The 56,057-nt window shown below is 34.1% G+C and carries 65 protein-coding genes (2 of these 65 running past the window's edge); 51 read left to right on the top strand and 14 right to left on the bottom strand.

What is annotated here, in order from left to right; translation table 11 throughout:
- Positions 1-1,792, top strand: partial view of a TonB-dependent receptor gene (locus HQN85_RS10375; RefSeq protein ID WP_173271874.1) — the 3' portion only. The gene continues 383 nt to the left of window position 1, outside the view; the window shows 1,792 of its 2,175 coding nt (coding positions 384-2,175); the start codon falls outside the window, past its left edge; it ends in the stop codon at positions 1,790-1,792.
- A 21-nt stretch (positions 1,793-1,813) separates the two neighbouring features.
- Here the strand turns inward: HQN85_RS10375 and HQN85_RS10380 are convergent, their stop codons facing one another.
- From HQN85_RS10380 to HQN85_RS10395, 4 genes are all read right to left on the bottom strand, one after another.
- Positions 1,814-2,179 carry a response regulator gene (locus HQN85_RS10380; protein WP_173271876.1) on the bottom strand — a complete coding sequence of 122 codons (366 nt, stop codon included), beginning with the start codon at positions 2,177-2,179 and terminating at the stop codon, positions 1,814-1,816.
- Between the two features lie 39 nt (positions 2,180-2,218).
- Positions 2,219-4,921: a PAS domain-containing sensor histidine kinase gene (locus HQN85_RS10385; protein ID WP_173271878.1), complete on the bottom strand. Its 2,703-nt coding sequence runs from the start codon at positions 4,919-4,921 to the stop codon at positions 2,219-2,221.
- Between the two features lie 103 nt (positions 4,922-5,024).
- Positions 5,025-6,170 carry a fatty acid desaturase family protein gene (locus tag HQN85_RS10390; RefSeq protein WP_173271880.1) on the bottom strand — a complete coding sequence of 382 codons (1,146 nt, stop codon included), beginning with the start codon at positions 6,168-6,170 and terminating at the stop codon, positions 5,025-5,027.
- A gap of 151 nt (positions 6,171-6,321) precedes the next feature.
- Positions 6,322-6,774 carry a sensor histidine kinase gene (locus HQN85_RS10395; protein WP_173271882.1) on the bottom strand — a complete coding sequence of 151 codons (453 nt, stop codon included), beginning with the start codon at positions 6,772-6,774 and terminating at the stop codon, positions 6,322-6,324.
- Positions 6,775-6,879: 105 nt separating this feature from the next.
- Here HQN85_RS10395 and HQN85_RS10400 point away from each other — a divergent pair, with 105 nt between their 5' ends.
- From HQN85_RS10400 to HQN85_RS10415, 4 genes are all read left to right on the top strand, one after another.
- A complete protein-coding gene (locus tag HQN85_RS10400; RefSeq protein WP_173271884.1) occupies positions 6,880-8,790 on the top strand; it encodes an alpha-amylase family glycosyl hydrolase in 1,911 nt (636 codons plus the stop codon).
- A 6-nt stretch (positions 8,791-8,796) separates the two neighbouring features.
- Positions 8,797-10,056: an alkaline phosphatase family protein gene (locus tag HQN85_RS10405; RefSeq protein ID WP_216847261.1), complete on the top strand. Its 1,260-nt coding sequence runs from the start codon at positions 8,797-8,799 to the stop codon at positions 10,054-10,056.
- Positions 10,057-10,227: 171 nt separating this feature from the next.
- Positions 10,228-11,805: a S10 family peptidase gene (locus tag HQN85_RS10410; RefSeq protein WP_173271886.1), complete on the top strand. Its 1,578-nt coding sequence runs from the start codon at positions 10,228-10,230 to the stop codon at positions 11,803-11,805.
- 366 nt (positions 11,806-12,171) lie between these two features.
- Positions 12,172-13,137, top strand: coding sequence for an acetyl-CoA carboxylase carboxyltransferase subunit alpha (locus HQN85_RS10415; RefSeq protein ID WP_173271888.1), 966 nt, complete (start codon positions 12,172-12,174; stop codon positions 13,135-13,137).
- 98 nt (positions 13,138-13,235) lie between these two features.
- On the opposite strand, the gene HQN85_RS10420 is transcribed toward HQN85_RS10415, so the two are convergent.
- On the bottom strand, positions 13,236-16,340 hold the full coding sequence (locus HQN85_RS10420) for a glycosyltransferase family 117 protein (RefSeq protein WP_173271890.1): 3,105 nt from the start codon (positions 16,338-16,340) through the stop codon (positions 13,236-13,238).
- A 373-nt stretch (positions 16,341-16,713) separates the two neighbouring features.
- Between HQN85_RS10420 and HQN85_RS10425 the strand changes: the two genes are divergently transcribed.
- From HQN85_RS10425 to pth, 3 genes are all read left to right on the top strand, one after another.
- Positions 16,714-17,655 carry a ribose-phosphate pyrophosphokinase gene (locus HQN85_RS10425; RefSeq protein WP_173271892.1) on the top strand — a complete coding sequence of 314 codons (942 nt, stop codon included), beginning with the start codon at positions 16,714-16,716 and terminating at the stop codon, positions 17,653-17,655.
- 39 nt (positions 17,656-17,694) lie between these two features.
- Positions 17,695-18,276, top strand: coding sequence for a 50S ribosomal protein L25/general stress protein Ctc (locus tag HQN85_RS10430; RefSeq protein WP_173271894.1), 582 nt, complete (start codon positions 17,695-17,697; stop codon positions 18,274-18,276).
- Between the two features lie 144 nt (positions 18,277-18,420).
- On the top strand, positions 18,421-18,981 hold the full coding sequence (pth, locus tag HQN85_RS10435; RefSeq protein WP_173271896.1) for an aminoacyl-tRNA hydrolase: 561 nt from the start codon (positions 18,421-18,423) through the stop codon (positions 18,979-18,981).
- A gap of 4 nt (positions 18,982-18,985) precedes the next feature.
- On the opposite strand, the gene HQN85_RS10440 is transcribed toward pth, so the two are convergent.
- From HQN85_RS10440 to HQN85_RS10460, 5 genes are all read right to left on the bottom strand, one after another.
- A complete protein-coding gene (locus tag HQN85_RS10440; protein WP_173271903.1) occupies positions 18,986-20,581 on the bottom strand; it encodes a response regulator in 1,596 nt (531 codons plus the stop codon).
- A 10-nt stretch (positions 20,582-20,591) separates the two neighbouring features.
- The gene (locus HQN85_RS10445; protein WP_173271905.1) at positions 20,592-21,431 is read right to left on the bottom strand and encodes a CheR family methyltransferase; all 840 of its coding nucleotides are present in this window, start codon (positions 21,429-21,431) and stop codon (positions 20,592-20,594) included.
- 5 nt (positions 21,432-21,436) lie between these two features.
- Positions 21,437-24,910 (bottom strand): response regulator, encoded by a 3,474-nt coding sequence (locus HQN85_RS10450; RefSeq protein WP_173271911.1) that lies wholly within the window; start codon positions 24,908-24,910, stop codon positions 21,437-21,439.
- Between the two features lie 111 nt (positions 24,911-25,021).
- Positions 25,022-25,702, bottom strand: a complete 681-nt coding sequence (locus tag HQN85_RS10455) for a LytR/AlgR family response regulator transcription factor (RefSeq protein ID WP_173271913.1) — start codon at positions 25,700-25,702, stop codon at positions 25,022-25,024.
- A gap of 81 nt (positions 25,703-25,783) precedes the next feature.
- A complete protein-coding gene (locus HQN85_RS10460) occupies positions 25,784-27,289 on the bottom strand; it encodes a sensor histidine kinase (protein ID WP_173271915.1) in 1,506 nt (501 codons plus the stop codon).
- Between the two features lie 169 nt (positions 27,290-27,458).
- Here HQN85_RS10460 and HQN85_RS10465 point away from each other — a divergent pair, with 169 nt between their 5' ends.
- The 7 genes from HQN85_RS10465 to HQN85_RS10495 all read left to right on the top strand — a co-directional run bounded on the left by HQN85_RS10465 (position 27,459) and on the right by HQN85_RS10495 (position 32,703).
- A complete protein-coding gene (locus HQN85_RS10465) occupies positions 27,459-27,806 on the top strand; it encodes a Spx/MgsR family RNA polymerase-binding regulatory protein (protein ID WP_173271917.1) in 348 nt (115 codons plus the stop codon).
- 83 nt (positions 27,807-27,889) lie between these two features.
- Positions 27,890-28,615, top strand: a complete 726-nt coding sequence (locus tag HQN85_RS10470; RefSeq protein WP_173271919.1) for a hypothetical protein — start codon at positions 27,890-27,892, stop codon at positions 28,613-28,615.
- Between the two features lie 82 nt (positions 28,616-28,697).
- Positions 28,698-30,953: a M1 family metallopeptidase gene (locus HQN85_RS10475; RefSeq protein ID WP_173271921.1), complete on the top strand. Its 2,256-nt coding sequence runs from the start codon at positions 28,698-28,700 to the stop codon at positions 30,951-30,953.
- A gap of 111 nt (positions 30,954-31,064) precedes the next feature.
- A complete protein-coding gene (locus HQN85_RS10480; protein WP_173271923.1) occupies positions 31,065-31,286 on the top strand; it encodes a VF530 family protein in 222 nt (73 codons plus the stop codon).
- A gap of 14 nt (positions 31,287-31,300) precedes the next feature.
- Positions 31,301-32,035, top strand: coding sequence for a ThuA domain-containing protein (locus HQN85_RS10485; RefSeq protein WP_173271925.1), 735 nt, complete (start codon positions 31,301-31,303; stop codon positions 32,033-32,035).
- A gap of 107 nt (positions 32,036-32,142) precedes the next feature.
- On the top strand, positions 32,143-32,328 hold the full coding sequence (locus HQN85_RS10490) for a hypothetical protein (protein ID WP_173271927.1): 186 nt from the start codon (positions 32,143-32,145) through the stop codon (positions 32,326-32,328).
- 165 nt (positions 32,329-32,493) lie between these two features.
- A complete protein-coding gene (locus HQN85_RS10495) occupies positions 32,494-32,703 on the top strand; it encodes a hypothetical protein (protein ID WP_173271929.1) in 210 nt (69 codons plus the stop codon).
- A gap of 57 nt (positions 32,704-32,760) precedes the next feature.
- Here HQN85_RS10495 and HQN85_RS10500 read toward each other — a convergent pair whose 3' ends face one another.
- Entirely contained in the window at positions 32,761-33,099 is a 339-nt protein-coding gene (locus HQN85_RS10500) for an MmcQ/YjbR family DNA-binding protein (protein WP_173271931.1), read from the bottom strand.
- A 54-nt stretch (positions 33,100-33,153) separates the two neighbouring features.
- Here HQN85_RS10500 and HQN85_RS10505 point away from each other — a divergent pair, with 54 nt between their 5' ends.
- The 5 genes from HQN85_RS10505 to rpsJ all read left to right on the top strand — a co-directional run bounded on the left by HQN85_RS10505 (position 33,154) and on the right by rpsJ (position 36,937).
- Positions 33,154-33,336 (top strand): hypothetical protein, encoded by a 183-nt coding sequence (locus HQN85_RS10505; RefSeq protein WP_173271933.1) that lies wholly within the window; start codon positions 33,154-33,156, stop codon positions 33,334-33,336.
- 211 nt (positions 33,337-33,547) lie between these two features.
- Positions 33,548-33,961 (top strand): 30S ribosomal protein S12, encoded by a 414-nt coding sequence (rpsL, locus tag HQN85_RS10510; protein ID WP_109926363.1) that lies wholly within the window; start codon positions 33,548-33,550, stop codon positions 33,959-33,961.
- A 16-nt stretch (positions 33,962-33,977) separates the two neighbouring features.
- Positions 33,978-34,445 (top strand): 30S ribosomal protein S7, encoded by a 468-nt coding sequence (rpsG, locus tag HQN85_RS10515; protein WP_173271935.1) that lies wholly within the window; start codon positions 33,978-33,980, stop codon positions 34,443-34,445.
- A gap of 10 nt (positions 34,446-34,455) precedes the next feature.
- Positions 34,456-36,570, top strand: a complete 2,115-nt coding sequence (gene fusA / locus HQN85_RS10520) for an elongation factor G (RefSeq protein WP_173271937.1) — start codon at positions 34,456-34,458, stop codon at positions 36,568-36,570.
- A gap of 61 nt (positions 36,571-36,631) precedes the next feature.
- Positions 36,632-36,937 (top strand): 30S ribosomal protein S10, encoded by a 306-nt coding sequence (gene rpsJ, locus HQN85_RS10525; RefSeq protein WP_008244591.1) that lies wholly within the window; start codon positions 36,632-36,634, stop codon positions 36,935-36,937.
- Between the two features lie 74 nt (positions 36,938-37,011).
- On the opposite strand, the gene HQN85_RS10530 is transcribed toward rpsJ, so the two are convergent.
- Complete coding sequence (locus HQN85_RS10530; RefSeq protein ID WP_173271939.1) at positions 37,012-37,674, bottom strand: hypothetical protein; 663 nt, start codon at positions 37,672-37,674, stop codon at positions 37,012-37,014.
- Between the two features lie 193 nt (positions 37,675-37,867).
- Here HQN85_RS10530 and HQN85_RS10535 point away from each other — a divergent pair, with 193 nt between their 5' ends.
- From HQN85_RS10535 to rplQ, 31 genes are all read left to right on the top strand, one after another.
- Entirely contained in the window at positions 37,868-38,704 is an 837-nt protein-coding gene (locus tag HQN85_RS10535; protein WP_173271941.1) for a sulfite exporter TauE/SafE family protein, read from the top strand.
- Entirely contained in the window at positions 38,701-39,096 is a 396-nt protein-coding gene (locus HQN85_RS10540; RefSeq protein WP_173271943.1) for a DUF1634 domain-containing protein, read from the top strand. Before HQN85_RS10535 ends, HQN85_RS10540 begins: the two co-directional genes overlap by 4 nt.
- 182 nt (positions 39,097-39,278) lie before the next feature.
- Complete coding sequence (gene rplC / locus HQN85_RS10545; protein WP_173271945.1) at positions 39,279-39,896, top strand: 50S ribosomal protein L3; 618 nt, start codon at positions 39,279-39,281, stop codon at positions 39,894-39,896.
- A 4-nt stretch (positions 39,897-39,900) separates the two neighbouring features.
- Positions 39,901-40,530, top strand: coding sequence for a 50S ribosomal protein L4 (gene rplD, locus HQN85_RS10550; protein ID WP_173271947.1), 630 nt, complete (start codon positions 39,901-39,903; stop codon positions 40,528-40,530).
- A 1-nt stretch (position 40,531) separates the two neighbouring features.
- Positions 40,532-40,822: a 50S ribosomal protein L23 gene (gene rplW / locus HQN85_RS10555; protein ID WP_173271949.1), complete on the top strand. Its 291-nt coding sequence runs from the start codon at positions 40,532-40,534 to the stop codon at positions 40,820-40,822.
- 23 nt (positions 40,823-40,845) lie between these two features.
- The gene (gene rplB / locus HQN85_RS10560; RefSeq protein ID WP_173271951.1) at positions 40,846-41,670 is read left to right on the top strand and encodes a 50S ribosomal protein L2; all 825 of its coding nucleotides are present in this window, start codon (positions 40,846-40,848) and stop codon (positions 41,668-41,670) included.
- The gene (gene rpsS / locus HQN85_RS10565; protein ID WP_055130480.1) at positions 41,670-41,936 is read left to right on the top strand and encodes a 30S ribosomal protein S19; all 267 of its coding nucleotides are present in this window, start codon (positions 41,670-41,672) and stop codon (positions 41,934-41,936) included. Before rplB ends, rpsS begins: the two co-directional genes overlap by 1 nt.
- 7 nt (positions 41,937-41,943) lie before the next feature.
- The gene (gene rplV / locus HQN85_RS10570) at positions 41,944-42,309 is read left to right on the top strand and encodes a 50S ribosomal protein L22 (protein ID WP_173271953.1); all 366 of its coding nucleotides are present in this window, start codon (positions 41,944-41,946) and stop codon (positions 42,307-42,309) included.
- 2 nt (positions 42,310-42,311) lie between these two features.
- Entirely contained in the window at positions 42,312-43,154 is an 843-nt protein-coding gene (gene rpsC, locus HQN85_RS10575) for a 30S ribosomal protein S3 (RefSeq protein WP_173271955.1), read from the top strand.
- A gap of 35 nt (positions 43,155-43,189) precedes the next feature.
- On the top strand, positions 43,190-43,612 hold the full coding sequence (gene rplP, locus HQN85_RS10580; protein WP_173271958.1) for a 50S ribosomal protein L16: 423 nt from the start codon (positions 43,190-43,192) through the stop codon (positions 43,610-43,612).
- Between the two features lie 72 nt (positions 43,613-43,684).
- Positions 43,685-43,894 (top strand): 50S ribosomal protein L29, encoded by a 210-nt coding sequence (gene rpmC, locus HQN85_RS10585; protein WP_173271960.1) that lies wholly within the window; start codon positions 43,685-43,687, stop codon positions 43,892-43,894.
- Positions 43,895-43,907: 13 nt separating this feature from the next.
- Complete coding sequence (gene rpsQ / locus HQN85_RS10590) at positions 43,908-44,162, top strand: 30S ribosomal protein S17 (RefSeq protein ID WP_055130475.1); 255 nt, start codon at positions 43,908-43,910, stop codon at positions 44,160-44,162.
- 1 nt (position 44,163) lies between these two features.
- On the top strand, positions 44,164-44,532 hold the full coding sequence (gene rplN, locus HQN85_RS10595) for a 50S ribosomal protein L14 (protein WP_041878524.1): 369 nt from the start codon (positions 44,164-44,166) through the stop codon (positions 44,530-44,532).
- 1 nt (position 44,533) lies between these two features.
- Entirely contained in the window at positions 44,534-44,872 is a 339-nt protein-coding gene (gene rplX, locus HQN85_RS10600; protein ID WP_173271962.1) for a 50S ribosomal protein L24, read from the top strand.
- Positions 44,872-45,438: a 50S ribosomal protein L5 gene (gene rplE / locus HQN85_RS10605; RefSeq protein ID WP_131555077.1), complete on the top strand. Its 567-nt coding sequence runs from the start codon at positions 44,872-44,874 to the stop codon at positions 45,436-45,438. Before rplX ends, rplE begins: the two co-directional genes overlap by 1 nt.
- Positions 45,438-45,707, top strand: a complete 270-nt coding sequence (gene rpsN / locus HQN85_RS10610; RefSeq protein WP_173271964.1) for a 30S ribosomal protein S14 — start codon at positions 45,438-45,440, stop codon at positions 45,705-45,707. Before rplE ends, rpsN begins: the two co-directional genes overlap by 1 nt.
- A gap of 160 nt (positions 45,708-45,867) precedes the next feature.
- Complete coding sequence (rpsH, locus tag HQN85_RS10615) at positions 45,868-46,266, top strand: 30S ribosomal protein S8 (protein WP_055130471.1); 399 nt, start codon at positions 45,868-45,870, stop codon at positions 46,264-46,266.
- Positions 46,267-46,284: 18 nt separating this feature from the next.
- Positions 46,285-46,842 carry a 50S ribosomal protein L6 gene (gene rplF / locus HQN85_RS10620; protein ID WP_173271967.1) on the top strand — a complete coding sequence of 186 codons (558 nt, stop codon included), beginning with the start codon at positions 46,285-46,287 and terminating at the stop codon, positions 46,840-46,842.
- A 5-nt stretch (positions 46,843-46,847) separates the two neighbouring features.
- Positions 46,848-47,201, top strand: coding sequence for a 50S ribosomal protein L18 (gene rplR, locus HQN85_RS10625; protein WP_173271969.1), 354 nt, complete (start codon positions 46,848-46,850; stop codon positions 47,199-47,201).
- A gap of 18 nt (positions 47,202-47,219) precedes the next feature.
- Positions 47,220-47,738, top strand: a complete 519-nt coding sequence (gene rpsE / locus HQN85_RS10630; RefSeq protein ID WP_055130468.1) for a 30S ribosomal protein S5 — start codon at positions 47,220-47,222, stop codon at positions 47,736-47,738.
- Positions 47,739-47,742: 4 nt separating this feature from the next.
- The gene (gene rpmD / locus HQN85_RS10635; protein ID WP_055130467.1) at positions 47,743-47,922 is read left to right on the top strand and encodes a 50S ribosomal protein L30; all 180 of its coding nucleotides are present in this window, start codon (positions 47,743-47,745) and stop codon (positions 47,920-47,922) included.
- A 128-nt stretch (positions 47,923-48,050) separates the two neighbouring features.
- Entirely contained in the window at positions 48,051-48,497 is a 447-nt protein-coding gene (gene rplO, locus HQN85_RS10640) for a 50S ribosomal protein L15 (protein WP_173271971.1), read from the top strand.
- 3 nt (positions 48,498-48,500) lie between these two features.
- Positions 48,501-49,838, top strand: a complete 1,338-nt coding sequence (secY, locus tag HQN85_RS10645; RefSeq protein WP_173271973.1) for a preprotein translocase subunit SecY — start codon at positions 48,501-48,503, stop codon at positions 49,836-49,838.
- Positions 49,839-49,846: 8 nt separating this feature from the next.
- Positions 49,847-50,632, top strand: coding sequence for a type I methionyl aminopeptidase (map, locus tag HQN85_RS10650; RefSeq protein WP_173271975.1), 786 nt, complete (start codon positions 49,847-49,849; stop codon positions 50,630-50,632).
- Positions 50,633-50,703: 71 nt separating this feature from the next.
- Positions 50,704-50,922, top strand: coding sequence for a translation initiation factor IF-1 (gene infA / locus HQN85_RS10655; protein ID WP_008244555.1), 219 nt, complete (start codon positions 50,704-50,706; stop codon positions 50,920-50,922).
- 8 nt (positions 50,923-50,930) lie between these two features.
- Entirely contained in the window at positions 50,931-51,047 is a 117-nt protein-coding gene (gene rpmJ / locus HQN85_RS10660) for a 50S ribosomal protein L36 (RefSeq protein ID WP_010599887.1), read from the top strand.
- 71 nt (positions 51,048-51,118) lie between these two features.
- Entirely contained in the window at positions 51,119-51,496 is a 378-nt protein-coding gene (gene rpsM, locus HQN85_RS10665) for a 30S ribosomal protein S13 (protein WP_173271978.1), read from the top strand.
- A 107-nt stretch (positions 51,497-51,603) separates the two neighbouring features.
- Positions 51,604-51,993, top strand: a complete 390-nt coding sequence (gene rpsK / locus HQN85_RS10670) for a 30S ribosomal protein S11 (protein ID WP_025145207.1) — start codon at positions 51,604-51,606, stop codon at positions 51,991-51,993.
- A gap of 68 nt (positions 51,994-52,061) precedes the next feature.
- A complete protein-coding gene (gene rpsD, locus HQN85_RS10675) occupies positions 52,062-52,670 on the top strand; it encodes a 30S ribosomal protein S4 (RefSeq protein ID WP_173271980.1) in 609 nt (202 codons plus the stop codon).
- Between the two features lie 76 nt (positions 52,671-52,746).
- Positions 52,747-53,739, top strand: a complete 993-nt coding sequence (locus tag HQN85_RS10680) for a DNA-directed RNA polymerase subunit alpha (RefSeq protein WP_090992908.1) — start codon at positions 52,747-52,749, stop codon at positions 53,737-53,739.
- A gap of 136 nt (positions 53,740-53,875) precedes the next feature.
- Positions 53,876-54,463 (top strand): 50S ribosomal protein L17, encoded by a 588-nt coding sequence (gene rplQ / locus HQN85_RS10685; RefSeq protein ID WP_173271982.1) that lies wholly within the window; start codon positions 53,876-53,878, stop codon positions 54,461-54,463.
- 72 nt (positions 54,464-54,535) lie between these two features.
- On the opposite strand, the gene HQN85_RS10690 is transcribed toward rplQ, so the two are convergent.
- Together HQN85_RS10690 and HQN85_RS10695 are read right to left on the bottom strand one after the other, a co-directional pair.
- Complete coding sequence (locus HQN85_RS10690; protein WP_173271984.1) at positions 54,536-55,165, bottom strand: gluconate 2-dehydrogenase subunit 3 family protein; 630 nt, start codon at positions 55,163-55,165, stop codon at positions 54,536-54,538.
- A gap of 2 nt (positions 55,166-55,167) precedes the next feature.
- A protein-coding gene (locus HQN85_RS10695) for a GMC oxidoreductase (protein ID WP_173271986.1) crosses the window boundary here: on the bottom strand, positions 55,168-56,057 show its 3' portion. Its footprint extends 847 nt past the window's final position; 890 of the gene's 1,737 nt are visible here — the last part of the coding sequence; its start codon lies beyond the right edge, outside the window — the gene reads right to left on this strand; it ends in the stop codon at positions 55,168-55,170.

The following is a 56,057-nucleotide window of genomic DNA, read 5'->3' on the forward strand; positions in this document are numbered from 1 at the left end:
TATTGCAGGAGAAGAACTGGAAGAAAAAGCAAACATGAAACCTGGCGATATCCGAATGATGTTAAGTGAAAGTACAGGTATTCAAACACAACAAACTTCTGCAACATCAGCTAATGCTGCCATTCGTATACAAGGTTTGGATGGGAGATATACGCAAATTTTAAAAGATGGGTTTCCATTATATGCTGGTGCCGCAAGTGGCTTAGGTTTGTTGCAAATTCCTCCATTAGATTTAAAACAAGTAGAATTAATTAAAGGGTCCGCATCAACTTTATATGGAGGCGGAGCAATTGCTGGTTTAGTTAACTTAATTTCAAAAACTCCAAATCAGGAAAGAGAATTAAATTTTCATTTCGATGGAACAGATGCGCTAGGCTTAAGTCTAAATGGTTTTTACAGTAAACGTAATGAGAAATTAGGCACTACTTTATTTGCTGCTTATCAGAATAATGCTGCCTATGATCCTGCAAAAATCGATTTATCGGCAATTCCGAAATCGGAACGTTTTACTTTTAATCCTAAATTATTTGTCTATCCGAATGCTAAAACAACTCTTATTTTAGGCGTAAATACAACTTTTGAAAATCGCATTGGCGGAGATATGCACTACATAAAAGGGAATGCTGATGCGATACATACTTATTTTGAACAAAATAAAACGCAACGAATTAGTACTCAATTTTCATTAGATCATGATTTAGGTAAATGCGGGCATTTTACGGTTAAAAATAGCTTGGGTTATTTTAATAGAGTATTAAATACACCTGGCTATGAATTTAATGGCATTCAATATTCAACTTTTACTGAAGCCAATTATGCAAATCACGGAGAGGAAATGGAATGGGTAGGAGGTTTAAATTTATGGACAGATCGTTTTAAAGAACGAGGAGTAAGTTCTTCAATGTTGCGAAATTATAATCAAAATACTTTTGGCGCTTTTTTGCAAAATACTTGGAAAGCCAATCCTTGGTTGCATATAGAAACAGGATTGAGGGTAGATCATGTGAGTGATTATGGTTTTGCTTTCTTGCCTAGAATATCAACTCTGTTTAAAATTAATCCTAAACTTACTTCTCGTTTAGGCGGAGGCTTGGGGTATAAAGCACCAACCATTTTTACAGAAGATAGCGAAAGAATTCAATACAAAAATGTATTACCAATTGATGAAAATACAAATCAATTGGAGAAAAGTTATGGTGCTAATTGGGACATCAATTATCGTACTGCCCTTTTTAACCAAACTGTATCTTTTACTATAAATCATCTTTTTTTCTTTACACATCTAAAAAATCCATTGCAATTATTACCTGTTAACGATGGAAATTATCGGTTCGTAAATGTGAAGGGAAATATAGAAAGTAAGGGTACAGAAACAAATGTAAAGTTGGGCTACAAAGATTTTAAATTGTTTTTAGGTTATACCTATACCGATGCACATCAACATCAAAATGGAATTAAAATGGAAAATACATTAACAGCTAAACATCGAGTTAATGCAGTTTTAATGTATGAATTAGAAGATGAATGGAAAATTGGTTTAGAAGCTTATTCTTTTAGCAAACAATTATTAAGTGATGGTTCTATGGGGAAAAGTTATGTAACCACAGGGTTTATGGCCGAAAAAATTTGGGGTCGGTTTTCTATCTATATCAACTTTGAGAATTTTTTAGATGTGAGACAGACAAACTTTGATTCTATTTATACCGGTACATTATCCAGCCCACAATTTAGAGACATTTACGCTCCGCTCGATGGTTTTATAATGAATGGGGGAATAAAATTTAAGTTGTAAGTGAACTGAAAAAAGCCTTGTTTAATTAAGCAGGGCTTTTTCTATTTTTGATAAAAGCATATCAATTTCGAAAGGTTTAGCTAAGAAATCATCAGCGCCAGCAATTTCGGCAGAATGTTTTAAATCGTTACTTGCTGAAATTAATATAACTGGAATATGTTTAGTGCTCTCTTGACTTTTCAGTTTTTTACACAACTCTCTACCATCCGAACCAGACATCCAAATATCTAAAACATAAACATCTGGAAGTTCGTTTTGAGAAGTCAGTACAGTATTGCCGTTTAGTGTAGCATTTACAATATAACCTTCCATTTCTAGCATCATTCCAACTGCATCTAAAATACCGGGGTCATCGTCAGCAACAGTAATTATTTTTGGTTTATTCATCTTTAAATTATACACAAAAATCGAGCCTGTAATATTATTTTAAGCGATAGGGCGTTGAATTGGAATAGAGAACCAAAATTTAGAACCCTCACCTTCTTTACTACTCACCCAAATCTTTCCCCCTTCACGTTTAATAATCTCAGAAGAAATATAAAGCCCTAGTCCTAAGCCTGGAAATGTGTGTTGCATACTGCCGCTAACGCGATAAAATTGTTCAAACACCTTATTCAAATTAGTTTCGGCTATGCCAATACCAAAATCTTCTACACAAAGTACAACGTTATCGTTTTCTATCATGGTATGTACAACAATCTTTTCCGAATTTGGTGAGTATTTGATAGCATTAGTCAATAAATTTGTAACCACTTGACTAATCCTTTCTCTATCTGCATAAACTAATCCAACCTCTTCTAAATTTTCTATTATTTGATGCTTTTCTGTAGCTCGTTGCAATTCTTCTACTTCCGACCTAACCATTTCATTAAAATCGAAATGAGTAAGGTTGTATTGCAACTTGCCGGAATTTACTTTAGTTACATCTAATAAGTCTCCAATTAAATTAGTAAGGCGATTAAGCTGTAAATCCATCTTTTTCATTAGACCGGCTTCCATTACATCTCCCTTTTTCAATAAAATTCGTTCTAATACTTGGGCATAAGCTTTAATACTAGTTACTGGGGTTTTTAATTCATGGCTGGCAATTCCAATAAAGTCGTCTTTTTGTTGTTGTAATTGTTTGGTTTCTGTGATATCAAAAGATACCCCAATAAAAGTTAGCGGAATTCCTTTTTCATCATACTGAGCTTTTCCAGATTCTTTTATCCAATGGATTGAATCATCTGACCAACGAATTTGATATTCGGCCTGATAAATAGTTCCCTCTAAAATGGCATTATTTATTGCCTTAACAACATTCTCTTTAAAATCTGGTTCAATAAAATCAAGTAACTCAGCGTAGGTTAGCTTCTTTTTAGGTAAAAGACCATAATTTTTATTGAATTGATCAGAAAATCTGATTTTATTTGTTTTGATATCTAATTCATAAGAGCCGAATCTTCCGGCTTCTAATGCTATTTCTAATCGCTGATTTATCCTTATGAGTTCTTCTTTAGCATTTCGTTGTTGGGTAATGTCCATAACAGTACCCAACATCCTAAGTGCTTTGCCATCTCCATCATAATAAATTTTTCCTTGAACCCTTATCCAATGAATAGATTTATCTTCCCAAATAACACGCACTTCGTAATATATCTGCCCAATATCTAAGGCTCGTCTATGCGCATTTAACCTTATTTCATGGTCATCTGGATGTATAACACTTACATAACTAGCTCTTGGAACATGATGTTTATAACCAAAAATTTCATCAAAACGTTCAGATGTATTCATTTCTCCTGTACGAAGATCAAGATCAAAAGTGCCCAGTCCTGCAGCAGCAGTCGATAATCTAGCCCGTTCTTCAGCATCTTGGATTTTACGTTTGCTTTCGAGCATTTCAGTTACATCAATTGCAACAACCATAATTCTGTTAATGCTTCCATCTGCATCTTTCAGAGGTTCATAAACATAGTTGATGTAAACCGTTTGCCTTTGACCATTTTTAATTAAATTAATGGGTTGTTCGTTGCCATGATGAGCAATGCCAGTTTTCATTATGTTTTTTAGGATATTATCAAATCCTAAGGTTTTAGATTCCGGTAGGGCTTCCCACAAGGTTTTTCCAGCGAAATCGCTCCTGCTTTTTCCTGCAATATTTAAATAAGCATCATTCACTAATTCTACAAAGAGTTGCTCTCCATTTAAAATAATCATTCCTACTGGAGCCTGTAAAATTAACTTACGAAAATTTTCCTCACTTTCTTTAAAAGCATTTTGAGCAGCTACTTCATCAGTAATATCTTGTAATGTTCCGTTTAAACGGTAGGCAATGTTTTGATCATTAAACAGTGCTTTTCCTTTTGCTTTTACAAGTCTCTCTTTTCCGGTTTTTGAATTGATGATGGTATATATTTCGGTATAATTACCTCCAGATGGATAATCAACAGCTTTTGAAATGGCTTCATTTACTTTTTTCCTATCACTTTCTGCAATAGAATTTAGCGCAACAGATAAGTCAATTTCCGTATCTGAAGCAATTCCAAACCAATGTCTTAATCGAGCATTACAAGTAAATTTATTAGTAAGTGGATTATAATCCCAAGTGCCTAATTCAGCAGCATTTAAAGCAAACTCAAGTTCGTCTTTACTCTCACTTAAAGCCTTTAAACTTTTTACTTTTGGTGTACTTTCTGTACAGGTTACAAAAACTCCTGCAGATTCTCCAGTTTCATCATAAGCTGGGCTATAGCTAAAAGTCCAATAAACTTCTTCGAGTTTGCCATTGCGATGAATTGGAATTAATTGATCTTCGCTCCATGTGGCCTCTCCACCAGAAAGCACTTGATCTATTAAGGGCTTAATAACTTCCCAAATTTCTGGCCACACTTCAATACCAGGTTTACCCATAGCTCTAGGATGTTTTCCTTCTATACCTAAGCTGGGTCGATAAGCGTCATTGTAAAAGCAAATTAAATCTGGTCCCCAAAATAAAAACATTGGGAATTTTGAGTTTAGCAGAATACCGAGCGTAGTACGTAAACTTTGGGGCCATGTTTCAATAGGTCCAAGAGGATTTTTAGCCCAATCTATGGAACGGATTAATGTACCACATTCTCCACCTTTGCTAATGAAACCTAAATTCATACTTTGTCAAAAAAGTTCACTGTAAATTAAGAATTTATACCTCCAATAAACAAATTATTTATTTTTTTGTTCGATTGATTTTAAGAAACAACCTTTTAGTTTTTTATAAAGGAGTAATAATTTTTTGAGCAAGAATACAAGGGATTATTGCTGCTTTTTCCTTTGCGATGTAGGCTTCTTTACCTAATTTTCTTAGCATACGATAGTGAGAACTTATGGCACTTAAAAATGTAGGACTTTCAATATAGGGTAGATTAAATTCCAAAGCAGTACTTTTAACTATTTTGCCAATAGCTGGATAATGGATATGACATATTTTTGGGAAAAGATGGTGTTCTACCTGTCTATTTAAACCCCCAAATATAAAACCAGCAAGTTTACTATCGACTGCAAAATTAGCTGTGGTCATCATTTGATGTGCAGCCCAAGCTTCTTCTATATTTCCTTCAATATTAGGATGAGGGAAACTTGTACCTTCTACTACGTGTGCCAATTGAAAAACTAAGCCTAGCACTAAACCCTGTGCAAATTGCATAGCTAAAAAACCAATAATAAATTGCCACCATGTAATATCTAAAACAATAAGTGGCAAAATTATAAACAAGAAATAATATAAGAATTTGAAGAAAAACAGATTAAAATATTCAATTTTTGGATGGTTTGCTACTTGACACCCAATTTTTGTTTGAAAGAATTTCTTATAATCTTTTCTGAAAACCCACGATAGCATAGCTAAACTATATAATCCGAAAGCATACAGATGCTGATAGCGTTGTAATTTATTTACAGGTTCATTTTCGCAAAAGCGGATTAGACCTGGTGCTACATCAATGTCTTCATCATGTCCTGAAATATTGGTGTAGGTATGGTGTACAATATTATGGCAAATGCTCCAAACATAAGCGCTTGCACCAATTAAACTAAATAGAAAACTAAATGATTTATTGATGATTGGCTTATCAGAAAAAGCTTTGTGAATAGCATCATGGCAAATATTAAAGCCAACAAAAGCGCCAAACATACCTAATAAAATAGCCATGCCTAACATTATTAAGGGATTAAATCCACCTAATAAAATTAGAAAATATAACGTAATGAATGTCCCCAAAAAGAAAACAGCTTTAAACCACATCGCTCCATTGGCATGCACACTTATTTGCTGTTCATCAAAATGTTCATCAACACGTTTACGTAAGGTGGCATAGAAGGTGGATTTGTTGGTATTCGTAAACTTGACTTTCTTTGTCATATTTTATGTAAAGTGTAGTATGGGCAGTTTTATAATTTTAGCTAATGTAGTTTAATTACTGAGTTATGTCACATAAATAGTAGTTTAATTTTAGCTGGTTATTCCTTATTTACGCAAATACTCAATCAAAAGATGTAATTCGAGATTTAAATTATTTTATAGTAGGGGAAATCATGTGTTGAGTGGGGATATCGATTACAACAAGTGTTCCTTCGCCGAGTTGCCTTTCAATACTTATTTTAACATTATCGTAATCTATTCTATTAGATAGTGAAGTAATTCTTTTCGCATCACACTCTTCTCTATCATTCGTTATTTCCTTCCAATTATCTTCTATATATACATTAATTGAGTCGGGATGTTCTATCAATTGAAAAATAGCATTTGTAGCTTTGGTGTGCTTTACAATATTTTGAAAAAGTTTTTGCACAAGCTGATAAAAAGCAATTTGAAAATCTTCTGAATATTTAGAAAGATCATCAAATCCATAAATTAGATGTTCAATATAAATTTTGCCAGATGTATTAATGACTTTTATTAATTGCTCAATGCAAATAATTAAGCCATATTTACGAATAACGACTGGCATTAATTGTTGATTCATTTTACTGAATTTTTTTAAACGACTATTTAAATGAAAATTACAGTTAATTTTATAGAGCTAAATACCTAATATTAAGTATTTTTGAATTCAAATATAACCCATGGCATGAAAAAATTGATTTTCCCATTATTGTTTGCAATAGTCGCTTTGCTTTTTAGTTGTAAAAAATCGGGAACGTTCCCAGAACCCGATCCAATACCAACTCCACCAACCGTTCCAGTAACACCAACTTATCCTTTACCAAGTGCGGCCAAAGATGGCGTGGTATTTATCAATGGCGGTACATCAGCAATTGTAACTTTATATGCACCTTCAAAATCATCAGTTTATTTAATTGGCGATTTTAATGATTGGCAAACTTTACCTGCCTACCAAATGAAATTAGCACCTGATAATACAACTTGGTGGGTTCAAATTGACAACCTAAATCCGAATACAGAATACACCTATCAGTTTTTTGTAGATGGAACCTTGAAAGTAGCCGATCCTTACTGCGAGAAGGTTTTAGATCCTAACAATGATAGTTATATTTCATCAGTAACTTATCCTAATCTAAAAGCATATCCAACTGGAAAAACAACTGGGATTGTAAGTGTTATGCAAGCTAACCAACCAACTTATACATGGAAAAATGGAAGTTTTACACGTCCAGCAAAAGATAATTTAGTAGTATATGAATTATTGATTCGCGATTTTACAACCGAACATAGTTATGCATCTACACTCCAAAAATTAGATTATTTAAAAGATCTTGGAATTAACGCAATCGAATTAATGCCTGTAACAGAGTTTGAAGGCAATTTAAGTTGGGGCTATAATGTGTCTTATTATTTTGCGCCTGATAAATATTATGGTACCAAAACTGCGCTACAAAACTTTATAGATGAATGTCACGGTAAAGGGATTGCTGTAATTATGGATATGGTATTAAATCATTCTTTTGGTCAATCCCCAATGGTCCAATTATATTTTGATGGGAATAAACCAACTTCAAATAGTCCGTGGTTTAATGTTGATGCGAAACATCCTTATAATGTTGGGTATGATTTTAATCACGAAAGTGCAGCGACTAAATATTTTGTTAAAAATGTGGTTAAATTTTGGATGCAACAATATAAAATTGATGGTTTCAGATTTGATTTATCGAAAGGATTCACGCAAAATTATTCAACAAATGATGCAGGTTTTGCTGCTTACGATGCAAGTCGAATTGCGATTTGGAAAGAATACAACAACTACATTAAAAGTATAGATCCGAATAATTTTTATGTGATTTTGGAGCATTTTGCTGATGCCAGCGAAGAAAAAGTATTAGCAGATGACGGGATGATGTTGTGGAATAATTTAAATTACAACATGAACGAAGCAACAATGGGCTGGATAGGAACTTCTGATTTTTCTTGGGCATTTTTTAATAAACATGGCTTTAGTAAGTCAGAAAATTTAGTCGATTATATAGAAAGTCATGATGAAGAGCGCTTGAACTTTAAAAATATTACCTACGGTAATGTGGTTAGTGGTTATTCTGTTAAAGATTTAACTACCGCTTTAAAGCGGGAAGAAATGGCTGCAGCATTTTTATTTGCGATTCCAGGGCCTAAGATGATTTGGCAATTTGGCGAACTTGGATATGATATAAGCATAGATTTTAATGGTCGCACAGGTGATAAACCAATTAAATGGGAATATTTTAATGATAGCCGTAGAAAAGCTTTATATGATGTTTACAGTAAATTCATCAAATTGAAAAAGAATAATACTATTTTTACTAGCCCAACTTTTACCTATAGTGTTAATGGTGGAATAAAATATATCAAATTAACTAACGGTACAAATACAGTAGTGGTGGTAGGTAATTTTGATGTAACTAACCAAACTGCAAATATTGATTTTGGGACAACAGGAACTTGGATTGATGCAACTAGCGGTTCAGCTATTAATTTAGCTAGTACTTCCTATGTTGCAACTTTGGCTCCTGGAGAATACCATATTTATAGTAAACAAGCTTTAAATTAATTTGAAATGCTCATTAAGAAGTTATTATTTGTAGTCGTACTATTTTTTTTAGGAGCATCGGCTGATGCTCAAGACACTACTCAAAAAGTAATCCTTAATAGAGTAAATGGTGTTGAACAACAGAAAAAACCATACGTAATTTTGATTTCTATCGATGCATTTAGATGGGATTTAGCCGATAAATACAATGCTAAAAACTTAATTAAATTAAGAGAAAGTGGCGTACAGGCAGAATTTTTGAAACCTTCTTTTCCTTCTCTAACATTCCCAAACCATTATAGTATCGTAACAGGTTTGTACCCTGCACATCATGGTGTAGTAGATAATATTTTTTACGATAAAGCGAGAAACGTTATTTACAAAAAGTCTGATAAATTAATGGCAGCTGATAGCTCATGGTATGGAGGCAAACCACTTTGGGTAATAGCAGAGCAACAAAAAATGTTAAGCGCTATTTTTTATTGGCCAGGTTCAGAAATTTCTATGGATGGTATAAAACCAACCTATTTATATAATTATAGCGAAATTATACCAGTAGATAAACGCGTGACTGTTGTAAAAGATTGGCTGAAATTACCTGATGAAAAAAGACCACATTTCATCGCCTTATATTTCCCTCAAGTAGATCAGGCAGCACATAAATATAAACCAGATTCAGAAGAAACAAGAAAAGCAGTACAATTAGTAGACGATGCCGTTGGCAAATTAGTTGATGCTGCTAAATCGACTGGTTTAGATGTTAATTTTATCCTTGTATCAGATCACGGAATGTCTGCAATTGATAATGTAAATACTATCCCTTTGCCTAAAGCGATAGATTTAGCGCATTTTAAAGTTACGCCTGGCAATGCGTTATTGCATGTATTCGCAAATGATAAAGCATTTATTAAACCAACTTACAAAGCATTAAAAGTTGGGGCAAAAGACTACGATGTATATTTAAGTAAAAATATTCCTAAAACATGGCATTACAATAAGGAGGAAGATATTTATAACAGAGTTGGTGATATTTTACTAGTCCCACATTTGCCAAAAGTATTTAATATAAATGGTGTAAAACCAGATATTGGTCAGCATGGTTTCGATCCAGCAATAGCCGATATGCATGCAATTTTTTATGCATGGGGACCAAATTTTAAACAGAATTTAAAAATTCCTTCTTTTGAGAATGTGAACATTTATCCGCTAATTGCAAAAATTTTAGGATTAACCTATACTCAAAAAATTGATGGCAGTGCAAAGGTGTTATCACCAATTTTAAAATAAACATATTGTCATTCAGAGCGTAGCGAAGAATCTCATTTGATAAATTCTATTATGAGATTCCTCCCAAGTCGGAATGACAGCTAGAATGCGTAACAATTTCGTGTTCGTTGCTAATTATGGAGTTCAATTTTTGATATTTATAACCACCAACCAAACCAAACTAAAAACTCCATGAAGAAATTTTTTATCTCAACGCTTATCGCATTAAGTTTTGTGAGTTTTGCACAAGCTCAACAACGCACTCAAGGTCAAAATGGACCAAAACCAACTCCAAGCGGAACGCCAGCGGCAACTCCTGCTAAGGAAGAACCAAAAATTAATACAAATATCGTTTCAAGAACAATTGTTCCAGAAAGTTCTGTAGTCACAAATCATACGGTAAGCATTAGAGGAAAATCTGTTCCTTATAAAGCCACAACAGGCACTTTACCAGTATGGGATGAAGATGGAAAGCCAATTGCAGGGTTATTTTATACTTATTATGAACGTTCAGATGTTCAAAATAGAGAAAGCAGACCTTTAGTTATTTCCTTTAATGGCGGCCCAGGCTCTGCTTCAGTTTGGATGCACATTGCTTATACTGGTCCTGTGGTTTTAAATATAGATGACGAAGGATATCCAGTTCAGCCTTATGGTTATAAAGACAATAGTTCTTCTATTTTAGATGTTGCAGATATTGTTTACATCGATCCAGTAAATACAGGTTATTCTCGTGCAACAAGCAAAGATGTTCCAGGCAGTAAATTCTTTGGCGTAAGAGCAGATATTAAATACTTGGCCGAATGGTTAAATACATTTGTAACTCGTAACAATCGTTGGGCATCACCTAAATTTTTAATCGGCGAAAGTTATGGAACTACAAGGGTTTCCGGTTTAGCATTAGAATTACAAAGTAATCAGTGGATGTACCTAAATGGTGTTATTTTAGTATCACCTACAGAATTGGGAATGGAAAGAGGAACGGTATTAGACGCCGCTTTGCGTTTGCCATATTTCGCTGCAACTGCATGGTACCACAAAAAATTACCTACCGATTTACAGAGCAAAAAGCTAACTGATATGTTGCCTGAAGTAGAAAACTTCACAGTTAATGAACTTATTCCTGCCATAACAAAGGGTGGTTTTTTACCAACAGCGGATAAACAAAAAATTGCTACAAAAATGGCAAGATTTTCAGGAATATCTGAAAAAGTAATTATGCAAAATAACTTAGATGTATCGACTAATTTGTTTTGGAAAGAATTATTACGCGATCAAGGATTTACCGTAGGACGGTTAGATTCGAGATATAAGGGAATTGACAAGGCTGATGCTGGTGATGGACCGGATTACAATGCAGAATTAACATCGTGGTTGCACTCATTTACACCAGCCATAAACATGTACATTCGCAACGAACTCAATTATAAAACAGATTTAAAATATAATATGTTCGGGTCAGTTTACCCATGGGATAATACTGGCGATCGTACCGGAGAAAATTTACGTGCTGCAATGGCGCAAAATCCGTACTTACATGTGCTAGTTCAATCTGGATATTTTGATGGTGCTTGCGATTATTTTAATGCCAAATATAATATGTGGCAAATGGACCCAAGTGGTAAATTAAAAGATAGAATGAGTTGGGAAGGTTATGAAAGTGGACACATGATGTATTTACGTAAACCAGATTTAAAAATGGGTAACGATCACATTAGAGAGTTTATAGAAAAAGCATTGCCAAAACCTGGTGTTCCTGCCAAGTTTTAGAAAAATATATTTAGCCGCAGATTTACAATTTATAATCTACAAATCTGCGGCTAAATAATGTAAAAAATTCCTGCGATAAATAAAGTCAGTCCTGCTTTATGCTAACTCTTTTTTTACAAAAAAGTATACCGCTTCAATCAGGGCTAAAAACTTAAAACAGCGCTCTTAAACCAAAAATAGCACCAAAAAGCCTGCGAAAATTAAACCCGATAGTACGAATGCCATTCTTCATGGCAGTAGGGATAGCGGGGCAACTGTAGCCATAAATTGCTGAAATTGATTTTCGCTAAAATTTTACAAGATATAGCTAAATAAAATCTGTTATATAACAAACTAAAAATAATTACTTAGTTTTGTAACCCGCTTATGGAACAGATAAAAACATCATTCGATTTCGAAAAGCCTTTAGCTGATTTAATGCAGCAAATTGAAAAGGTAAAGCAAGTTGCCGATAAAACTAAAGTAGATATGTCTGCAACTTTAGCAGAACTTGACGAAAAAGTAGACGCAACCAGTAAAAAACTGTACAATAACTTAACTGGATGGCAAAAAGTGCAAATGTCTCGCCATGCAGAAAGACCGCAAACTTTGGATTATATTTCCATGATCTGCGATGATTTCATCGAAATGCATGGTGATAGAACTGTAAAGGATGATAAGGCAATTATTGGAGGTTTTGCAACTATTGATGGTCAAACTGTGATGATTATCGGTCATCAAAAAGGAAAAAATACCAAAGAACGCCAGTACCGTAATTTTGGTATGGCAAATCCAGAAGGCTATAGAAAAGCCTTACGTTTAATGCGATTGGCAGAAAAATTTAATAAACCAGTAATTTCTTTTATAGATACGATGGGTGCTTATCCAGGTTTAGAAGCAGAAGAACGCGGACAAGGAGAAGCAATTGCTCGTAATTTATTGGAAATGTCTGTATTAAAAGTGCCAATATTGTGTTTTGTAGTAGGAGAGGGTGCATCGGGTGGAGCTTTAGGTATTGGAATAGGGGATAAAGTATATATGTTAGAGCACACTTGGTATTCGGTAATTTCACCAGAGTCTTGTTCTTCTATTTTATGGAGAAGCTGGGATTTTAAAGAAAAAGCAGCTGAGTGTTTGAAGCTAACATCAGATGATATGTACAAAAACCAATTAATAGATGGCGTTGTAAAAGAACCATTAGGTGGTGCACATCAAAATCCTGAGCTAATGGCTCAGACTCTTAAAGGACAAATTGTAAAAGATTTAGAAGAATTGAAAAAAGTAAATGCCGATAAACTAATTGAAACCAGAATTGAGAAGTTCTGTTCAATGGGAGTGGTAGTCGAAAACTAATTTTTTTCTACATCATTAAAAAGCCATCATGTTTTAAACGTGATGGCTTTTTAATTTTAAACCCTTCGTATTTCGAAGAAGTTTTATCGAATATCATCTTATTGCTGCGGTGCAGGACCAAAGAATTGACTAAATCTGTTATACAGTGCGTCGTATTGTTTATTTAATTGATCTGCAAGTTTTTGTTGCTTGTATTGAGTAGCTACCTTAACCATCGGTTCTAATCCATACATTAATCCAATTTGTAAATTTTGACCGCCAATTAATTGATTTTTACTTTTCGAAACATCTGCTAAATACGAAATCTCTTTCTGTATATAATCTGCTGATTTTTTAAGCAAATTATTTGCCTTTTCAGTCTCACCTAAAATATATAAGTTTTGGGCCATAGTTGGCACACCCATCATTGTACGCAAATTATAAATTTTGGTAGGCATTACTTCATCATACTTACGCACTACTTTTTTAGCATCCTCAAGTCTACCAGCTTTAATTAGCTCAGTAATTAAACTGTTAAACATATTATTAAAAATAGAAATGTCATCAGATGATTGTTCATCTAAATAAGATGCATTTTTAATATTTCCCCATTTAAATTTATTCATGATGTGTGAATACATCGGGTCTAAATTGATAGGTTGCTCACCAGTATTGGCAATACTATCTTGCTTTAAGGGTAATAAACGCAAAGCTAATCCTTCACTATATAAATAATTATCTAAACCATTAAATTGTTCGGAGGGAACAGTACTACAGAAATAAACAGGTCTTTTCCAGTTGTTGTGAGCTAAAATGTCCATCATAGCTAGCGTACCCTTGGTCACAATACCCTTGTTAAATTTCCATTCCATTACAGGAGTAATATTTGACATCGCAGATGCTGGTAAAGTACCTGAACTAATCACATCTTGTGGATTTACTGTTAATTTCCAATTTTTTGTTGGAATAAAATTGGTTTTACTACCATCAATCAACGGAACTTTATCTTCTGGATTATCTGATAATAAAAGATCTACAATTTGTTTCAATTCTACTGAACCTTGAATTTGGAACTCTTTATAATACATCACATCTCTTACCCCTGAAATATATTGAGATGGTTTCATGGTAATGGGCAATGGCTCTGATTGATGTACTTTTCTTCTCATTCCATTGATGTACCAATCTGTGTCGAACAGACTTAAATTCACCAAGCGTATATCAGGACGAACACCTTCAACTTCTTGAATATACCATAATGGGTAGGTATCATTATCTCCATAAGTAAATAGAATGGCATTTGGTGCGCAGGATTCCATATAGCTTACAGCAATATCATGTGCAACCATTTTTGTAGAACGATTATGATCATTCCAACCCTGACTAGCCATTAAAACCGGAGCACAAAGTAAAGCAATTGCAGTAGCTCCAATTGCAGCATTTTTTGCGCTTAATTTTTTAAATACCCATTCTTTTATAGCTAATACTCCTAGTCCTATCCAAATCGCAAAAGCATAAAACGAACCTACATACGCATAATCCCTTTCTCTAGGCTCCATTGGTTTTTGGTTTAGATATAAAACAATTGCTAAACCAGTAAAGAAAAACAATAAACCTATAATGCCACCATCCTCTGGTTTGCGTTTAAAATGCCAAATCGCACCTAATAACCCTAAAATTAATGGTAAGAAGAAAAATCTATTGTAAGCAGTACTTTCTTTAATAGATGGAGGCAAATTAGTTTGATCTCCTAAATTTAAAGCATCAATAGGTTTAATTCCACTTAATGATCTTCCTTCATATAAACTTCCCTGACCTTGTATATCATTTTGACGACCAACAAAATTCCACATGAAATAACGCATATACATTAACCCAACTTGATAACGAGCAAAAAAACCAACATTATCAAAAAAGGAAGGGAAATGTGTTTGATCAAAACCCATCATGTCTTGATAATATTTCACATGTCTTTCGTCATCACTATACATTCTTGGAAACAAGACTTCGTGCTGTAAACGTTTAATACTATCTGGGAAATTCTCATTTTCGCCATAAATATGATCAGATTTGATGCCAGCTACTTCATATTTAGTTTCACCTTTTCTATAAATTTTACCGCCTGGGATATTAAGAGGATTGCTGCCGTCATCATTATATTTAGGAATTGAATTGTAATTTGGCCCAACCAATAACGGTCTATCTCCATATTGTTCTCTGTTTAGATAACTTAAAAATGAAAATGCATTATCTGGGTCGCTGTTATTTAAATTAGGTTTAGCTTGAGCTCTAATTACAATCATCGCAAAAGAACCATAACCAAAAATTACCAACACAGTTGATAATAAAGCCAAGTTTAAAATCTTTTTCTGGTGTTTAATAGAATAACGGATACCCCAAACTAAACCGCCAATTAGTAAAATTGCAAAGAAAAGTACACCAGTACCAAAACCTAGGCCTAAAGTGTTTACAAAGAAAAGATCGAAATAAGCACCAGCTGAAACAAGATATTGGATAATACCGTATTGGATAATAGCTAATATAACAACGCCAATTCCAAAGGTTTTAAGGATGCCTGCAGTACTTGGTTTGGCTGTTTTTTTGAAATAATAAACAAAAGCAATAGCAGGTATAGTTAACAAATTCAATAAGTGAATACCAATGGAAAGCCCCATAATGTAGGCAATAAAAAGTAACCATCTATCTGCTCTAGGTTCGTCGGCAATGGCTTCCCATTTTAAAATAGCCCAAAAAACTATTGCTGTAAATAATGATGAAAGCGCATAAACCTCTGATTCTACCGCCGAGAACCAAAAGCTATCAGAAAAAGTATAGGCTAATGCACCAACAGCTCCAGCGCCCATTATACTGATTAAATTGCCTGTGCTAATTTCTTCATTTGCTTTTATTAGGACTTTTTTAGCAAGAGCTGTAATTGTCCAAAACAAAAATAAAATAGTAGCTCCACTGGCAATTGCCGAACCTAAATTCATAAAATAAGCAACTTTAGTTACATCGCCCATAGCGAACATAGAAAAGAAGCGTTGAATCATTAAGAATAAGGGTGCGCCTGGTTGATGCACTACTTGCATTTTTAATGCCGAAGCAATGAATTCTCCACAATCCCAAAAACTTACTGATGGTTCTAAAGTTAAAATGTAGGTTAAAGTGGCTATAAAGAAACAAATCCAGCCGACTACGTTGTTTATTTTTGAATAGTTCATTGTATAAATGGATAAAAATAAATGCCTTAATACATAAAAATGCTGCCGAAAATAAAGAAATAGATTCATATAAATACAAATACTTAAGGTCTTTTAACAAAAATTAACCCTTTTTTAACGTACTAAATGAGCTTTTGAAATTATTTTAAATTTTTTTGATTTGGGACTTGCAGCTATAAAAAATAAGCGTAAATTTGCATTCCATTTCAGAACAACGATATGGGAAATGATTGTCCGATAGTATAAGGGTAGTACAACGGTTTTTGGTACCGTTTGTCTTGGTTCGAATCCAGGTCGGACAACAAATTTTTTTCGGATTGTGAATAAAACCGCAATCCGATTTTTTTTAACCAGCATTGATACCCGCGAAATCATGCCATTGCAATTTAACCCAGTTAAAATTTTTGCCGGAAGCGGTACAAAAGATTTAGCGCAAAAAATTGCCGAAGCTTACGGCAAACCACTAGGAGATGTAACTTTAAGTCGGTTTAGCGATGGTGAGTTTCAACCTTCTTTTGATGAATCAATTAGGGGATGTGATGTTTTCTTAGTACAATCTACTTATCAGCCAAGTGATAATTTAATGGAACTATTGCTAATGGTTGATGCCGCTAAAAGAGCATCAGCGCATTATATCACAGCAGTTGTACCTTATTATGGTTTAGCCCGTCAGGATAGAAAAGATAAACCCCGTGTGGCAATTGGGGCAAAGTTGGTTGCTAATTTATTAAAGTCTGCAGGTATTCATCGCATTATGACAATGGATTTGCATGCGGCTCAGATACAGGGTTTCTTTGATATTCCGGTAGATCACTTAGATGGATCGGTTATTTTTGTTCCTTATATCAAAAGCTTAGGCTTAAAAAACTTAACCATTGCTTCGCCAGATATGGGCGGATCATACAGAGCTCGTACTTTTGCAAAGTTTTTTAATGCAGAGGTTGTAATTTGTGATAAACGTCGTTTACGTGCTAATGAAATCGAATCAATGTCGATTATCGGAGATGTAACTGGACAAGATATTGTACTGATGGATGATATTTGCGATACCGCAGGAACCTTAGCTAAAGCAGCGGCTTTAATTATGGAAAATGGCGCAAATAGTGTGAGAGCAGTTTGTACCCATGCTGTTTTGTCTGGCAAAGCGTATGAAACTATAGAAAACTCGATGTTAGAGGAATTGATTGTAACAGATACTATCCCTTTAAAACAAGAGAGTGCTAAAATTAAGGTGTTGAGTACCGCTAAATTATTTGCAAAAGCAATTGCTAATGTAAATGAGCATGGCTCGATAAGTGACCTGTTTAGGGTTTAATTAAGAATTTTAACAATATTAACAATAAATAAATATAAAATGAAAACAATCGCAATTAGCGGTTCTCCAAGAGAGAACGTAGGGAAACGCGATGCTAAAGAGCTTCGCTATGAAGGTAAAGTTCCTGCAGTATTGTATGGTGGTAAAGAGCAAGTGCACTTTGCTGTATTAAGTACCGATTTAAACGAAGCTATTTACACTCCAGAAGCTAACTTTTTAGAAATCACTATTGGTGGTACTAAAACTAAAGCTATCATTAAAGAAGCTCAATTTCATCCATTAACTGATTTATTATTACACGTAGATTTTCTTCAATTATTTGACGAAAAAGAAATTGTAATGGAAATCCCTGTTAAATTAACTGGAACTTCTCCAGGTGTTAAAATGGGTGGTAAGTTAGTTCAAAAACTACGTAAGTTACGTGTTAAATCTTTACCTAAAAACATGCCTCAAGTAGTTGAAGTAAGTATTGCTAAAATGGAAGTTGGAAACTTATTCCGCGTTCGTGATTTGCAAAAAGGTGATTATGTTGTAACTAACACTCCTGAAGATACAATTGTTTCTGTAGGTATGTCTAGAGCATTAAAACAAGCAGAAACTGAAGCAGCTAAAGGTAAATAATTAAGGATTTAAATCCCTTGGTTTACAAGATAAAGCGGTAAAGAAGAAATTCTTTACCGCTTTTGCTTTTGTGTAAACTGTAGGTAATCGTAAGAACTGAAAACTGGTAACTGAAAACTACCAACTAAATTTTATCTTTACAGAATGAAATATCTGATCGTTGGCTTAGGAAATATTGGTCCAGAATACGCTAACACCCGACATAATATTGGTTTTAATATTGCTGATGAATTAGTAAAAGATTTAAACGGAAGTTTTGAGCTTTTACGATTAGCTTATTATGCAGAAGTAAGTTTTAAGGGTAAAAAGTTGCATGTTATAAAACCTACTACATTTATGAATTTAAGCGGTAAAGCTGTTAATTACTGGATGAAGGATTTGAAAATTGCCCCTGAAAATGTATTGGTTTTGGTAGATGATTTGGCTTTACCTTTAGGGAAGCTGAGGATGAAGTTACAAGGCGGAAGTGCTGGACATAATGGTTTAAAAAGCATCGAAGAAGTTTGTGGCGGACAAAATTATGCCCGCTTAAGATTTGGTATCAGTGATAATTTTAGAAAAGGCCAACAAGCTGATTATGTGTTGGGTTTATTCGATAAAGATGAACAAAAAGAATTACCAACCTTAATAAATAGGGGCGTAACGATGATTAAAAGTTTTGTCACCATTGGCCCGGCACAAACCATGACCTTGTTTAATAAATAATACGCTATTTCAGATAGATTTTAATTTTTTGGTGTAAAATAGCAGGTTTAAATGGTTTACTTAAAATATCATTTGCTCCAGCTTTTACAGAAGTTTCTTTATCAGTTTCGAGTACGCCGGCAGTAAATGTAATAATTGGTATATTTTCCTTTCCTTCAATAAAACCAGTCCTAATTTTCTCCGTTACTTCTAGTCCATTCATACCAGGCATATAGGTGTCCATTAAAATTACATCATAGTCATTTGTTTTAAGTATTTCCAAAACATCTAAGCCATTTCCTACTACGTCAGACTTTACTTCCCATCCATCTAATACCTTAAGCAATACAAACTTATTGATTATATTATCTTCCGCAACTAGAACTTTTAATCCTTTTAACGATGACAAAATTTCAGTTTCATTTGTATTATCTCCATCCTTTTTTGTTTTATCTTCAGCCATAAATTCATACCATTTTGTAAAACTAAACGTACTCCCTTCGCCTTCTTTACTTGTTAATTCAAGTGTTCCACCTTTTAATTCTACTAATTTTTTCACAATAGCTAGACCTAATCCCGTACCTCCATGTTGGGCAATGGTATGGTCTTCAATTTGCTCAAATTTATCAAATATTTTAGCTTGATCTGCTGGTGAAATGCCTATTCCGGAATCGATAACAGAAAAACGAATTTGTACTGTATTTGTTTTCTTGCCTAAAACTTCTGCTTTAAGTTTAATCTCTCCTTTTTGAGTAAATTTAACTGCATTGCTTAATAAATTCATGAAAATTTGGTTCAATCGAAGCGAATCAGCAATAATTATTTCAGGTAAATCATCAGGAATTTCTAATTTTAAGTCAAGCTTTTTTTCTTTCGCTCGAATGTCTAAAAGATTTGTAGCTTGAGTTAAAATGAGTCTTATATCTGTTTTAGCATAATTAATTCTGAATTTCCCTGCTTCTATTTTAGAAATATCCAAAATATCATTAATTACTCCAAGTAATGATTCAGATGAGACTTCTAAAAGACCTAACATCTCTTTTTGATTATTATCCAGCTCAGTTTTCTTTAGGAGGTTTATTAAACCAATGATTCCATTTATTGGGGTACGAATTTCGTGGCTCATATTTGCCATGAAATTTTCTTTAGCTTTTTTACTCAGCTCAGCTTCATTTTTAGCCTTGATAAGCTCTTTTTGAAATTTTTCTAGCTGTTGATTTTTATTTTTTATTTCTCGCTGAGTGCGAATAAGTTCTATAAATGAGTCAACTTTTGCTGCAGTTACATAAGGGTCAAGTGGTTTATATAGGTAATCAATTGCGCCAGCGTTTAATCCTTTAAGTGCATATTTAACTTCAAGAGATATGGCGGTTACAAAAATTACCATAATATCTTGGGTTTTAGCATTGCTTTTCAATATCTCTACCAATTCAAAGCCATTCATACCTGGCATTTGTACATCTACAAGAGCAAGAGCAATATCTTTTTCCCAACAAATTCTTAAGGCTTCGTTAGGCGAGGTTGTGGATATAATATTGATATCCTGCTGATCTAAAACTGCTTCTAATGCAATTATATTCTCAGGTTTATCATCTACAATTAAAAGATTGACTTTGTTCATTTTAACTTATTTAATTAATTTTTTGGTAGATATTATTTTTTTTATCTATTATTTTAAATTTCTTCAAGAGCTCATTGTCTCTAATACTTTCTTTTGTACCAAGACATAAAAAACCAAAGTTTGCTAAACTATTATAAAATAACCTGATTACACTTGATTGAAGTTCAGTGTTAAAGTAGATCAGTACATTTCTGCAGCAGATCATTTGAAATTCATTAAAAGGGCCATCGCAAACTAAATTATGCATGGAAAAGAAAATATTCTTTTTAAGTTTTCTACTCATTGAAGCAGCATCATATTTAGCTGTATAGTAATTTGTTAAGGGATTTTCCGATCCAATTTGAATATAGTTTTCAGAATAACTTTTCATCTTTTTGAGATCATAAATTCCTTCCTTTGCTTTCGTCAATACATCATGATTAATGTCTGTTCCATACAAGAAACTTCGTTCGTATAGTTTTTCTTCAGAAAGTAAAATAGACAATGAATAGATTTCTTCTCCAGTTGAACACCCAGCACTCCAGATTTTAATATGCTGATATGATTTTAAATAAGGGAAGACTTTTTCTTTAATGGATTTGAAGAAGGGCGGATCTCTAAACATTTCAGTAACATTAACTGTAACCTCTGTTAAGAAATAATCGAAATAAGTAGTGTCATTTATGAGTAGATTACTTAGGTTAAAATAATCTAACTTTTGTAAATCCATTATACGATTTACACGTCGCTTAAGCGACGCCATCGTATAATTGCTAAAATCAAAGCCATATACTTTTTTAATCAGAAAAATTAGCGCCTGTAATTCTTCATCAGAAATACTTTCTGCAGTTTTCTTAGGTATATTTTTCATTTATATTAGCTTAACCAAACACGAAGCATTGATAGCAGTTTATCTACATCAACAGGTTTAGAAACATAATCATTTGCTCCTGCTTCAATGCATTTTTCACGATCGTACTTCATCGCTTTTGCAGTTAGTGCGATTACTGGCAGGTTTGCAAGTTTCTTTTGTTCTCTAATTTTACGCATCGCTTCATATCCATCCATTTCAGGCATCATAATATCCATCAATACTAAATTAATTTCAGGATGTTCTTCCAATTTTTGTAATGCCTCTACACCATTGTTTGCAATGATTATTTTTATATCATAGGCCTGTAATGCACTTGATAACGCAAAGATATTTCGCATATCATCATCTGCAATTAAGATTATTTTCTCTTTTAAAGCTTTCTCTAATGTAGTTGCTGCAGGTTTTTTTGTTATAGTGTTTTGCGTTCTATTTGAAACAGTAGGTGGACTTTGTAATTTGTTAATGAACAAACTCACTTCATCCAATAATCTATCATTAGATTTGTTTGTTTTTAATACCATAGCTTCGGTATACTGCATGATATGAGCCATTTCATTTCTATCCAGTTCCATTGCTGTATTGATAATTACAGGAATGTGTTTTAACTCTTCTTTCATTTTAATCTGATCTAAAAGATCAAATCCATTTATATCCGGAAGTTTTAAATCTAGAATTATACAATCAAAATGATGATTTTCCAAAAGGCTTAATGCATCCTTACCTGTAAAGGCTTGCGCCACTTTTGCACCCTTTAGCTCCAATTGTTCGGTTAAATGGTTGTTTTGTAAGACTTGATCCTCAATCACCAACACATTTTTAAAATCGTATAGATGTTGAACACTTAGTAAATCCAAGGCCGCGTCTAATTTTTCTTTTTCAATTGGCTTTTTTAAAAATCCAATCGCACCTTCTTTTTTTGCTTTCGTTTCTTTCTCATCGCCTGCCGACATCATATGAACAGGAATATGTTGAGTGGCGGGGTTTGACTTTAATTTTTTAAGGATAGTCCACCCATCCATAACTGGCAACATTACGTCTAAAACAATCGCATCTGGTAATAGATCTGTTGCCATTTCCAATCCTTTATCACCACTGTGTGCCAAAGTGGGATGAAATCCTTTTTCTAACGCATACGTTTTTAAGATATCGGCAAACTCAATATCATCTTCTATAATTAATAAGCTGTTGTTCTTATTTGCAGTTAAAATCGGACTTGAATCAATTTCTGTTTTAATAGGTTGAATATTTTGAGCTACTTCTGATAAATCTATAGCCTCTGTAGTTTCGGTATTTAAATCTTGAATAATAAATAAAGTGAATGTACTGCCCACACCTTGCTCACTTTCTACCTGAATTTCTCCTCCCAGTAAACTTGCTAATTCTTTACTAATAGATAGACCAAGGCCAGTTCCACCAAATTTTCTACTAGTTGATCCATCTTCTTGCTGAAATGCTTCAAAAATTACCTTTTGTTTATCTTTAGAAATGCCAATTCCAGTATCACTAACAGCAAAAGATAAGTATTTCTCTGTACTGTTTTTTGAATTACTATCGTTTTTAAGCTGATTTGAATGAGCCAACCCTATTGTTAAACTAATTTTTCCTTGCTCAGGGGTAAATTTGAAAGCGTTTGATAATAGGTTTTTAAGAACTTGCTCTAATCTAGTTTGATCTGATGTGAAATCAGCTGGCAAATCTGTACTCAAATTAATTTTAAAATCAATTTTTTTGTGATTTGCTAATTCTGTAAACAATGATTCAAGGTTGTTTTTGATTTCAACAGGCCTAATTTTTTCGACATGCAAATCAATATTCCCTGATTCTATTTTGGATAAATCTAAAATATCATTAATTAAATTTAAAAGATCATTACCTGCATTGTGGATTACTCCTGCATATTTTATTTGTTCTTCCGACAAATTATTAGGCTTGTTTTCTTTTAATATTCTAGCTAAGATTAGAATACTATTTAATGGCGTCCTGAGCTCATGGCTCATATTTGCTAAAAATTCAGATTTGTATTTACTACTTAATTCTAATTCCTCGGCTTTAATGCTAATCGCTTCTTTAGCTTCATTTATTAAAATATTTCTTTCTTCTAATAACTGTGCTTTTTCTTCTAATTCAGCATTTGTTTGTTGTAACTCTTCTTGTTGTACTCTAAGTTCTTCTTCAGATGCTTGCAGTGCATCTGTTTTATACATTAGTTCCTCATTTGTTGTACGTAGTTCTTCTTGCTGACTTGCTAACTCTTCTGCTTGTTGTTGAGTTTGTTCGAACAAATCTCTTAATTGCAAATGTGCTAATGCACTGTGTAATGCTATACCTATATTTTCTGCAATATTGCTAATTAATTGAAGTTTGTTTTCTTGAGGTTTTATTAAAAATCCCAACTCTGCCACTGCAATTGTTTTATTCTCGAAAATAATTGGGACTAAAAATATATAAGAAGGAGGGGTATCACCTAATGCAGAGTTTACTTTGATGTAGTCTTTGGGGATATCATTAATGAATTTTGATTTCTTTTCTAAAGCTGTTTGACCAACTAAACCTTCGCCAAATTTGATTTGATTTTTTTGCCTACTCTGATAAGCGTAAGATCCAGTTAAGTATAGGATTTTTCTTTTATCATCTACTAAATATAAGGCTCCAATTACCGCATCAATATAGTTCCCAATTTTTGAAATGATATTGGAAGAAAGCTCGTCGATTTCTTGCTCTCCCTGCATAGCTTCGTTAATCTCAGCAGCGCCAGTTAAAAGCCAGTTATGATGTTCATTTAATGCAGAAACTTGTGCTAATTCTGCATTGGTAATTAAAATTTGGCGTTCTGTTTCTTTTTGTTGATCGAACGTACGCCTGATATAAGAAAGTAGAAATAAAATTAATACGAAAATTATTAAAGAGCTTGATAAAACAATAGCAATGGTTTGTTGACTTTTTTCTTCATTATTCTTTTTACGTTGCTGTAATAAAGCTAATTCTGTATTAATAAATTTTTCGGTAATTCGTAAAAAATTTAGTTTAGCTATTTGACCTCTATCAGTTAAAATCTCATTGCGTCCAGCTTCAAAACTAATAGTCTCAGCTTTTTGCATGGCATTTTTCATATTCTCAACCTTTAGTCTTGCATAGTATTCAATACTATCAACCTTGAAAGATTGCTCTGGATTATCTCTTACAAGTGTTTTTAGAGCATCTACGTTTTTTAAAACTTGGTCTATACTCTTATTATATGGACTTTTATAGGTTGCTCTTTGCGTAAGAATAAATCCTCTCAATCCAGTTTCTGCATTGATTAACTCTGTCTTTGTATTTTCGGCAGTACTGATAACCTTATACGTATGCTCAATCCAGTTAGAGCTTTCATTAAAAGATTTTATGCTTAAATATGATACTAAAGCAGCTATAAAGACAAATACAAGCGAAACCGCAAAGCCAGTTAATACTTGTTGCTTGAATGAGAGTTTAAACATTTTAATGGAATAATGATAGTTACTTATAAAGCACTAAGATAGTATTTTAGCCAAATGTTGACCAAAGATATTCGCTTTCCTAAAAATAAAAGTTTAAACAGTTAGTTTTTGTTAATTTAATTTAAGATTTGGCAGATAAGTTGTGCCAATTGGAAGTGGTACTTTGCCTATCCAAACCTGTGAACGGTCATATTTAGTAATTTTATCTTTTGCAATAATAAATGCTCGATGTGTACGAATAAATAGTTTGTTTGGTAAAAGTTCTGTTAGCTCATTTATGGTAATTCTTGAGCTTAGCAATTTATCATTTAACAAATGAATTTGTGTGTAATTTCCAGAAGCTTCGATATACAAAATGTCGGATAAAAGCACCTTTATTTGTTCGTAGCCATCTTTTATAAAAATAAAATTTGCTTTGCTCTCTGGTGCTTGATTACGTAAGTCCAATAACTCTTTTGCCTTATTACAAGCTTTTAAAAATCTTGATAATGAAAAAGGTTTTAACAAATAATCAACAGCGTCAAGTTCAAAACTTTGTACGGCATGCTCACTATAAGCTGTAGTAAAAATTACCATCGGAGGTTTGCTCAAAGCTTTTAAAAAATCAATACCATTAATATCTGGCATTTTAATATCTAAAAAGATTAAATCAACTTTGTTTTGCTGTAAATAAGTAATGGCCTCAAAAGCGTTAGTGAATTGAGCATTTAAATCTATAAAAGGCACCTTGCTAGCGTGAGCTGCAACTATATCTAAAGCGATGGGTTCATCGTCTATTGCAATTGCAATCATTTACGTATAAAATTTTCAGTGTTAAAATACAAATACTTTATTTATAAACAATTTTGGAAGTCATTTTTTAATGGCAATTGTTTATAACTGAATAGTTAAATGAATAAAAAACTCTTTGGCACTTTCGCGAACAATTAATTCATGTTTTTTAGGATATAATAACGCTAAACGCTGTTTCACATTTGCTAAACCAATGCCACTTTTCAATTTTTCTGGATCGTTATCAGGTTTTATATGAATGCTATTATGAACATCAAAATAAAGTGTCTTCTCTTTGGTTTGTAATGTTATTTTAATATGTGAGGGTTGTTGAAGGCTAATGCCATGCTTAAATGCATTTTCTACAAAAGGAATTAATAACATTGGTGCAATCTTCAAGTTGCTCAATTGCTCATCAATTTGTGTTTCAATAACAATATCTGCTGATCTTGATGTTCTTAATTTTTGTAGTGAGATATAGTTTTCTAAATAATCGACATCTCTAGTTAAGGAAATTTCATCCTGCACGTTTTCATGCAGCATAAAGCGCATCATATCGCCTAATTTTTGAATTCCTTCTCCAGTTCTTTCTGCATTTTCTTGCAATGCAGTTCCATAAAGTGTGTTTAATGCATTAAATAAGAAGTGAGGATTAATTTGAGATTGTAAAAAACTTAAGGACGCATCAGACTTTCCTAATTCGGTTCTTAGAGATGTTAATTCGTTATTACTTGCTAAACGCCTTTTATATACATACCAGGCTAATGGCGCACTAATAATTAATTGTGTTGGTAAATGAAATAAAAACACAATAAAAATACCTTCAGGTCTTGTATAAAAAAAGAACATTGAAATGAAGCTCATCGGCACTGCTAAAAAAATGCTGATAAAAAATACTTGCCAAAAAAACGATTTAAACTTTTTTCCCTGAGTATAAATGTAAGGAAGCAAATAATAGAGAGAATAAATGATTATACCAATGGTTGAAAAAATGACAAGAGTCCAAATAATTATTATTTCAAAGGGAGATCTTGTGGTCAGCCATAATAACATTCCAACAAGCCAAAATGCTAGTCCCAAACCAACATCTAGCCTCATTTGATTTTGGCTTTGTGTATTCCTATCCTTATTTTCAAGCATGTAAATGACGAAAGCTTTAGCACAAACATAGGATGATATTAAAATAATTAACCAAATTGAATAGCTAAAACTGCTAAAGAAAATACGATTATAGGCTTGTTGCAATGAATCATACTGAACCAATAAGTAGGCGTCCGTATAGGTGGTGCATACGCCATTAACTAGGCCAATAAATACAATACAAAATAAAATTAATGAGTAATTAAGAATTTCATTTTTTCTTTGAATAAGAGCTGGGATGATGCAAAAATTGAGCAGTAAAAAGGTGAAATAAATAATAGATATCCGAAAAATTCCTGGGATAAAGTAGTTTGAAAAAAAGGAGTAATTAACTTTTGCTTCTTTAAAAGAATAGTAATCAAAATCGTGATTTCTATTACTTGTATTAGATATGATTATGACAATAGCAAATGCATATAAGATTGTTGCTATCCAAAATTCTGCTTTTTGTAAATCTTTTAATTTCATAATTGTGAGTTTGATAGCGCAATTTTAACAACTGCAAATCTATCAAATATAAAAATGTGATAAACCAATAAAAAAATGTGATGAACTGTAAGTTTTTATAAGAAAGTGTATTAATATTGATGATTTACTTTTAGACTTATAACTTAGGCCTATAATTTACAACTCAAAAATGGTAGTATACGGCATTCCAAATTGCAATACAGTTAAAAAAGCACAAGATTGGTTAAAAGAAAATCAGCATGATTTCGAATTTCATGATTTTAAAAAGAAAGGAATATCTGCAAAGAAATTAACAGAGTGGTTTAACACATTTGGTTGGGAGAAAGTAATTAACAAAAATGGATTAACTTTTAAGAAATTAAGTAAAGAAGAACAGTTAGCGATTAATTCGGCTGATAAAGCGATTGTTTATTTAATGCAAAATACAAGTGCCATTAAACGTCCAATTGTTGAGCAAAATGGTAAAGCCATTTTAATTGGTTTTGTTGAAGATACCTATAAAGAAAAACTAAAGTAGTTTTTGGCTGTTCATCAATTGGTCCATTCTGTTAAATATTGTTAAATAGAAAAGCTTAAGCTAAAAGAGCTTTAAATTTGAGTATGCTTAAAAAGTTAATTTTAATACTATTTCTTGTTGCTCCAATTAAAATATGGGCTCAAAATAACACCTTAACAGGAAATATTTTTGACAATGAAAATAGGGCAACTAGTTTAGAAGGGGCATCTATAAAAAATCTAAGTACTAGAGCTTTAGTGTTAACAAATAAAGACGGTCATTTTGCAATCCCTGCAAAAATAGGTGATTTAATCTCTTTTGGCATGGTGGGTTATCAAACCGATACTGTCTATTTAACTAATCTTTTTCCTAAAAATATATATCTGCGTGTACAAGTAAATAGTTTAAATACAGTTGATATTAATTCTACTAAATTGTCGCCAATGTTGGGCAATCTAGGTAATCCAGATAATAAACCTCCAACGCGTCAATTAGATTATTCAAAAGAAAAAGGAGGTTTACGCCTTAATTTAGGATATGGCAAATGGCGAAAAGAAAAATTGAAAATCCAAGAGCTAAACGAGCAAGAAAATTATCAAGAGGAGATTACCAAAAATTTTAATGAGCAAACGATCAAAAGTACGTTGAAGTTTGAAGGAGCGGATATTAAAAATTTTATAGATTTATTTCGTCCAACTGTTGATCAAGTCAAAGCAGAGAGACCATTTAATTATTCATACTACATCGTAAAAGCATATCATGCTTGGTTAAAATTGCCTTTAGATCAAAGAAAGCTCCCTTCGCTAATTAAGCCTAAAACTTCTAATTAATAAAAAATTAGCGGCGTAACAATATTGAATATATATTTGAATTTATTCAATTAGAAATTACCTTTAACAAAAAACAATTAACATGCTTAAATTTATAACTAAACCCTTTTTATGTGCGGTGGTTATTAGTGCGTGTAGCCTTACCAGCTTTGCACAACAATCAACAACTCCACCCACAACAAATTATGTTCCTGCAGATGCATTCGGGCCATTGTTCTATACACAAAATGGAAACGAATTTCGCTCTGCAAACGGTGCGCCTAGTGCTAAATACTGGCAAAACAGAGTAGATTACAATATTACCGCTAGTCTTGATGAAACCAAAAATATGGTTAGTGGAACAGTAACACTTACTTACAAAAACAATAGCCCAGATAAATTACCATATTTGTGGTTGCAATTAGATCAAAATACTTTTAAAGAAACTTCTCGTGGGTATGCAGTTACACCTGCACGTAGTCGTTATGGCGCCCAAGGCGAGAAATTTGATGGTGGTTACAAAATTCAAAACATTAGTGTTTCTCAAAAAGCTGCTGCGGTTAAATTCACTTCAATAGTAGAAGATACACGCATGCAAATCCGTTTAGATCAGCCAATGGCTGCCAATGGCGATGTAATTACCATTAAAATGGATTATTCTTATATTCTTCCAAAAGAAGGTTCGGACAGAACAGGTCATTTAACTACAAAAAATGGAGAAATTTTTGCTATTGCACAATGGTTTCCACGTATGTGTGTATATGATGATGTGTTAGGGTGGAATACATTGCCTTATTGGGGTGGTGGCGAGTTTTATTGCGAGTATGGTGACATAACTTATGCTATTACTGCACCGGCAAGTCATATTGTAATGGGTTCTGGAGAGTTATTAAATCCACAAGAAGTATTTACAGCAGAACAATTAAAAAGATGGAATGCTGCAAAAGCAAGTGATGCAACAGTTCATATTCGTTCAGAAGCGGAGGTTTTAGATCCTAAATCTCGCCCTGCAAAAGATAAATTAACTTGGAAGTTTAAAATTACTAATGCTCGTGATGCAGCTTGGGCTTCTTCAAAAGCATTCGTGTTAGATGCAGCACGCATCAATTTCCCTAGCGGAAGAAAAGGTTTAGCAGTTTCTGCACATCCAGTAGAAAGTAATGGGATAGATAGTTATGGTCGTGGAGTAGAATATGTTAAATCTACAATTGAGCATTATTCAAAAATGTGGTATGAGTTTCCATATCCAATGGCAGTTAACGTAGCTACTAATATTGGTGGTATGGAGTATCCTGGTATTGTTTTTTGCGGTTGGACTGCTAAAAAAGGTGGTGCTTGGGGTGTAATTGACCACGAGTTTGGTCACTCATGGTTCCCTATGATTGTGGGCTCAAACGAACGTAAATACGGTTGGATGGATGAAGGTTTCAATACATTCATTAACGGTATTTCTTCACAGAATTTTAACAATGGCGAGTACAAACAACGCCCAGCAGATATGAACCGAATTGGGAAAGCTAATATTGGTAATCCACGTTACGAAAACATTATGCAAATGCCTGATGGAATGGCAGAAGCTAATATTGGGATTAACTTATACAGCAAACCAGGATGGGGTTTAGATATTTTAAGAAACCAAATTTTAGGTAAAGATCGTTTTGATTATGCCTTTAGACAATACATTAAAAACTGGGCGTTTAAACATCCTACACCTTTTGACTTCTTCCGTTCAATGGAAAATGGAGCTGGCGAAGATTTAGCTTGGTTCTGGAGAAGCTGGTTCTTAAACAGTTGGAAAAATGATCAAGGTTTAGGAGATGTTAAACCAGTAATGAAAGATGGAAAATTAACAGGTTATACTATTCAAGTGAAAAACTTGGAGAAAATGCCAATGCCGATTATATTACAAATTAAATCGAAAAGTGGTAAAACCGAAATTGTTAAAGTTCCAGTTGATGTTTGGATGAAAAATACAACTTGGTTGGTACGCTATCCTACAACAGAAGAAATTACTGAAGTAACATTGGATCCTGAAAAAGTATTGCCAGATGGAAATCCAGATAATAACAAATGGACTTCTGAAGGAACTGCTGCTGTTTCAACAACTCCACCAGCTAATTTAGATGTATTTTTAGGCACTTACTCTTCTCCGGATATACCAGTTAAAATTGTAATTACTAAAGCTGATAATAAGTTAATGGCTCAAATTGGAACAAATCCAGCATTTCCTATAACTTTTTCAAGCGGTACTAAATTTGTTCAAGAAGCAAATGACTTAGAATTTGATTTTAATACAACGAAAAATGAACTTACGTTAGGGGCACAGGGTCAAAGCTTTGTGTTAACAAAAGCTAAATAAAAAATATTAAGCTTTGTAGAGAGGTGTGAGGATTAGGCAACTAATTCTTGCACCTTTTTACTTTTTATAGTAGTGTTTCTGCTTTCAGCTTAAACTATTACCTTTGTTCAAATGGCATTACAAGAACAAAAAAATAATCCGCTACATGGTTTAACACTCGAGTTTATCGTAAAGCAATTGTTTTTCCATTATGGTTGGGAGGAACTAGGAAAACTGGTTAACATTGCTTGTTTCAAAAATGATCCATCTTTAAAATCAAGCCTTAAATTTTTGCGTAAAACCGATTGGGCAAGAAAAAAAGTCGAAAAACTTTACCTAAATACCTTCCATTAATTGACTAAATTGCAATGAAGTTTCAATCGAAAATAATTTTGTTTTTATTATGCCTACTATCTTTTGGTTTTAAAATCGAAAAGAAAAAAACGGCTAAAAAACCTGTTGTTCTTGTGTTTTCTCTAACAAAAGGATATCATCATGCATCGATAACAGATGGAATTAATGCTATTCAAAAACTAGGTGCAACAAATAGATTTACGGTAGATACAACAACAAACGTAAATTTATTCACTGCAGAAAATTTGAAAAAATATAAAGCACTTGTGTTTTTAAGTCCTACAGGCAGTAATATTTTTACTGATGAACAAAAAGCAGCTCTTAAGAAGTACATAAATAATGGAGGTGGTTTTGTTGGCATTCATGCAGCATCAGATTGTAATTTTGAATGGGAGTGGTATGGTAAAATGGTAGGTGGGTTCTTTGATAGTCACCCGAAAATTCAAGAAGCAAAATTGAATATTATTGAGGCCAAAAATAAAATGGTTAAAGATTTGCCTCAACCATGGTCACATAAAGATGAATGGTATAATTTTAAATCTTTTAATACTTCAGTTAACGTATTAATTAAAGTAGATGAAACTTCATACCAAGGGGGAACTATGAAAAATGATCATCCTATCAGTTGGTACCATAATTTTGAAGGAGGAAAAGTGTTTTATACCGCACTTGGTCATACCAAAGAGTGTTATACAGACTCTTTATTTTTGCAGCATTTGCTTGCGGGTATAAAATGGGTAATGAAATAACCAATAAATTTTATTTTTGAGTAATGATTAACTTCACAGAAACTTCATTTTAGATATTGAATTTAGTATTGTTAAACGATTTTAATAATCACTAAATCATAAAAAAAATGAAAGCAATTAAAGTTTTAATGATCGCCTTGGTAGCAGCATTTACAGTAAACACAGTAAGTGCGCAAACCACTCCAGCTAAACCAGCCGCAAAAACAGAAAAACCTGCAGCTAAACATGTGAAAAAAACACATAAAGGGCATAGAAAACATGCCGCTAAAAAAGTTAATGCAGTTAAAAAATAATTAATGTTAACAGCAATTAAAAGCCCCTTGGTACAGTCTGCCAAAGGGCTTTTTCTTTTACTTAGAAAATTTTAAAATAGAAATATCAATATTCATTAAATCTTCATCTTGTATATAGAATTTAGCAGTGTTAAATAATTATAACAATCACTAAATCATAAAAAAATGAAAGCAATTAAAGTTCTAATGATCGCCCTAGTAGCAGCATTTACAGTTAACACAGTAAGTGCACAAACTGCACCAGCTAAAGCAGCTAAACAAACTGTAAAAGCAGCTAAACCAGCTAAAGTTGAGAAAAAAGCAGATACTACATCGGCAAAAAAAGCTGTTAAAAAAGCAAAAAAAGAAGCTAAAAAAGCAGCGACTAAAAAATAGTCAATAATTAAGTTTTGTTTATAAAACTCTCTAGTATGGATATGCTAGGGAGTTTTTTTATAATCGATAATTTTCTGCAAGTTTTTTTGGAGCGATATTACAATAAGCAGTTGTTAAGGCATCGGTAAACAAATCAACCCTAACTTTATTCAAAATGAAGAAAGTTGCTCCTTTTTGGCCCCACTTATTAGTCACCGCAAAAATAATACTCGGATCAAATGCAGAGAAAACCGATTGATCTATTGGTGATACCATAAGGCAAGCCTGATTTTTCTTTACATCATACGTAGCAAATATTTTTTTACCTACACGAAAAGAAATTTTATCAAAATGAGGCTGTTCACTAGTTTCTGGGAATGATAAAGCAATTTCTCGCATTGTTTCTAAAGTAACCATAATTAAAATTAGGTATTAATTTAAAGAGTTTAACTTTGTAATGAAAATTAAGTTATGATTAGAATAAATGATGAAACTTCTGAAGAAATACTTCAAGCTATTAAAGTTGGCGATTTAGTAACAGATGGTTTTAGTAAAACAAGTTTGGTAGAAAGTATTGAAACAACCGATGATGGGTTGTATAAAATTTATGAATTCCATCTAATTACTGGAAGAATAATCAAAACAAAAAGATAATCACACTTAAAAGACACTAAACTGAGTACTTAAGTTGTGAATCAATAATTTACATCATTTAGCTCATCTACATCTTTCTTAAAAAATATCATACAAGCCCTTGATTATCACAAATTAAGTTCCTACTTTTGCAGTCCCTTAATGTGGCCTTGTTGTAGGCTGGCCATTATGGGAGTTTTTAAATAAAAATAGAAAAAACAAAAAGCAAGAAATGCCAACCATTCAACAATTAGTTAGAAAAGGTAGAGTAGCACTGGAGTTCAAGAGTAAGTCTCCAGCGTTGGACAGCTGTCCACAGCGAAGAGGTGTATGTACACGTGTATATACTACTACCCCTAAAAAACCAAACTCAGCAATGCGTAAAGTTGCCCGTGTACGTTTAACCAATGGAAAAGAGGTGAATGCCTATATTCCTGGAGAAGGCCACAACTTACAAGAGCACTCAATCGTGTTAATTCGTGGTGGTCGTGTTAAAGATTTACCAGGTGTACGTTATCACATCATTCGTGGTGCATTAGATACGTCAGGTGTAGCTGGTCGTAACCAACGTCGTAGTAAATATGGTACTAAGCGTCCTAAACCAGGACAAGCGGCTGCAGCACCAACTAAAGGAAAGAAAAAATAATTAGGAGGAAACAGAAATGAGAAAATCAAAACCAAAAAAGAGAATTATTCTTCCTGATCCTAAATTTAACGATGTTCAGGTTACAAGATTTGTAAACAATATGATGTTTGACGGTAAAAAATCTATCGCTTACTCTATTTTTTATGATGCAGTTGAAATCGCTGAGAAAAAAACAAGCGAGAACGGATTAGAAGTATTTAAACGTGCTTTAACTAACATTATGCCAGCAGTAGAGGTTAAATCTCGCCGTGTTGGTGGTGCAAACTTCCAAGTACCTACAGAGGTAAGACCAGACCGTAAAATTGCTTTAGGCATGAAATGGTTAATTTCTTACGCTCGTAAACGTGGGGAAAAAACCATGAAAGAAAAATTAGCAGGTGAAATCGTTTCAGCAGCTAAAGGCGAAGGTGCAGCAGTTAAAAAGAAAGAAGATACGCATAAAATGGCTGAAGCTAACAAAGCGTTCTCACACTTTAGATTCTAATAAGATTATAATGTCAAGAGATTTAAAATTTACAAGAAATATCGGAATCGCTGCTCACATTGATGCGGGTAAAACTACAACAACTGAGCGTATTCTTTATTATGCTGGTGTTAGTCACAAAATTGGAGAGGTACACGAAGGTGCTGCAACAATGGACTGGATGGCACAAGAGCAAGAACGTGGTATTACCATTACTTCTGCTGCAACGACAGTTAATTGGAACTATAGAGGTAGCAAATACCACATTAATATTATCGATACACCTGGACACGTTGATTTTACCGTTGAGGTAAATCGTTCACTACGTGTGTTAGATGGTCTAGTGTTTTTGTTTTCAGCTGTTGATGGTGTTGAGCCTCAATCTGAAACTAACTGGCGTTTAGCTAACAACTATAATGTTGCTCGTATCGGTTTCGTTAACAAAATGGACCGTTCTGGAGCAGACTTCTTAAAAGTTGTTAAACAAGTTAAAGATATGTTAGGTAGTAATGCAGTTCCATTGCAATTACCTATCGGTTCTGAAGATTCATTTAAAGGCGTAGTTGATTTGATCAACAATCGTGGTATTGTTTGGAATGAGCATGATAAAGGAATGACCTTTACAGAAGTGCCAATTCCTGATGATATGTTAGATGAGGTTGCTGAATGGAGAGAGAAATTACTAGAATCAGTTGCTGATTATGATGAGACTTTGATGGAGAAATTCTTCGAAGATCCAAATTCAATCACTGAGCGTGAAATTTTAGATGCTTTACGTGCAGCAGTTTTAGATGCTAAAATTGTTCCTATGGTTTGTGGTTCGTCTTTCAAAAATAAAGGTGTACAAACTATGCTAGATTATGTGATGGAATTATTGCCTTCACCATTAGATAGCGAAGGTGTAACTGGAACAAATCCTAATACTGATCAAGAAGTATTATTAAAACCTTCTGAAAAAGAACCTTTTGCAGCTTTAGCGTTTAAAATTGCAACAGATCCTTTTGTAGGTCGTTTGTGCTTTATCCGTGTTTATTCAGGTAACCTAGAAGCAGGTTCTTACGTTTATAATACACGTTCTGAAAACAAAGAACGTATTTCTCGTATCTTCCAAATGCATGCAAACAAGCAAAACCCAATTCCTAATGTAGGTGCTGGTGATATTGCTGCTGTTGTAGGTTTTAAAGATATCAAAACTGGAGATACACTTTGTGATGAGAAAAACCCAATCATCCTTGAATCAATGAACTTCCCTGAGCCAGTAATTGGTTTAGCAATTGAGCCTAAAACTCAAGCAGACGTTGATAAATTAGGTATGGCTTTAGGTAAATTAGCTGAGGAAGATCCTACATTTAGAGTTCAAACTGATGAGGAAACTGGTCAAACAGTTATCTCGGGTATGGGTGAGCTTCACTTAGATATTTTAATTGACCGTTTAAAACGTGAATTTAAAGTAGAGGTTAACCAAGGTGCACCACAAGTAGCTTATAAAGAGGCAATTTTTGGCACAACTGAGCATCGTGAAACTTATAAAAAACAATCAGGTGGTCGTGGTAAATTTGCTGATATCAAAGTTGTTATCTCTCCAATTGATGCAGATTATGAAAAAGGCGGTTTACAGTTTGTGAATGAGATCGTAGGTGGTGCAATTCCTCGTGAATTTATTCCTTCGGTTGAAAAAGGTTTTGCATCTGCAATGTCAAATGGTGTATTAGCTGGTTATCCACTACCTGATATGAAAGTTCGTTTAATTGATGGTTCATTCCACGCAGTCGATTCAGATGCTTTGTCATTTGAGTTAGCAGCTAGAATGGCATACCGTGAGGCTTTGCCAAAATGTAAGCCTACTTTGATGGAGCCAATTATGAAAATCGAGATCTTAACTCCTGAAGAAAACATGGGTGATGTTATCGGTGACATGAACCGTCGTCGTGGTCAATTACAAGGTATGGATACACGTAATGGTGCTCAAGTAATTAAAGCATTGGTTCCACTTTCAGAAATGTTTGGTTATGTAACTCAATTACGTACAATTACTTCTGGCCGTGCAACTTCAACAATGGAATTTGATCATTATGAAGCAGCGCCTAAAAACGTACAAGATGAAGTAATTGCCAAATCAAAAGGTAAAGTTAAGTCAGAAGACTAATAAAAATAAACCGATCCCTTGTTATTAATAGCTCTAACAAGGGATCATAATTAAAAATATAATGAGCCAAAGAATTAGAATCAAATTAAAATCTTACGATTATAACTTGGTAGATAAATCTGCTGAGAAAATCGTTAAAACTGTAAAACCTACGGGTGCAGTAGTTAGCGGGCCAATTCCGTTGCCAACAGAAAAGAAAATCTTCACTGTTTTGCGTTCACCACACGTAAACAAAAAAGCACGTGAGCAATTTCAATTATGTGCATATAAACGTCTTCTAGATATTTATAGCTCTAACTCTAAAACTGTTGATGCGTTGATGAAACTTGAATTACCTAGCGGTGTTGAAGTAGAAATCAAAGTTTAATGATTTTATAGAATTAAAAAAAGACCCTTAGAATTTCTAAGGGTCTTTTTTTATGAATTATTTTTTGTGTTAAATTACTTTCCTTTACTTTTCATTTCTTCAATGACATTGCGTTCATCTTGGAGCTCTCGTGCTAATTTACGTTGTTGTTCATTTGTTTTTACCTTATATGCTTGATATTCAGTAGAAATTTCATCGTAAAGTTGTGTTCTATGCTTAGCTTCTAAAATGTTTTTTGCAGAACGAGCAATTACAATAAACAAAGATATAGCTAAAATGATGATGATAGACCAAACAATAATATTGTAAGTTCCTTTAGTAAAAGAAATACCTAAAAAAGCAATTTCATCAGCTTTGGCAGTTGTATCGTTTAAGGTGTTTTCTTTACCGCTAATTTCAGTTTTTAAACTTGAAATTTTTTTTTCTTGCTCAATAACCTTCGCTTTTGCGTTCTTTAACTCTGTGCGTTCTTTACGTAAGGTGTCAGTTACACTTTGCCAAACTGTTGATAATCGATAAGGATTGATCAATTTATATCCATTTAAGCTTTTCGATCTAGACAACATAAATAAATATTGTCCTTTTAAACTCGGATCAGTGTTTTTAGCAGTGTCTAATGCCTTTGTGTAAACTCGTTGTGTTTTAACAGGTGTTTTAATTGGAGTTTGTGCCCAAATATTTTGAGCAAAGATTCCTAAAATTAGAATGGCAGTAATAGAAAGTAATCTTTGTTTCATATTAGTAATATCGTTGTTAACTTTAACAAGTATAATCAAAAAATATTGTGTTTACCTAATTTGCAGCACCTCGAAATATACGCCTTATTTACTCTATTCATAAGCTTAAAGCCTATTAAGCACATCTTTTTGGTAGTTTACTTAATGCAAATTATTCTAGGTTAAGCGAATTAAGGCGGGTATATTTGCCAGCATGTCGGTATTGCTTTTTACCATTATTGTTTTAATTGGTGCTTTCCTTGCAGGATTATTGGGCTCCCTAACGGGTCTTGGCGGAGGTGTAATTATTATACCCTTGCTTACTTTGGGTTTAGGAGTTGATATTCATTATGCAATTGGTGCTTCAATCATCTCGGTCATCGCAACATCTTCAGGTTCTGCTGCCGCTTATGTGAAGGAAGGAATTACTAATGTAAGGATTGGGATGTTTTTAGAGATAGCAACAACAGCAAGTGCGATAGCTGGTGTAATCATCGCTACCTATATAAAAGCCGACTATATCATTGTTATTTTTGGCTTCATCTTATTGTTTTCTGCTTTTATGATGCTTCGCAAAAAAGTAGACCACTCTAATAATGAAAAAACAAGTATTCTTGCTAATTACTTTAAATTAAATGGTAGTTATCCAACTGAAAATGGACCAAAACAATATGCAGTTCATCATGTTGTAGGCGGTTTTGCTATGATGTTTATTGCAGGTACGCTTTCAGGTCTTCTAGGGATTGGCTCAGGTGCACTAAAAGTAATAGGAATGGATAACATCATGAAAATACCTTTTAAGGTCTCCACTACTACTAGTAACTTCATGATTGGTGTTACGGCGTCAGCAAGTGCATTAGTTTACTTACATAAAGGACAAATCGATCCAGCTATTGCAATGCCAGTAACTATTGGAGTAATTACGGGAGCTACTATTGGTGCAAAAATTTTAATCAGGACTAAAACCGATAAATTGAAAGTAATATTTGCTATTGTGGTAACTTTCTTAGCCCTTCAAATGATTTATAAAGGATTAACAGGTGGAGCATGAGTAGACAAATTAAACATTATTTAGGCGATAAAGATGTACAGGTTATACTAGGTACACTTTTGCGTGTAGGTGTAATAGTTTCTACTAGCGTTGTATTAATTGGTGGAATTATTTTTTTATTGAGCCATACTCATCAAGCTATTTCCTATACAGATTTTAAACCTGAAGAGGCAAAATTTTCTTCGGTAGCTGAAATATTTAAGGGGCTTAAAGCACTCGATGGGCTTGCGATTATCCAGTTTGGAGTTTTGCTGCTTATCTTTACGCCAATAGCCAGAGTAGTTTTTTCTATTTTCAGCTTCTTAATGGAAAAAGATTACATGTATGTACTTATTGGAATAATAGTATTGTGTGTGATTATCACCAGTTTATACCTTGACGTGGCCCATTAGCTGTGTTTTTAGGCTATCTCATTGTGTGCTAGAAAAATAATTGAAATTATTTACAATTATTTTTAGCTAACTATTTGAAAATTAAGAATTCTTTCCTATTTTTGCCGTCCCTTAGCGGGGAATGTATATCCACCTTGAACGAAGCCCTACTGCTTCGATGGGTGTTAAATTTAAAATAGAAAATGTCAGGTATTATTGGAAAAAAAGTAGGAATGACCAGCATTTTTGATGCCGAAGGAAAAAATATTCCTTGTACGGTGATCGAAGCTGGACCTTGTGTGGTAACACAAGTTAAGACCGAAGAGAAAGATGGTTACGTATCAGTTCAACTAGGATACGATGAAGCCAAAGCAAAAAACACTACCCAGCCTTTAAAAGGTCACTTTGCGAAAGCAAACACAACTCCAAAACGTAAATTGGTAGAATTTGAACAGTTTGAAGCATCACTTAGTTTAGGTGATACAGTTACTGTTGATATTTTTGCTGAAGGCGATTTTGTTGATGTTGTTGGTACTTCAAAAGGTAAAGGTTTTCAGGGTGTAGTAAAACGTCACGGTTTTGGTGGTGTGGGTGGTCAAACTCACGGTCAACATAACAGATTGCGTGCTCCAGGTTCATTGGGTGCTGCATCTTATCCAGCTCGCGTATTTAAAGGAATGCGTATGGCAGGAAGAACTGGTGGAGACAGAGTGAAAATTCAAAACTTACAAGTATTGAAAGTTTATGCTGAGCAAAACCTAGTTGTAGTTAGTGGTTCCATTCCAGGAGCTAAAGGTTCTTACGTAATCTTAGATAAGTAAGCAGATGGAAGTAAAAGTAGTAAACATAACAGGAAAAGAGACAGGTGCCAAGGTGCAACTTCCTGAGTCGGTATTTGGAATTACTCCAAGCGATCACGCGATTTATTTAGATGTAAAACAGTATTTGGCTAATCAACGTCAAGGAACTCATAAATCTAAACAACGTAACGAAATTGCAGGTTCAACCCGTAAATTATATAAACAAAAAGGTACTGGCGGTGCACGTGCCGGAAGCATTAAATCTCCATTGTTCAATGGTGGTGGTCGTGTTTTTGGTCCACAACCAAGAGACTACAGTTTTAAATTAAACAAGAAATTGAAATCATTAGCACGTAAATCAGCTTTATCATATAAAGCAATTGATAACAGCGTTGTGGTTTTAGAAGATTTCACGTTTGATAACATTAAAACTAAAAACTATATCAATTTAGTTAATGCATTGAATTTAGCTGGAGAGAAAACGTTATTAGTTTTACCTGCACAAAATAACAATATCTATTTATCAAGCAGAAATATTCAGAAAGCAAAAGTAACTACTGCTGATCAGTTAAATACTTATGATGTATTAAACGCTGGTAAACTTTTGTTAACTGCAGATTCGCTTAAAACATTGGAGGAGGCATTTGCCAAGTAATATGGAAATTTTACAAAAACCAATATTAACCGAAAAAGCTTCTGCATTAACTGAAAAAGCTAACCGTTTTACTTTCAGGGTAGATCATAGAGCTAACAAGTTGCAGATTAAATCGGCCATCGAAAAAATGTATGGAGTGAACATTATTGCCTTAAACACTATGGTGGTTGTAGGTAAAATGAAATCAAGAAATACTAAAGGTGGTTTAGTGTCGGGACGTAGCCCGAAATATAAAAAAGCTATTGTAACATTGAAAGATGGCGAAACAATAGATTATTACGCGAATATTTAATAAGAATTGAATAATTTATAACTATGGGCTTAAGAAAATTTAAACCAGTCACTCCGGGAACCCGTTTTAGGGTAGGCGCAAGCTTTTCGGAGATTACAGCAACCAAGCCCGAAAAATCATTGGTTGTATCTTCTAAGAAATCGGGAGGTCGTAACAATACAGGAAAGATGACAATGCGCTACATGGGCGGTGGTCACAAAAAATCTTATCGTTTAATTGATTTTAAACGTGATAAGTTTGATATCCCTGCAACAGTAGCTACTGTTGAGTACGATCCAAACCGTACAGCTCGTATTGCTTTGTTGCATTACGCAGATGGTGAGAAGCGTTACATTATTGCTCCTGAGGGATTGCAAGTAGGACAGACAGTGCTTTCGGGTGACAAAGCTACTCCAGAAGTAGGTAACACTTTGAAATTGGCAAATATCCCTTTGGGATCTATTGTACACAATTTAGAAATTCATCCTGGTAAAGGTGCTCAATTGGCACGTAGCGCAGGTGCTTATGCACAGCTTGCAGCTAGAGATGGTAAATATGCAACTATTAAAATGCCATCAGGCGAAGTAAGATCTATCTTAGTTACCTGTTTAGCAACAATCGGTGCAGTTTCTAACTCTGATCACGCTAATGAAGTATTAGGTAAAGCAGGACGTAGCCGTTGGTTAGGTCGTCGCCCTAGAACTCGTCCAGTAGCGATGAACCCAGTAGATCACCCAATGGGTGGTGGTGAAGGTCGCTCTTCAGGAGGTCAACCTCGTTCAAGAAACGGAGTTTACTCTAAAGGCTTCAAAACCCGTACACTGAAAAAATACTCAAATCGTTTCATCATAGAGAAAAGGAAGAAATAATGGCTCGTTCGATAAAAAAAGGACCTTATATTGACCATAACGTAGAGAAGAAAGTAGTCTCTATGAATGATTCAGGCAAAAAGTCTGTGATCAAAACTTGGTCTCGCAGATCAATGATCTCACCAGATTTTGTGGGTCATACATTTGCAGTACACAACGGAAATAAATTTATTCCGGTATACGTAACAGAAAACATGGTTGGTCACAAACTAGGAGAATTTGCTCCAACCAGAACATTTAGAGGGCACTCTGATAAGAAAAAATAATTAAGAGATGGAAGCACTAGCGAAATTAAACAATTGTCCAACCTCACCACGTAAAATGCGTTTGGTTGTAGATCTAATCAGAGGTGAGCGTGTTGAGAAAGCATTAAGCATTTTGAAATTTACCAATAAAGAAGCAGCAATAAGAGTTGAGAAACTTTTATTATCAGCAATCAAAAATTGGGAATCTAAAAATGAAGGTTCTCGCCCTGAAGAAAACCAATTATACGTGAAAACGATAATGGTAGGCGGTGGTCGTCAATTAAAAAGATTAAGACCAGCTCCTCAAGGTCGTGGTTATAGAATACGTAAGCGTTCAAACCATGTTACTTTGGTAGTAGATAGTAAAAACGTTGAAACTCAAACTAATTCATAAACATGGGACAAAAAGCAAATCCAATAGGCGCCAGATTAGGAATCATCAGAGGATGGGATTCTAATTGGTTCGGAGGCAACAACTATGCTGATAAATTAGTTGAAGACGAACAAATAAGAAAATACCTTTCAGCTCGTATTGCAAAAGGTGGAGTAGCTAAAGTTGTAATTGAACGTACGTTAAAACGTATCACTGTTACTATTCACACAGCTCGTCCAGGTATTGTAATAGGTAAAGCAGGTCAAGAGGTTGATAAAATCAAAGAAGAGTTAAAGAAATTGACTAAAAAGGAAATTCAAATTAACATCTTTGAAATTAAACGTCCTGAACTTGATGCACAATTAGTTGCAGAAGGTGTTGCAAAACAACTTGAGGCTAGAATCTCATTCCGTAGAGCAATGAAATCTACTATCGCATCAACAATGCGTATGGGTGCAGAAGGTATCAAAATAATGACTTCAGGTCGTTTAGGTGGTGCCGAGATGGCTCGTAGCGAACAGTATAAAGAAGGAAGAATTCCTTTACATACTTTCCGTGCAGACATTGATTACGCATTAGCAGAAGCTTTAACTACTTATGGTAAAATAGGTGTTAAAGTTTGGATCTGTAAAGGTGAAGTTTACGGTAAACGTGATCTTTCTCCAAACATCGGTGCTGCGAGCAATGCTCCAGGCAAAGGTGGCGACAGACCTCAAGGTGCTTTCGGTGGTCGTGATGGCGGTAGAGATAATAGAGGCGGTGGAGACAGAAGAAATGACAAACGCCCAGGCGGTGGTCGTCCAGGTCAAGGCGGAGCCGGAAGAGATAATAAAGGTGGTGGTGCCAACAGAGGCCCACGCAAATAGTTAACAAGATCGTTTAACGATAATATTAAAATAAAATGTTACAGCCAAAAAGAACGAAGTTCAGAAAGATGCAAAAAGGCAGAATGAAAGGTTTAGCAACTCGTGGTGCTGAATTATCATTCGGATCTTTCGGGATTAAATCTTTAGAGGCAACTTGGATTACAAGTCGCCAGATAGAAGCAGCCCGTATTGCGGTAACTCGTTTCATGAAACGTGAAGGTCAAGTTTGGATTAGAATATTCCCGGATAAACCGGTAACTAAAAAGCCAGCTGAGGTACGTATGGGTAAAGGTAAAGGTGCTCCAGAATATTGGGTAGCTGTTGTTAGACCCGGACGTATAATTTTTGAAGCAGAAGGTGTTCCAATGGAAATTGCCAAAGAAGCATTAAGACTTGCAGCTCAAAAATTACCTATTCAAACAAAATTTGTAGTACGTAGAGATTACGTAGAAGCATAAAAAAGTTTTGGGATCAATGTTGTAAATAACTTGTTGTTATAACCGCTAGACCCGAACATAAAAATTAATAAAATGAAGAACTCAGAAATCATAGGGCTTTCAAAAGAAGAACTAGTAGCTAAGATTGCAGAAGAAAGAGAAAACTTAGTAAAGTTAAAATTTGCACATACAATTTCGGCTATAGAAAATCCTACCCGTATTACTAAGGTAAGAAAAGACATTGCCCGATTAAACACTGAATTGACTAAGCTTAATGCTCAGTCTGCAACTGAAACTAAATAACTTTAGAGTCGAAATGGAAAGACAATTAAGAAAAACAAGAACCGGGTTGGTGGTAAGCAACAAAATGGATAAATCTGTTGTTGTGGCGGTTGAACGTAAAGTGAAACACCCGATCTATGGTAAGTTTGTTAAGAAAACTACCAAATTTATGGCTCATGACGAAAAGAACGAATGTGGTATCGGTGATACTGTATTAATTCAAGAAACTCGTCCGCTGAGTAAAAACAAGAACTGGAGATTGGTACAAATTTTAGAAAGAGCTAAATAAGATGGTACAACAGGAATCACGATTAAACGTAGCCGATAATAGCGGCGCAAAACAAGTACTGGTTATCCGTGTACTTGGTGGAACTGGCAAAAGATATGCTTCTATAGGTGACAAAATTGTTGTTACAGTAAAAAGCGCTTTGCCATCTGGTAACATTAAAAAAGGAACAGTTTCTAAAGCAGTTGTAGTAAGAACTAAAAAAGAAATCAGACGTAAGGATGGTTCTTATATTCGTTTTGATGACAATGCAGCAGTATTGTTAAATGCACAAGACGAGCCACGTGGTACACGTATTTTTGGCCCGGTTGCGAGAGAACTACGTGAGAAACAATTCATGAAAATTGTATCATTAGCACCGGAGGTATTATAATATGAAAAATCAAGTAACACAAGCCAAAGTAAAAATCCGTAAAGGAGATTTAGTAAAGGTGATAGCTGGCGATTCAAAAGGCCAACAAGGTAAAGTACAAGAAGTATTGGTTGCCAAAAGTAGAGTTGTTGTTGAAGGTATTAACCTTGTATCAAAACATACTAAACCAAATGCTGCTACACCAAATGGTGGTATAATTAAAAAAGAAGCTGCTCTTCATATTTCTAACGTTCAGTTGGTTGATCCAAAATCTGGTAAAACTACTCGTGTTGGTCGTAAATTAAACGCTGACGGAAAATTAGTTAGAGTTGCTAAAATTTCAGGGGAGGAAATCAAATAATGGCATACGTACCAAGATTAAAAAGTAAATATAAAGAGGAAATTGTAACTGCTCTTAAAGATAAGTTCAATTACAAAAGCATCATGCAAGTTCCTAAATTAGAGAAAATTGCGATTAACCAAGGTGTTGGCCGTTATTCTGTAACTGATAAGAAAGTTATGGATAGCTCTATCTTAGAAATGAGTACGATCGCTGGTCAACAAGCTGTTGGAGCAAAATCTAAAAAAGATATCTCAAACTTTAAATTACGTAAAGGTATGCCAGTAGGTGTAAGAGTAACATTACGTGATAATAACATGTATGAGTTTTTAGATCGATTAATTTCAGTAGCTTTGCCTCGTATCCGTGATTTCAAAGGTATCAATGATAAAGGATTTGACGGAAAAGGTAATTATACATTAGGTATTACTGAGCAAATCATTTTCCCAGAGATCAACATTGATAAAATCAACAAGATTTTAGGTATGGACATTACCTTTGTAACGTCTGCTACTACTGATGTTGAAGCATTGGAACTTTTAAAACAATTTGGATTACCATTTAAAAATCAAAAAACAGAGCAATAATGGCAAAAGAAGGTGTAAAAGCTCGCGAAGTTAAGCGTCAAAAATTGGTTGCTAAATATGCAGATAAACGTGCTGAATTAAAAGCAGCAGGTGATTTCGCAGGATTAGATAAATTACCTAAAAATTCATCGGCAGTGCGTTTGCACAACCGTTGCAAATTAACAGGTCGTCCTCGTGGATATATGCGTACTTTTGGTATCTCAAGAGTAACTTTCCGTGAAATGGCTTTAGACGGTAAAATACCAGGAGTTAGAAAAGCTAGCTGGTAATTACTGAGTTATAAATTTTGAGTTATAAGTTGTAAGTTGTATTTTTGCAACCCTTACAACTTATAGCTCATTATATATATAGCTAAAAATAGAATTTTAACCGATAGCAGGTCCCAAAGTCAGGTGGCAAAAAGGATACCACTATCACAAATAAATAATAATGAATACAGATCCAATCGCAGATTATCTGACACGAGTGAGAAATGCTATCAAAGCTAATCACAGAATTGTAGAAATTCCTGCATCAAACCTTAAAAAAGAAATTACAAAAGTTCTTTTTGACAAAGGTTACATCGCAAACTACAAGTTTGAAGACACGAATGCTCAAGGCGTAATTAAAATCGCTTTAAAGTACAATGCAATTACTAAAATCTCGGCTATCCGTACGTTAACTCGTATTAGTAAACCAGGTTTACGTCAATATGCTGGTGTAGAAAACATGCCAAGAGTATTAAATGGTTTAGGTATAGCAATCTTATCTACTTCTAAAGGTGTAATGACCGATAAAGAAGCAGCCAAATTAAATATTGGTGGTGAGGTATTGTGTCACGTTTATTAATTAAAGGAGGATAGCACAATGTCAAGAATAGGAAAAAATCCAATTAACGTACCTGCTGGTGTAACTATAACTGTTTCTAATGATAATTTAGTAACCGTTAAAGGTCCAAAAGGAGAGTTATCTCAACAAGTAGATACAGATATTATAGTTAAGCAAGAAGATAATGTTTTAACTGTTAGTCGTCCAACTGAACAAAAAAGACATAAAGCCCTTCACGGGTTATATCGTTCTTTAATTAACAACATGGTTGTTGGTGTTACAGAAGGTTATAAAATAGAACAAGAATTAGTGGGTGTGGGTTACCGTGCTACTAACCAAGGTAATACTTTGGATCTAGTTTTAGGTTATTCTCACCACTATGTATTCCAATTGCCACAAGAGATTAAAGTAACCACCACATCTGAAAAAGGTCAGACTCCTAAAATTATTTTAGAGAGTATTGATAAACAATTGATAGGTCAAGTAGCAGCAAAAATCCGTTCGTTACGTGCACCAGAGCCATATAAAGGTAAAGGTATCAAGTTTGTTGGTGAAGTGTTAAGAAGAAAAGCAGGTAAATCAGCTTCTAAAAAATAATTAAAATGGCAGGAAAAAAATTATCTCGTAGAGATCGTATCAAAAAAGGTATCAGAAAAAGACTTACTGGATCTGAGAGCCGTCCACGTTTATCAGTTTATAGAAGCAATAAAGGTATTTATGCTCAAATCATTAACGATGTAACTGGTAATACTATAGTTTCAGCATCTTCTTTATCTAAAGATTTTACTGGTAAAGGAAACAAATCTGATCAGTCTGTAGCAGTAGGCAAATTAGTTGCCGAAAAAGCAATCGCAGCTGGTGTTAAAGAAGTTGTTTTTGACAGAAATGGTTACTTATACCATGGTCGTGTTAAATCGTTGGCAGAGGGTGCTCGCGAAGCTGGTTTAGTATTTTAATCTAAGAAATAGGATAAGATGTCAACTATCAATATAAAAAGAGTTAAGACTAGCGAAATCGAATTGAAAGATCGTTTAGTTAGCATACAACGTGTTGCCAAAGTAACCAAAGGTGGTCGTACTTTCAGCTTCTCAGCCATTGTGGTTGTTGGAGATGAGCAAGGGGTTGTTGGTTATGGTTTAGGTAAGGCCAAAGAGGTTACTGAAGCTATTGCTAAAGGAATTGATGATGCAAAAAAGAACTTAGTTAAAGTTCCAATTTTGCACGGTACTGTTCCTCACGAGCAAATCGGTAAATTCTCTGGAGGTTTTGTTTTAATCAAACCAGCTGCAGTAGGTACCGGAGTAATTGCTGGTGGTGCAATGCGTGCAGTATTAGAAAGTGCTGGTATACATAACGTATTAGCAAAGTCAAAAGGTTCATCAAATCCACACAACGTGGTAAAAGCAACAGTAGATGCTTTAACTAAAATGCGTGATGCTTATACAGTAGCTCAGCACCGTGGTGTAGATTTAAATAAAGTTTTTAACGGATAATATCATGGCTAAAATTAAAATTACCCAAGTAAAAAGCATTATCGATAGAAGCGAACGCCAAAAAAGAACGATGAAAGCTTTAGGTTTAACTAAAATGAACCAAAGTGTAGAAGTTGAGGCTAACGCTGCCATTATTGGGATGGTAAGAAAAGTTAATCACTTAGTAGCTATTGAGACTATCTAAGAATTAAAGACTGATTGAATGACGGAATGCATAGCTATTCTATCATTCAATCATTTTTATTTCAATAATTATTTATTTACCGTTGTCCCTGATTAGTGAAAGCGAAGGGCAACACAACAAGTTTAAAAATGAACTTAAGTAATTTAAAACCTGCAAAAGGGTCTATTAAAAAAATTAAAAGAATTGGTCGTGGTCAAGGTTCTGGTCGTGGTGGTACATCTACTCGTGGTCATAAAGGAGCTGGTTCACGTTCTGGTCACTCAACTAAAATTGGTTTTGAAGGTGGTCAAATGCCATTGCAACGTCGTGTACCTAAAGTAGGTTTCAAACCTATCAATCGTACTGAATATGTTGGTGTTAACTTAGACGTATTACAAGGTTTAGCAGAGAAATTCAATTTAACTAGTATAGATTTTGCTGCTATCCAAGAGCATGGTTTAGCTTCAAAAAATGACTTAGTAAAAATCTTAGGTCGTGGTGAAGTTAAAGCTAAATTAGAAGTTACAGCTCACGCTTTTTCTGCAACTGCACAAAAAGCCATCGAAGCTGCTGGAGGCTCAATCGTAAAATTGTAATTAATGAAGAAGCTATTTACTACTTTCAGTAATATTTGGAAAATACAAGAATTAAAAGAGCGTATTCTTTTTACGCTAATGATTCTTGTTATTTACAGGTTCGTTTGTCAAGTGGTTCTACCAGGCGTAGACCCAGCTCAGTTGGTGAATACTCAAAAAACAGGCATTTTAGGTTTGTTAGATATGTTTGCAGGTGGTGCTTTTTCTAAAGTATCAATTCTTGCATTAGGTGTAATGCCATATATCTCAGCATCTATCGTTGTTCAGTTATTAGGTATTGCAGTTCCTTCTTTCCAAAAAATGCAAAAAGAAGGTGAGAGTGGCAGAAAAAAATTAACTCAAATTACTCGTTACTTAACTGTAGCTATTACAGCGGTTCAAGCTGTTGGGTATGTTAAAACACAAGTTCCTTTAGAGGCCATATTGATAGATCATACTATGTTCTATGTGCTTTCTGGATTTGTTTTAACTGCAGGAACGTTATTTGTAATGTGGTTAGGAGAGAAAATAACCGATAAAGGTATAGGTAATGGTACATCATTAATTATTATGGTGGGTATTATTGCTCGTTTGCCGTTAGCATTGAAACAAGAGATTGAATCAAGGTTTACTGGTAATGAAGGCGGTATGATTATGCTTGTGCTGGAAATAGTTGCTTTATTTGCTGTTGTGATGTTCACTATTCTTATTGTGCAGGGTGTGCGTAAAGTGCCTGTACAGTATGCTAAAAGAATTGTTGGTAACAGACAAGTTGGTGGTGTAAGACAATATATTCCATTAAAAGTAAATGCAGCTGGTGTTATGCCAATCATTTTTGCGCAAGCATTAATGTTTATTCCTAACGCTTTAATTGGTTTATTCCCTAAATTGACAGATAGTTGGTTGCATCAGTATACTGATATCACTTCATTAACATACAGCTTAACTTTTGCATTTTTAATCATTGCATTTACCTTCTTTTATACGGCAATTACAGTTAATCCAACTCAAATGTCTGATGATATGAAAAAGAATGGTGGATTTATTCCTGGTATTAAACCAGGTTTAGCTACGTCTTCTTTTATAGATGATGTAATTTCTAAGATTACTTTCCCTGGATCGTTGTTCTTAGCTATTATTGCTATTCTTCCTTCATTTGCGGTTAAAGTTGGAATACAACAAGAATTTGCTCATTTCTTTGGAGGTACTTCTCTATTAATTTTAGTAGGTGTAGTATTAGATACTTTGCAACAAATTGAAAGTTATCTATTAATGCGTCATTACGATGGATTAATGAAAACAGGTAGAGTTACTGGTCGTACAGGAATTCCTGCAGCAGGCGGTAGCAATGCTGTGCTGTAAAAAATAACATGTCAAAAATTTATTATAAATCTCCGGAGGAGATAGAATTAATAAGAGAAAGTTCTTTACTTGTTTCAAAAACATTGGCTGAAGTAGCTAAGGTCATTGCGCCTGGAGTTACAACACTTGCGTTAGATAAGTTGGCTTTTGAGTTTATTAAAGATCACGGTGCAATACCAGCTTTTTTAAACTATGGGGGTTTTCCTAATTCATTATGTATATCACCTAATGAGCAAGTTGTACATGGTTTTCCAAATGAATATGTAATCAAAGAGGGAGATTTAATTTCTGTTGATTGCGGTGTAATCAAAAATAATTTCTTCGGAGATTCTGCTTACACATTTTCTATTGGCGAGGTTGATGCTGAAAAGCAAAAGCTAACCAAGGTAACTCAAGAGTGTTTAAGCTTAGCTATAGAGAAAGCGGTTGTTGGTATGCGGATTGGTGATATAGCTTTTGCTGTACAAAACCATGCAGAGAATAATGGCTATGGGGTAGTTAGAGAACTTGTTGGACATGGTGTTGGGGTAAAGCTGCATGAAAAACCAGAGGTACCTAATTATGGTAAAAGAGGCAGCGGAATTAAGTTGGAAGAAGGTATGGTCATTGCCATTGAACCAATGATTAATGCAGGAACAGCTGCAGTGAAATTTTGGTCTGATGGATGGACAGTAACAACTAAGGATAATAAACCTTCAGCACATTTTGAACATACGGTTGCAATCAAAAAGGGGAAAGCAGATGTTTTATCGACCTTTTCACTTATTGAAGAAGTTTTAAAAGAAAAAAAGTAAAAAATTAAAAATTTTTATTTAATTTTGCAACCCTGTTTAGTAGCAGCTAATTAAGTAAAAATCAATATAATATGGCTAAACAAGCCTCAATTGAACAAGACGGAGTAATAAGAGAAGCATTATCGAATGCCATGTTTCGAGTTGAACTTGAAAATGGTCATGAGATTATTGCTCATATTTCAGGAAAAATGAGGATGCACTACATCAAAATTTTACCTGGAGATAAAGTTAAATTAGAGATGTCACCTTACGATTTATCAAAGGGTAGGATCACTTATAGATATAAATAAATATTATAATGAAAGTTAGGTCATCAATTAAAAAACGTAGCGCTGATTGTAAGATTATTCGCCGTAAAGGAAAACTTTACGTGATTAACAAGAAAAATCCTAAATACAAACAACGTCAAGGGTAATTAAAAAATATTGTAATGTACCGCACAACGGTGGCCCGCCGTTCGGAATTACTTAAAAACAACAAATAAATATGGCAAGGATTTCAGGTATTGATTTACCAAGAAACAAAAGAGGTGAGATCGGATTAACCTATATCTACGGAATAGGTAAAACTACTGCTCAGAATATTTTAACTGAAGCAGGTATCGATTTCAACAAAAAAGTACAAGATTGGTCAGATGATGAATTATCTGCTATCCGTACAATCATTAACGATGGTATTAAAGTAGAAGGTGCATTGCGTTCAGAAGTTCAATTGAACATCAAACGTTTAATGGATATCGGTTGTTACCGTGGTTTACGTCACAGAAAAGGTTTACCTGTTCGTGGTCAACGTACGAAAAACAATTCTCGTACTCGTAAAGGAAAGAGAAAAACGGTTGCTAATAAGAAAAAAGCTACTAAATAATAACTGATAAGTGACCGTAAGGTTTCTTGGAATAAATAAATTAAAATAGTTAATGGGTCCTGATTATTCGTTAATCAAGTAATTCACTAACTGATAATTAAAGCAAAATGGCTAAAAGTAAAAAAGTTACCAAAAAACGTATTGTTGTAATTGAGTCTGTAGGTCAGGCACACATCAATGCTACGTTCAACAACATCATTGTTACTTTAACAAACAACAACGGTCAAACTATTTCATGGTCGTCTGCAGGTAAAATGGGATTTAAGGGTTCAAAAAAGAACACTCCATATGCTGCTGGTCAAGCTGCATCTGATTGCGGTAAAGTAGCATTTGATTTAGGTCTACGTAAAGTAGAAGTATTTGTTAAAGGTCCAGGCTCAGGCCGTGAGTCTGCAATCAGAACTTTGCAAGTTGCAGGTATCGAAGTGACTTCTATTAAAGATATCACTCCGCTTCCACACAATGGATGTCGTCCTCCTAAGAAAAGAAGAGTTTAATTAATCATTTTTAAAGCTAAGAGTCTCCCGATTTAAGTTGGGAAGATACTTTAAAATCAAAAACAACAATGGCAAGATATACAGGACCAAAGTCCAAAATAGCCCGTAAGTTCAGAGAGCCAATTTTTGGCCCTGATAAAGTATTAGACAGAAAAAACTATCCTCCAGGTCAACATGGCGCTTCAAAAAGAAGAGGAAAGCAATCTGAGTACGCAGTTCAGTTAATGGAAAAGCAAAAAGTAAAATATACTTATGGTGTATTAGAAAAACAATTCCGTAACTTATTTACTAAAGCTTCATCTCGCGAAGGTATCACTGGTGATAATTTATTGCAATTATTAGAGGCACGTTTAGATAATACCGTTTATAGATTAGGTATTGCTCCAACTCGTTCAGGTGCACGTCAATTGGTTAGCCACAAACATGTAACTGTTAATGGCGAGGTAGTAAATATTCCATCATATCAATTAAGAGCTGGTGACGTTATTGCAGTACGTGATAAATCTAAATCATTAGAAGCAATTACAAATTCTGTAGCAGGAAGAATGATCAATAAATTTAATTGGTTAGATTGGAATGCAAGCGAGTTAACAGGTAAGTTTTTAGCTTATCCTAACCGTGATGAGATCCCAGAAAACATTAAAGAGAATTTAATCGTCGAGTTGTACTCGAAGTAATAAATTTAGTTAAAGCCTTAATGGCTTTAACTTTTTTACGTTACACAAAATTAATAACGATCTAAAAACATTATAAATGGCAATTTTAGCATTTCAGAAACCCGATAAGGTAATCATGCAGAAGTCAACTGATTTCGATGGTCAATTTGAATTTCGTCCTTTAGAGCCCGGTTTCGGTGTAACAATTGGTAACGCCTTAAGAAGAATTTTACTTTCTTCTTTAGAAGGTTTTGCTATTACAAGTATTCGTTTTTCAGGCGTTTCTCACGAATTTTCTACCATGAAAGGTGTTGTAGAAGATTTAACAGAAATTATCCTAAACTTAAAACAAGTTCGTTTTAAAAAAGTAGGCGACTCTGGAGATTCAGAAAAAGTTTTCATCATTGTAAACGGTCAAGATCAATTCTTAGCTGGTGATATTACAAAATTCTCTAACAATTTTGAGGTTTTAAACCCTGATTTTGTAATCTGTAACATGGAGAAATCAGTTACTTTAGAAGTAGAATTAACTATTAATAAAGGACGTGGTTATGTTCCAGCTGAAGAGAATAAAATTACTGATACAGTAGTTGGCGTAATTGCAATTGACTCGATTTTCACTCCAATGAAAAATGTAAAATACACGATTGAGAACTATCGTGTTGAGCAAAAAACAGATTACGAGAAATTAATTTTAGATATTTCTACTGATGGATCTATCCATCCAGAAGAAGCTTTAAAAGAAGCAGCTAAAATTTTGATTCAACACTTTATGTTATTCTCTGATGAGAATTTAGTTTTAGAATCTCAAGCTAAAGAAGAAACTAAAGAAGTTGATGAGGAAATTTTACACATGCGTAAAATCCTTAAAACAGAATTGGTAGATTTAGATCTTTCAGTTCGTGCTTTAAACTGCTTAAAAGCAGCGGATATTCGTACTTTAGCTGATTTAGTTTCTTACGATGTTGCTGATATGTTAAAATTCAGAAACTTCGGTAAAAAATCTTTAACTGAAATTCAAGAATTGGTAAAATCTAAACAATTATCGTTTGGAATGAACCTTTCTAAATTCAAGTTAGACGAAGAATAAAAACAGTTTTCAGTTTTAAGTTTGCAGTTGTGAAATTGTACTTGAGGCTCGGAATATAATATTAATTAAATATTCACTGTGTATAATTCCCTCAGATTAAGTTCAAAGAGACGGTATACACTTTACAAAACAAAAAATGAGACACGGTAAAAAACACAACCATTTAGGTAGAACTACATCGCACAGAAAAGCGATGTTGGCTAACATGGCTTCATCATTAATTAAGCACAAGAGAATTTCAACTACTTTAGCGAAAGCAAAAGCTTTACGTGTGTATGTTGAGCCAATCATTACAAAATCTAAAAACGATACTACACATTCTCGTCGTATTGTATTCTCTTACTTGCAAGATAAAGAAACAGTAACTGAATTGTTTCGTGATGTAGCTGCGAAAGTTGCTAATCGTCCAGGTGGTTATACTCGTATTATCAAATTAAACAATCGTTTAGGTGATAATGCTGAAATGGCATTAATTGAGTTAGTCGATTATAACGAAGTTTACGGTCAAGATACTGCAGCTGCAGAGAAGAAAACTACACGTAGAGGTAGAAGCAAATCGGCTAAGGCTGCTGCGCCTGCTACTGAGGCAAAAGCTCCAAAAGCTGAAGCTGTAGTTGAAGAGGCTGAAGTTGTTGAAGAAGCAGTTCCGGCTGTTGAAGAAACCCCTGCAACTGAAGAAGCTACTCCAGAAGCAAATGCTGATGAAGAAACTCCAAAAGCATAGTTAAAACTTAACTAAAATATAAAACCCTCTTGATTTTACGTCAAGAGGGTTTTTTGTTGAAATACAAAATTGTTATATTTTTATATTTTCCATTCCATATTGTTTTAAAACGTCAGCTGGAACCCCTGTCCATTGATTTGGAACATTGCCCACGTATCCAATATCTTTAACACCCATTTCAGTAGTGTAAAAACCAGAAGCAGTAAGACTTCTCATTCTATTAAAAAAAGCAACACCAGCTTGCATTTCTGGTTTAGCTTTTGATGGATAGGCAATTTCATCAATTATACTAATCTGTTCTTTTGAAGAAGCTTCTATAAAAGGTTTTTCATATCTATTGAAACATTGAATATCCAACCATTTTAAACCACCACGCATTGGTATTTGATGCTCTGGCATATCCTTTACAATAAATTCAATAAATTCTGGGACTTTTGCCTCAGAGGCACTTCCTGAAACACTATCTTTCGGGATAATTATATCAGCCAAAACAGTTATAGTAGCCATTTCATGCTTAGTGAAAAATGTTTCTGATTTTAATTTTTTATCTCTATCTCTTTCCCATTGCTCTCGTCCTGCTTCTTTTGAATTGTCCTCTGCTGAAGTCTCAGTATTTGTGCCAGGTTGTTTACATGCTTCGATCAGTACAGTTGTACTTAATGCCGTAAGGCCAATCGCTTTTAAGGAATCGCGTCTATTCATGATTAAATATTTTGTTTTTTCTTTTCTGCTAAAATATATTCTGCTGTTCTCATGGCTAGTGCAAGAATAGTCCATGTTGCATTTTTATCACCTTGTTGTACAAATGGACCAGCATCTACCACAAATAAATTCTTACAATCGTGTGCCTGACAATATTTATTTAATGCTGATTTTTTAGGGTCATCTCCCATTCGAATTGTTCCAACTTCGTGAATGATTTTACCAGGTGCTTCTAATCCATAATTTGTTTCTGGACCTTCAATTTTGGAAGTTACAACTGCACCCATTTCCTTCATTATTGATAAGAAGGTTTCTTGCATATGCTTAGCTTGCAAAATTTCTTCTTTTGCCCATTTGTAATGGAATCTTAACACTGGAATCCCATATTTATCAACTACGTTAGGATCAATTTCACAATAATTATCTTCTCTGGCAATTGCAGTTCCACGACCAGCCATGCCAACGCCTGTACCGTAAAAACGACGATAATCATCTTTTAAGGCCGAACCATACCCGCCAGCTTCTTTCATTTTACCATTTCTATCTGGAACCATTCCATTTTGAGTTGGTACTCCTCCACCAAAACCATAAGAAGGCATTCGCATTCCACCACCATATTCGATATGGTAGCCACGAGGGAAATCTAATTTTTTATTATCTAACCACCACGGAGAGTAAATGTGAACACTACCCACACCATCTTCATTATATCTTTTTCTATCTAATAATTGAGGAAGAAAACCTGAAACGCTTGCACCAGTAGAATCATGCAAGTATTTTCCAACTACTCCGCTATTATTTGCTAAGCCATTTGGATGTTGTGACGATTTTGAATTCAGTAAAATTCTAGCTGATTCGCAAGCACTAGCACCTAAAATAATTAACTTTCCAT

The sequence above is a fragment of the Pedobacter boryungensis genome (assembly GCF_013204825.1).
GTDB lineage: Bacteria > Bacteroidota > Bacteroidia > Sphingobacteriales > Sphingobacteriaceae > Pedobacter > Pedobacter boryungensis.

Excerpts from the sequence above, each read along its gene's own strand:
- rplD (WP_173271947.1), top strand. The coding sequence starts at position 39,901 with ATGGAAGTAAAAGTAGTAAACATAACAGGAAAAGAGACAGGTGCCAAG.
- rplO (WP_173271971.1), top strand. The coding sequence starts at position 48,051 with ATGAACTTAAGTAATTTAAAACCTGCAAAAGGGTCTATTAAAAAAATT.
- HQN85_RS10390 (WP_173271880.1), bottom strand. The coding sequence starts at position 6,170 with ATGACAAAGAAAGTCAAGTTTACGAATACCAACAAATCCACCTTCTAT.
- HQN85_RS10385 (WP_173271878.1), bottom strand. The coding sequence starts at position 4,921 with ATGAATTTAGGTTTCATTAGCAAAGGTGGAGAATGTGGTACATTAATC.
- HQN85_RS10430 (WP_173271894.1), top strand. The coding sequence starts at position 17,695 with ATGAAAACAATCGCAATTAGCGGTTCTCCAAGAGAGAACGTAGGGAAA.
- HQN85_RS10690 (WP_173271984.1), bottom strand. The coding sequence starts at position 55,165 with ATGAATAGACGCGATTCCTTAAAAGCGATTGGCCTTACGGCATTAAGT.
- rplR (WP_173271969.1), top strand. The coding sequence starts at position 46,848 with ATGGCAGGAAAAAAATTATCTCGTAGAGATCGTATCAAAAAAGGTATC.
- HQN85_RS10485 (WP_173271925.1), top strand. The coding sequence starts at position 31,301 with ATGAAGTTTCAATCGAAAATAATTTTGTTTTTATTATGCCTACTATCT.
- HQN85_RS10505 (WP_173271933.1), top strand. The coding sequence starts at position 33,154 with ATGATTAGAATAAATGATGAAACTTCTGAAGAAATACTTCAAGCTATT.
- HQN85_RS10415 (WP_173271888.1), top strand. The coding sequence starts at position 12,172 with ATGGAACAGATAAAAACATCATTCGATTTCGAAAAGCCTTTAGCTGAT.
- HQN85_RS10465 (WP_173271917.1), top strand. The coding sequence starts at position 27,459 with ATGGTAGTATACGGCATTCCAAATTGCAATACAGTTAAAAAAGCACAA.
- HQN85_RS10420 (WP_173271890.1), bottom strand. The coding sequence starts at position 16,340 with ATGAACTATTCAAAAATAAACAACGTAGTCGGCTGGATTTGTTTCTTT.
- HQN85_RS10445 (WP_173271905.1), bottom strand. The coding sequence starts at position 21,431 with ATGAAAAATATACCTAAGAAAACTGCAGAAAGTATTTCTGATGAAGAA.
- HQN85_RS10535 (WP_173271941.1), top strand. The coding sequence starts at position 37,868 with ATGTCGGTATTGCTTTTTACCATTATTGTTTTAATTGGTGCTTTCCTT.
- HQN85_RS10475 (WP_173271921.1), top strand. The coding sequence starts at position 28,698 with ATGCTTAAATTTATAACTAAACCCTTTTTATGTGCGGTGGTTATTAGT.
- HQN85_RS10540 (WP_173271943.1), top strand. The coding sequence starts at position 38,701 with ATGAGTAGACAAATTAAACATTATTTAGGCGATAAAGATGTACAGGTT.
- HQN85_RS10490 (WP_173271927.1), top strand. The coding sequence starts at position 32,143 with ATGAAAGCAATTAAAGTTTTAATGATCGCCTTGGTAGCAGCATTTACA.
- HQN85_RS10440 (WP_173271903.1), bottom strand. The coding sequence starts at position 20,581 with ATGAACAAAGTCAATCTTTTAATTGTAGATGATAAACCTGAGAATATA.
- rplF (WP_173271967.1), top strand. The coding sequence starts at position 46,285 with ATGTCAAGAATAGGAAAAAATCCAATTAACGTACCTGCTGGTGTAACT.
- secY (WP_173271973.1), top strand. The coding sequence starts at position 48,501 with ATGAAGAAGCTATTTACTACTTTCAGTAATATTTGGAAAATACAAGAA.
- rpsE (WP_055130468.1), top strand. The coding sequence starts at position 47,220 with ATGTCAACTATCAATATAAAAAGAGTTAAGACTAGCGAAATCGAATTG.
- HQN85_RS10450 (WP_173271911.1), bottom strand. The coding sequence starts at position 24,910 with ATGTTTAAACTCTCATTCAAGCAACAAGTATTAACTGGCTTTGCGGTT.
- HQN85_RS10480 (WP_173271923.1), top strand. The coding sequence starts at position 31,065 with ATGGCATTACAAGAACAAAAAAATAATCCGCTACATGGTTTAACACTC.
- rplP (WP_173271958.1), top strand. The coding sequence starts at position 43,190 with ATGTTACAGCCAAAAAGAACGAAGTTCAGAAAGATGCAAAAAGGCAGA.
- HQN85_RS10395 (WP_173271882.1), bottom strand. The coding sequence starts at position 6,774 with ATGAATCAACAATTAATGCCAGTCGTTATTCGTAAATATGGCTTAATT.
- HQN85_RS10500 (WP_173271931.1), bottom strand. The coding sequence starts at position 33,099 with ATGGTTACTTTAGAAACAATGCGAGAAATTGCTTTATCATTCCCAGAA.
- rplW (WP_173271949.1), top strand. The coding sequence starts at position 40,532 with ATGGAAATTTTACAAAAACCAATATTAACCGAAAAAGCTTCTGCATTA.
- map (WP_173271975.1), top strand. The coding sequence starts at position 49,847 with ATGTCAAAAATTTATTATAAATCTCCGGAGGAGATAGAATTAATAAGA.
- HQN85_RS10410 (WP_173271886.1), top strand. The coding sequence starts at position 10,228 with ATGAAGAAATTTTTTATCTCAACGCTTATCGCATTAAGTTTTGTGAGT.
- rpsS (WP_055130480.1), top strand. The coding sequence starts at position 41,670 with ATGGCTCGTTCGATAAAAAAAGGACCTTATATTGACCATAACGTAGAG.
- rplN (WP_041878524.1), top strand. The coding sequence starts at position 44,164 with ATGGTACAACAGGAATCACGATTAAACGTAGCCGATAATAGCGGCGCA.
- rpsG (WP_173271935.1), top strand. The coding sequence starts at position 33,978 with ATGAGAAAATCAAAACCAAAAAAGAGAATTATTCTTCCTGATCCTAAA.
- rpsK (WP_025145207.1), top strand. The coding sequence starts at position 51,604 with ATGGCTAAAAGTAAAAAAGTTACCAAAAAACGTATTGTTGTAATTGAG.
- pth (WP_173271896.1), top strand. The coding sequence starts at position 18,421 with ATGAAATATCTGATCGTTGGCTTAGGAAATATTGGTCCAGAATACGCT.
- rplQ (WP_173271982.1), top strand. The coding sequence starts at position 53,876 with ATGAGACACGGTAAAAAACACAACCATTTAGGTAGAACTACATCGCAC.
- HQN85_RS10425 (WP_173271892.1), top strand. The coding sequence starts at position 16,714 with ATGCCATTGCAATTTAACCCAGTTAAAATTTTTGCCGGAAGCGGTACA.
- rplX (WP_173271962.1), top strand. The coding sequence starts at position 44,534 with ATGAAAAATCAAGTAACACAAGCCAAAGTAAAAATCCGTAAAGGAGAT.
- rpsM (WP_173271978.1), top strand. The coding sequence starts at position 51,119 with ATGGCAAGGATTTCAGGTATTGATTTACCAAGAAACAAAAGAGGTGAG.
- rpsJ (WP_008244591.1), top strand. The coding sequence starts at position 36,632 with ATGAGCCAAAGAATTAGAATCAAATTAAAATCTTACGATTATAACTTG.
- HQN85_RS10470 (WP_173271919.1), top strand. The coding sequence starts at position 27,890 with ATGCTTAAAAAGTTAATTTTAATACTATTTCTTGTTGCTCCAATTAAA.
- HQN85_RS10680 (WP_090992908.1), top strand. The coding sequence starts at position 52,747 with ATGGCAATTTTAGCATTTCAGAAACCCGATAAGGTAATCATGCAGAAG.
- rpmD (WP_055130467.1), top strand. The coding sequence starts at position 47,743 with ATGGCTAAAATTAAAATTACCCAAGTAAAAAGCATTATCGATAGAAGC.
- rpsC (WP_173271955.1), top strand. The coding sequence starts at position 42,312 with ATGGGACAAAAAGCAAATCCAATAGGCGCCAGATTAGGAATCATCAGA.
- rpmC (WP_173271960.1), top strand. The coding sequence starts at position 43,685 with ATGAAGAACTCAGAAATCATAGGGCTTTCAAAAGAAGAACTAGTAGCT.
- fusA (WP_173271937.1), top strand. The coding sequence starts at position 34,456 with ATGTCAAGAGATTTAAAATTTACAAGAAATATCGGAATCGCTGCTCAC.
- HQN85_RS10380 (WP_173271876.1), bottom strand. The coding sequence starts at position 2,179 with ATGAATAAACCAAAAATAATTACTGTTGCTGACGATGACCCCGGTATT.
- rpsQ (WP_055130475.1), top strand. The coding sequence starts at position 43,908 with ATGGAAAGACAATTAAGAAAAACAAGAACCGGGTTGGTGGTAAGCAAC.
- HQN85_RS10460 (WP_173271915.1), bottom strand. The coding sequence starts at position 27,289 with ATGAAATTAAAAGATTTACAAAAAGCAGAATTTTGGATAGCAACAATC.
- HQN85_RS10495 (WP_173271929.1), top strand. The coding sequence starts at position 32,494 with ATGAAAGCAATTAAAGTTCTAATGATCGCCCTAGTAGCAGCATTTACA.
- rplE (WP_131555077.1), top strand. The coding sequence starts at position 44,872 with ATGGCATACGTACCAAGATTAAAAAGTAAATATAAAGAGGAAATTGTA.
- HQN85_RS10400 (WP_173271884.1), top strand. The coding sequence starts at position 6,880 with ATGAAAAAATTGATTTTCCCATTATTGTTTGCAATAGTCGCTTTGCTT.
- rpsL (WP_109926363.1), top strand. The coding sequence starts at position 33,548 with ATGCCAACCATTCAACAATTAGTTAGAAAAGGTAGAGTAGCACTGGAG.
- rpmJ (WP_010599887.1), top strand. The coding sequence starts at position 50,931 with ATGAAAGTTAGGTCATCAATTAAAAAACGTAGCGCTGATTGTAAGATT.
- rplC (WP_173271945.1), top strand. The coding sequence starts at position 39,279 with ATGTCAGGTATTATTGGAAAAAAAGTAGGAATGACCAGCATTTTTGAT.
- rpsH (WP_055130471.1), top strand. The coding sequence starts at position 45,868 with ATGAATACAGATCCAATCGCAGATTATCTGACACGAGTGAGAAATGCT.
- rpsD (WP_173271980.1), top strand. The coding sequence starts at position 52,062 with ATGGCAAGATATACAGGACCAAAGTCCAAAATAGCCCGTAAGTTCAGA.
- rpsN (WP_173271964.1), top strand. The coding sequence starts at position 45,438 with ATGGCAAAAGAAGGTGTAAAAGCTCGCGAAGTTAAGCGTCAAAAATTG.
- infA (WP_008244555.1), top strand. The coding sequence starts at position 50,704 with ATGGCTAAACAAGCCTCAATTGAACAAGACGGAGTAATAAGAGAAGCA.
- HQN85_RS10455 (WP_173271913.1), bottom strand. The coding sequence starts at position 25,702 with ATGATTGCAATTGCAATAGACGATGAACCCATCGCTTTAGATATAGTT.
- rplV (WP_173271953.1), top strand. The coding sequence starts at position 41,944 with ATGGAAGCACTAGCGAAATTAAACAATTGTCCAACCTCACCACGTAAA.
- HQN85_RS10405 (WP_216847261.1), top strand. The coding sequence starts at position 8,797 with ATGCTCATTAAGAAGTTATTATTTGTAGTCGTACTATTTTTTTTAGGA.
- rplB (WP_173271951.1), top strand. The coding sequence starts at position 40,846 with ATGGGCTTAAGAAAATTTAAACCAGTCACTCCGGGAACCCGTTTTAGG.
- HQN85_RS10530 (WP_173271939.1), bottom strand. The coding sequence starts at position 37,674 with ATGAAACAAAGATTACTTTCTATTACTGCCATTCTAATTTTAGGAATC.